This window comes from Achromobacter animicus (assembly GCF_040775605.1).
Lineage (GTDB): Bacteria > Pseudomonadota > Gammaproteobacteria > Burkholderiales > Burkholderiaceae_B > Achromobacter > Achromobacter animicus.
In genome coordinates, this window is sequence record NZ_JAYGJK010000001.1 from 4753563 (window position 1) to 4811233 (window position 57671).

Annotated in this window: 46 protein-coding genes, 6 tRNA genes and 1 pseudogene (2 of these 53 cut by a window edge); 25 read left to right on the forward strand and 28 right to left on the reverse strand. The window is 65.3% G+C overall.

Going from position 1 to position 57671, the window contains the following annotated elements; genetic code table 11:
• The 4 genes from AB3147_RS21770 to AB3147_RS21785 all read right to left on the reverse strand — a co-directional run.
• On the reverse strand, positions 1 to 122 hold the start of the coding sequence (locus AB3147_RS21770; RefSeq protein WP_056570977.1) for a barstar family protein. It extends 346 nt beyond the left edge of the window; only the first 122 of its 468 coding nucleotides appear in the window; it begins with the start codon at positions 120 to 122; its stop codon lies off the left edge, out of view.
• Positions 119 to 1348, reverse strand: coding sequence for a patatin-like phospholipase family protein (locus AB3147_RS21775; protein ID WP_367352938.1), 1230 nt, complete (start codon positions 1346 to 1348; stop codon positions 119 to 121). Before AB3147_RS21775 ends, AB3147_RS21770 begins: the two co-directional genes overlap by 4 nt.
• Positions 1329 to 3617 carry an NADP-dependent malic enzyme gene (locus tag AB3147_RS21780; RefSeq protein WP_218343125.1) on the reverse strand — a complete coding sequence of 763 codons (2289 nt, stop codon included), beginning with the start codon at positions 3615 to 3617 and terminating at the stop codon, positions 1329 to 1331. The genes AB3147_RS21775 and AB3147_RS21780 overlap by 20 nt, the downstream gene beginning before the upstream one ends.
• Before the next feature lie 132 nt (positions 3618 to 3749).
• Complete coding sequence (locus tag AB3147_RS21785; protein ID WP_367352939.1) at positions 3750 to 4661, reverse strand: FAD-binding protein; 912 nt, start codon at positions 4659 to 4661, stop codon at positions 3750 to 3752.
• 43 nt (positions 4662 to 4704) lie between these two features.
• Here AB3147_RS21785 and AB3147_RS21790 point away from each other — a divergent pair, with 43 nt between their 5' ends.
• A complete protein-coding gene (locus tag AB3147_RS21790) occupies positions 4705 to 5865 on the forward strand; it encodes a pyridoxal phosphate-dependent aminotransferase (protein ID WP_367352940.1) in 1161 nt (386 codons plus the stop codon).
• 74 nt (positions 5866 to 5939) lie between these two features.
• Here the strand turns inward: AB3147_RS21790 and AB3147_RS21795 are convergent, their stop codons facing one another.
• Positions 5940 to 6758: a lytic transglycosylase domain-containing protein gene (locus AB3147_RS21795; protein WP_175124550.1), complete on the reverse strand. Its 819-nt coding sequence runs from the start codon at positions 6756 to 6758 to the stop codon at positions 5940 to 5942.
• Positions 6759 to 6839: 81 nt separating this feature from the next.
• Here AB3147_RS21795 and ubiD point away from each other — a divergent pair, with 81 nt between their 5' ends.
• Positions 6840 to 8384: a 4-hydroxy-3-polyprenylbenzoate decarboxylase gene (gene ubiD, locus AB3147_RS21800; RefSeq protein WP_175124549.1), complete on the forward strand. Its 1545-nt coding sequence runs from the start codon at positions 6840 to 6842 to the stop codon at positions 8382 to 8384.
• Positions 8385 to 8501: 117 nt separating this feature from the next.
• Here the strand turns inward: ubiD and AB3147_RS21805 are convergent, their stop codons facing one another.
• The 9 genes and pseudogenes from AB3147_RS21805 to AB3147_RS21845 all read right to left on the reverse strand — a co-directional run bounded on the left by AB3147_RS21805 (position 8502) and on the right by AB3147_RS21845 (position 17576).
• A complete protein-coding gene (locus AB3147_RS21805; protein WP_175124548.1) occupies positions 8502 to 8864 on the reverse strand; it encodes a hypothetical protein in 363 nt (120 codons plus the stop codon).
• 3 nt (positions 8865 to 8867) lie between these two features.
• Positions 8868 to 9284: a phage holin family protein gene (locus tag AB3147_RS21810; protein WP_175124547.1), complete on the reverse strand. Its 417-nt coding sequence runs from the start codon at positions 9282 to 9284 to the stop codon at positions 8868 to 8870.
• Between the two features lie 68 nt (positions 9285 to 9352).
• Positions 9353 to 9670: a DUF883 family protein gene (locus tag AB3147_RS21815; protein WP_105240220.1), complete on the reverse strand. Its 318-nt coding sequence runs from the start codon at positions 9668 to 9670 to the stop codon at positions 9353 to 9355.
• 84 nt (positions 9671 to 9754) lie between these two features.
• Complete coding sequence (locus AB3147_RS21820) at positions 9755 to 10480, reverse strand: hypothetical protein (protein WP_370633016.1); 726 nt, start codon at positions 10478 to 10480, stop codon at positions 9755 to 9757.
• Between the two features lie 106 nt (positions 10481 to 10586).
• Positions 10587 to 13307 carry a nitrate reductase gene (locus AB3147_RS21825; RefSeq protein ID WP_367352941.1) on the reverse strand — a complete coding sequence of 907 codons (2721 nt, stop codon included), beginning with the start codon at positions 13305 to 13307 and terminating at the stop codon, positions 10587 to 10589.
• 18 nt (positions 13308 to 13325) lie between these two features.
• A pseudogene (locus AB3147_RS21830) lies at positions 13326 to 14528 on the reverse strand (NAD(P)/FAD-dependent oxidoreductase); the annotation flags it as partial.
• Between the two features lie 10 nt (positions 14529 to 14538).
• Complete coding sequence (locus AB3147_RS21835; RefSeq protein WP_367352942.1) at positions 14539 to 15417, reverse strand: ABC transporter ATP-binding protein; 879 nt, start codon at positions 15415 to 15417, stop codon at positions 14539 to 14541.
• Between the two features lie 4 nt (positions 15418 to 15421).
• Entirely contained in the window at positions 15422 to 16252 is an 831-nt protein-coding gene (gene ntrB, locus AB3147_RS21840) for a nitrate ABC transporter permease (protein ID WP_367352943.1), read from the reverse strand.
• A 25-nt stretch (positions 16253 to 16277) separates the two neighbouring features.
• Positions 16278 to 17576: a CmpA/NrtA family ABC transporter substrate-binding protein gene (locus AB3147_RS21845; RefSeq protein ID WP_175138181.1), complete on the reverse strand. Its 1299-nt coding sequence runs from the start codon at positions 17574 to 17576 to the stop codon at positions 16278 to 16280.
• Positions 17577 to 17994: 418 nt separating this feature from the next.
• Between AB3147_RS21845 and AB3147_RS21850 the strand changes: the two genes are divergently transcribed.
• Positions 17995 to 18576 carry an ANTAR domain-containing response regulator gene (locus AB3147_RS21850; RefSeq protein ID WP_175124541.1) on the forward strand — a complete coding sequence of 194 codons (582 nt, stop codon included), beginning with the start codon at positions 17995 to 17997 and terminating at the stop codon, positions 18574 to 18576.
• A 115-nt stretch (positions 18577 to 18691) separates the two neighbouring features.
• The gene (gene cysG / locus AB3147_RS21855) at positions 18692 to 20101 is read left to right on the forward strand and encodes a siroheme synthase CysG (RefSeq protein WP_367352944.1); all 1410 of its coding nucleotides are present in this window, start codon (positions 18692 to 18694) and stop codon (positions 20099 to 20101) included.
• A gap of 105 nt (positions 20102 to 20206) precedes the next feature.
• On the opposite strand, the gene upp is transcribed toward cysG, so the two are convergent.
• Together upp and dacB are read right to left on the reverse strand one after the other, a co-directional pair.
• Positions 20207 to 20842: a uracil phosphoribosyltransferase gene (gene upp, locus AB3147_RS21860; RefSeq protein WP_175124539.1), complete on the reverse strand. Its 636-nt coding sequence runs from the start codon at positions 20840 to 20842 to the stop codon at positions 20207 to 20209.
• Positions 20843 to 21054: 212 nt separating this feature from the next.
• Positions 21055 to 22503: a D-alanyl-D-alanine carboxypeptidase/D-alanyl-D-alanine endopeptidase gene (gene dacB / locus AB3147_RS21865; RefSeq protein WP_367352945.1), complete on the reverse strand. Its 1449-nt coding sequence runs from the start codon at positions 22501 to 22503 to the stop codon at positions 21055 to 21057.
• A 229-nt stretch (positions 22504 to 22732) separates the two neighbouring features.
• On the opposite strand from dacB, the gene queA reads away from it, so the two are divergent.
• From queA to AB3147_RS21895, 6 genes are all read left to right on the forward strand, one after another.
• A complete protein-coding gene (queA, locus tag AB3147_RS21870; RefSeq protein WP_367352946.1) occupies positions 22733 to 23791 on the forward strand; it encodes a tRNA preQ1(34) S-adenosylmethionine ribosyltransferase-isomerase QueA in 1059 nt (352 codons plus the stop codon).
• A complete protein-coding gene (gene tgt, locus AB3147_RS21875) occupies positions 23788 to 24924 on the forward strand; it encodes a tRNA guanosine(34) transglycosylase Tgt (protein WP_367352947.1) in 1137 nt (378 codons plus the stop codon). Before queA ends, tgt begins: the two co-directional genes overlap by 4 nt.
• A gap of 232 nt (positions 24925 to 25156) precedes the next feature.
• On the forward strand, positions 25157 to 25501 hold the full coding sequence (gene yajC / locus AB3147_RS21880; protein WP_042794815.1) for a preprotein translocase subunit YajC: 345 nt from the start codon (positions 25157 to 25159) through the stop codon (positions 25499 to 25501).
• A 111-nt stretch (positions 25502 to 25612) separates the two neighbouring features.
• On the forward strand, positions 25613 to 27493 hold the full coding sequence (secD, locus tag AB3147_RS21885) for a protein translocase subunit SecD (protein WP_367352948.1): 1881 nt from the start codon (positions 25613 to 25615) through the stop codon (positions 27491 to 27493).
• Positions 27494 to 27547: 54 nt separating this feature from the next.
• Positions 27548 to 28483, forward strand: coding sequence for a protein translocase subunit SecF (gene secF / locus AB3147_RS21890; protein WP_175124534.1), 936 nt, complete (start codon positions 27548 to 27550; stop codon positions 28481 to 28483).
• A gap of 132 nt (positions 28484 to 28615) precedes the next feature.
• Positions 28616 to 29293 (forward strand): VOC family protein, encoded by a 678-nt coding sequence (locus tag AB3147_RS21895; RefSeq protein WP_367353567.1) that lies wholly within the window; start codon positions 28616 to 28618, stop codon positions 29291 to 29293.
• 192 nt (positions 29294 to 29485) lie between these two features.
• Here the strand turns inward: AB3147_RS21895 and AB3147_RS21900 are convergent, their stop codons facing one another.
• Entirely contained in the window at positions 29486 to 30253 is a 768-nt protein-coding gene (locus AB3147_RS21900; protein ID WP_367352949.1) for a phosphatase PAP2 family protein, read from the reverse strand.
• Between the two features lie 169 nt (positions 30254 to 30422).
• Here AB3147_RS21900 and miaB point away from each other — a divergent pair, with 169 nt between their 5' ends.
• The 5 genes from miaB to lnt all read left to right on the forward strand — a co-directional run bounded on the left by miaB (position 30423) and on the right by lnt (position 36036).
• Positions 30423 to 31865 carry a tRNA (N6-isopentenyl adenosine(37)-C2)-methylthiotransferase MiaB gene (gene miaB / locus AB3147_RS21905; RefSeq protein ID WP_218343111.1) on the forward strand — a complete coding sequence of 481 codons (1443 nt, stop codon included), beginning with the start codon at positions 30423 to 30425 and terminating at the stop codon, positions 31863 to 31865.
• Complete coding sequence (locus tag AB3147_RS21910; protein WP_175138175.1) at positions 31862 to 32887, forward strand: PhoH family protein; 1026 nt, start codon at positions 31862 to 31864, stop codon at positions 32885 to 32887. Before miaB ends, AB3147_RS21910 begins: the two co-directional genes overlap by 4 nt.
• On the forward strand, positions 32877 to 33350 hold the full coding sequence (gene ybeY, locus AB3147_RS21915) for an rRNA maturation RNase YbeY (RefSeq protein ID WP_175124530.1): 474 nt from the start codon (positions 32877 to 32879) through the stop codon (positions 33348 to 33350). Before AB3147_RS21910 ends, ybeY begins: the two co-directional genes overlap by 11 nt.
• 170 nt (positions 33351 to 33520) lie before the next feature.
• On the forward strand, positions 33521 to 34411 hold the full coding sequence (locus tag AB3147_RS21920; protein WP_175138173.1) for an HlyC/CorC family transporter: 891 nt from the start codon (positions 33521 to 33523) through the stop codon (positions 34409 to 34411).
• On the forward strand, positions 34408 to 36036 hold the full coding sequence (gene lnt, locus AB3147_RS21925; protein WP_367352950.1) for an apolipoprotein N-acyltransferase: 1629 nt from the start codon (positions 34408 to 34410) through the stop codon (positions 36034 to 36036). The genes AB3147_RS21920 and lnt overlap by 4 nt, the downstream gene beginning before the upstream one ends.
• Before the next feature lie 73 nt (positions 36037 to 36109).
• On the opposite strand, the gene AB3147_RS21930 is transcribed toward lnt, so the two are convergent.
• Positions 36110 to 37117: an aldo/keto reductase gene (locus AB3147_RS21930; RefSeq protein ID WP_367353568.1), complete on the reverse strand. Its 1008-nt coding sequence runs from the start codon at positions 37115 to 37117 to the stop codon at positions 36110 to 36112.
• 55 nt (positions 37118 to 37172) lie between these two features.
• Positions 37173 to 37403, reverse strand: coding sequence for a hypothetical protein (locus tag AB3147_RS21935; protein ID WP_367352951.1), 231 nt, complete (start codon positions 37401 to 37403; stop codon positions 37173 to 37175).
• Positions 37404 to 37549: 146 nt separating this feature from the next.
• Here AB3147_RS21935 and AB3147_RS21940 point away from each other — a divergent pair.
• The 9 genes from AB3147_RS21940 to AB3147_RS21980 all read left to right on the forward strand — a co-directional run bounded on the left by AB3147_RS21940 (position 37550) and on the right by AB3147_RS21980 (position 42271).
• Positions 37550 to 37625 (forward strand) — tRNA-Ala (locus tag AB3147_RS21940).
• A 32-nt stretch (positions 37626 to 37657) separates the two neighbouring features.
• Positions 37658 to 37733, forward strand: a tRNA-Glu gene (locus AB3147_RS21945).
• 64 nt (positions 37734 to 37797) lie between these two features.
• A tRNA-Asp gene (locus AB3147_RS21950) sits at positions 37798 to 37874 on the forward strand.
• A 104-nt stretch (positions 37875 to 37978) separates the two neighbouring features.
• Positions 37979 to 38054 (forward strand) — tRNA-Ala (locus AB3147_RS21955).
• A gap of 48 nt (positions 38055 to 38102) precedes the next feature.
• Positions 38103 to 38178 (forward strand) — tRNA-Glu (locus tag AB3147_RS21960).
• A gap of 94 nt (positions 38179 to 38272) precedes the next feature.
• A tRNA-Asp gene (locus tag AB3147_RS21965) sits at positions 38273 to 38349 on the forward strand.
• Between the two features lie 242 nt (positions 38350 to 38591).
• Positions 38592 to 40127 (forward strand): PAS domain S-box protein, encoded by a 1536-nt coding sequence (locus AB3147_RS21970; RefSeq protein WP_367352952.1) that lies wholly within the window; start codon positions 38592 to 38594, stop codon positions 40125 to 40127.
• Positions 40128 to 40379: 252 nt separating this feature from the next.
• On the forward strand, positions 40380 to 41399 hold the full coding sequence (bioB, locus tag AB3147_RS21975) for a biotin synthase BioB (RefSeq protein WP_367352953.1): 1020 nt from the start codon (positions 40380 to 40382) through the stop codon (positions 41397 to 41399).
• Positions 41396 to 42271 (forward strand): EamA family transporter, encoded by an 876-nt coding sequence (locus AB3147_RS21980; protein ID WP_367353569.1) that lies wholly within the window; start codon positions 41396 to 41398, stop codon positions 42269 to 42271. Before bioB ends, AB3147_RS21980 begins: the two co-directional genes overlap by 4 nt.
• Positions 42272 to 42278: 7 nt before the next feature.
• Here the strand turns inward: AB3147_RS21980 and AB3147_RS21985 are convergent, their stop codons facing one another.
• Positions 42279 to 43850 (reverse strand): MFS transporter, encoded by a 1572-nt coding sequence (locus AB3147_RS21985; protein WP_367352954.1) that lies wholly within the window; start codon positions 43848 to 43850, stop codon positions 42279 to 42281.
• Positions 43851 to 43936: 86 nt separating this feature from the next.
• Entirely contained in the window at positions 43937 to 44440 is a 504-nt protein-coding gene (locus tag AB3147_RS21990) for a peroxiredoxin (protein WP_056326595.1), read from the reverse strand.
• A gap of 247 nt (positions 44441 to 44687) precedes the next feature.
• Here AB3147_RS21990 and AB3147_RS21995 point away from each other — a divergent pair, with 247 nt between their 5' ends.
• The gene (locus AB3147_RS21995) at positions 44688 to 45110 is read left to right on the forward strand and encodes a hypothetical protein (protein WP_175138166.1); all 423 of its coding nucleotides are present in this window, start codon (positions 44688 to 44690) and stop codon (positions 45108 to 45110) included.
• A 98-nt stretch (positions 45111 to 45208) separates the two neighbouring features.
• Here AB3147_RS21995 and AB3147_RS22000 read toward each other — a convergent pair whose 3' ends face one another.
• From AB3147_RS22000 to AB3147_RS22030, 7 genes are all read right to left on the reverse strand, one after another.
• Positions 45209 to 46189 (reverse strand): hypothetical protein, encoded by a 981-nt coding sequence (locus AB3147_RS22000; protein WP_367352955.1) that lies wholly within the window; start codon positions 46187 to 46189, stop codon positions 45209 to 45211.
• A gap of 56 nt (positions 46190 to 46245) precedes the next feature.
• Positions 46246 to 47226, reverse strand: coding sequence for a DUF6708 domain-containing protein (locus tag AB3147_RS22005; RefSeq protein WP_175137758.1), 981 nt, complete (start codon positions 47224 to 47226; stop codon positions 46246 to 46248).
• Between the two features lie 97 nt (positions 47227 to 47323).
• A complete protein-coding gene (locus tag AB3147_RS22010) occupies positions 47324 to 50275 on the reverse strand; it encodes a toxin VasX (RefSeq protein ID WP_367352956.1) in 2952 nt (983 codons plus the stop codon).
• Positions 50276 to 50277: 2 nt separating this feature from the next.
• The gene (locus AB3147_RS22015; protein ID WP_367352957.1) at positions 50278 to 51165 is read right to left on the reverse strand and encodes a DUF4123 domain-containing protein; all 888 of its coding nucleotides are present in this window, start codon (positions 51163 to 51165) and stop codon (positions 50278 to 50280) included.
• Position 51166: 1 nt separating this feature from the next.
• Positions 51167 to 53293 carry a type VI secretion system Vgr family protein gene (locus AB3147_RS22020; protein ID WP_367352958.1) on the reverse strand — a complete coding sequence of 709 codons (2127 nt, stop codon included), beginning with the start codon at positions 53291 to 53293 and terminating at the stop codon, positions 51167 to 51169.
• Between the two features lie 283 nt (positions 53294 to 53576).
• On the reverse strand, positions 53577 to 54458 hold the full coding sequence (locus tag AB3147_RS22025) for a dienelactone hydrolase family protein (protein WP_367352959.1): 882 nt from the start codon (positions 54456 to 54458) through the stop codon (positions 53577 to 53579).
• 69 nt (positions 54459 to 54527) lie between these two features.
• A protein-coding gene (locus AB3147_RS22030; RefSeq protein WP_367352960.1) for a DUF748 domain-containing protein crosses the window boundary here: on the reverse strand, positions 54528 to 57671 show its 3' portion. 567 nt of this gene lie beyond the right edge of the window; 3144 of the gene's 3711 nt are visible here — the last part of the coding sequence; the start codon falls outside the window, past its right edge — the gene reads right to left on this strand; its stop codon occupies positions 54528 to 54530.

The window sequence follows — 57671 nt, forward strand, 5'->3', positions numbered from 1 at the left end:
AACAAGGACAGGCCAAGTTCGTGCGCGGCGTCCACCACGGCCTTCTTGTCGAGCCCGTCGTGAGCCAGCGCACCGCCGCGCATCAGCTGCCGCTGCAAAGTAGATTGGCCATTGCGCGTCATGCCTGTGCCTCCCTGAAAAAGGCGATCACTTCATCGTTACGTCGCATCGTATCGGCATAACCCAGTTCTATCAATCGCTTGGTGTAGCCGGCTTCGAACAGGAGGTAGGACATCAGCGCCCCGCCCCCCGGACGGTTTGGATCGGACGATACACCGAGTACGCGGAAAAGCGCACGCGCTTGTGCGGGCATATCGTGCAAATGTTCAAGCGCCATCAAATCCAGCGACTGGCTGGGAGTGATCGTCAACACCTCGATGCGACGCACGGTGGGCGGCGCGCCGTTCGGACCGGCGTGGTCCATCAGGTAATTAATGCGCTCCAGACGCTCGACATCCGCCGACAACCCATCCAGGAAGATGCTGGACAGCGCATGACCACCGACCTGCGCCAGCGACGGATACGGCGGCGAATCCTCGCGATTCTCAGGGTGGGTGTCGTCGCGGTAGCCCGTGCCGATCACCATGAGGCGGTGCGCGCCAAGGTGGATCGCCGGGCTGATAGGCGCAAGCTGGCGCATCGAACCGTCGCCGCACCATTCGCCCTTGCCGTGCACCTGCACCTGGCGCGCCGGAAAGACAAAAGGAATGGCCGACGAGGCCATCAGGTGTTCGATGCCGATGGGCGTGGGGATGGCCAGCCGCAGGTAGCGGTGCCAGGGTTCGATCGGGGTGTGCGCCTGGTAGAACGTCAGGTGCTCGCCGCTGGTGTAGCCCGACGCGGTGATGGCCAGCGCGGACAGCGAACCGCTCTCCAGGTTGGAACGCAGATTGCTGAAGTCCAGCACGCGTTCCAGCAGTCCCTGCATCGGCGTGTTGTCCAGCAGCGAGTGCGGACGCTTGCGCGTCAAACCGGAATACATCCACCCCAGCGACAGAAGGCCCAGCCACCGCACGCCGGTGCGGATCAGGCCGGGCGCGTCGGCCCGGTAGATCATGTCGGTGTTCAGCGACGACCACAGGCGGCGGATGCGCCGTACGCCCAGATGGGGCCGGTCGGCGCGGCAGGCCAGCGCGGCGGCGTTGATGGCGCCGGCGGACGTGCCGCAGATGATGTCGAAGGGGTTCTGGAATCGGGAATGCCAGTCCGGGTCCAGCAGCTCCATGATGGCGCTGAGCACCCCGACCTGATAGGCGGCGCGCGCGCCGCCGCCCGTCAGGACCAGGCCGGTGGGCGTGCGCGGGCACGCCCTGCCGGCCGGTTTGACTTCAACGTGGCGTATTGACATCGACCACCGTCATCGCGGTCATGTTGACGATGCGGCGCACGGTGGAGCTGGAGGTCAGGATGTGCACGGGGGCATTGGCGCCCAGCAGGAACGGACCCACCGCGACGTTGCCGCCCGCCGCCGTCTTGAGGAGGTTGTAGGCGATGTTGCCCGAGTCGACGTTCGGGCACACCAGCAGATTGGCTTCGCCCTTGAGCGTGGACGACGGCAGGATGCGCATGCGCAGGGCCTCGTCCAGCGCGCAGTCGCCGTGCATTTCGCCGTCGATCTCCAGTTCCGGATCCATCTGCCGCACCAGTTCCAGCGCGCGGCGCATCTTGGCACCCGACGCCGAGCTGCCCGAACCGAAATTGCTGCGCGACAGCAGCGCGGCCTTGGGCGCCAGATACATGCGGCGCATCTCGCGCGCGGCGGCCACGGTGAACTCCGCAATCTGCTCGGCCGTGGGCTCGTCATTCACGTGCGTGTCCACCAGGACCACCGTGCGCTCGTTGAGCAGCAGGATGTTCATGGCGGCATACACGTTGTGGCCCGGGCGGCGGCCGATCACTTCATCCACGAAACGCAGGTGATCGTGATACGCGCCGACGGAGCCGCAGACCATGCCGTCGGCATCGCCCAGGTGCACCATCATCGCGCCGATCAGCGTCATACGGCGGCGCATTTCCACGCGCGCCATTTCCTTGGTGATGCCGCGGCGGCACATGCGTTCCCAGTAGGTCGTCCAGTACTGGTGGAAACGCTCGTCGTATTCGGGGTTAGTGACTTCGACGTCCTCGCCCAGGCGCAGACGCAGGCCCAGCTTTTCGATACGGGTCAGCAGCACCGACGGGCGGCCGACCAGGATCGGGCGGGCCAGGCCTTCGTCCACCACCACTTGCACGGCACGCAGCACGCGCTCATCTTCGCCTTCCGCGAACACGATGCGCGCCGGGCCGCCTTCGCGCACGATGCGCTTGGCCGCCGAGAACAGCGGCTTCATGAACGCGCCCGAGTGGTACACGAATTGCTGCAGCTGTTCTTCGTAGGCTTCCAGATCGGCCAGCGGACGCGTGGCGACGCCGCCTTCCATAGCAGCCTTGGCCACGGCCGGCGCGATGCGCACGATGAGGCGCGGATCGAAAGGCTTGGGGATCAGGTATTCGGGACCAAACGAGATGTCGAACGTGCCGTAGGCGGCCGCCACGACTTCGTTCTGTTCTTCCTCGGCCAATTCGGCAATGGCGTACACCGCCGCCTTTTCCATTTCGCGCGTGATGGTCGTGGCGCCCACGTCCAGCGCGCCGCGGAAGATGTACGGGAAGCAGAGTACGTTGTTGACCTGGTTCGGGTAATCCGAACGGCCCGTGGCCATCACCACGTCGTCGCGCACGCCGTGCGCCACTTCCGGAAGGATTTCCGGCGTGGGGTTGGCCAGCGCCAGGATCAGCGGACGCGAACCCATGGCGGCGACCATTTCGGGCTTCAGCACGCCGCCGGCCGACAGGCCCAGGAACACGTCGGCGTCCTGGATCACCTCGGCCAGCTTGCGGGCATCGGTCTTTTGCGCAAAGCGCGCCTTGTCCGGATCCATCAGCGTGGTGCGGCCCTCAAAAACCACGCCCTCGATGTCGGTGACCCAGATGTTTTCCAGCGGCAGGCCCAGGTCCACCATCAGGTCCAGGCACGCCAGCGCCGCAGCGCCCGCGCCGGACGTAACCACCTTGACCTGCTTGATGTCCTTGCCCACGACCTTCAGGCCATTGATGAAGGCCGCCGACACACAGATCGCCGTGCCGTGCTGGTCGTCGTGGAAGACGGGAATCTTCATGCGTTCGCGCAGCTTGCGCTCGACGGTGAAGCACTCCGGCGCCTTGATGTCTTCAAGGTTGATGCCGCCGAAGGTGGCTTCCAGGCCGGCGATGATCTCGACCAGCTTGTCCGGGTCGGTTTCGTTGATTTCGATGTCAAAGACATCCAGGCCGGCGAACTTTTTGAAGAGCACCGCCTTGCCTTCCATGACCGGCTTGGAGGCCAGCGCGCCGATGTTGCCCAGGCCCAGCACCGCGGTGCCGTTGGTGATGACGCCCACCAGATTGCCGCGGGCCGTGTAGCGGAACACGTTGGCCGGATCCGCCACGATTTCCTCACAGGCCGCCGCCACGCCGGGCGAATACGCCAGCGCCAGATCGCGCTGGTTCGTCAGCTGCTTGGTCGGCGTGACCGAGATTTTGCCGGGGCGCCCGTGCTCGTGATATTCAAGGGCGGCTTTGCGAAGGTTGGCATCCATAGGGCGGCTACTGGCTAGAGTGTGTGACACGAAAGAGGGAGGAATTCTATTCCCATGACGGGCCGTGCGATACGCGGGCCCTGCTCTTTCTTGAGGTCGAGCGCCGGAATCTTACAGCAAGCTGAACGTTTGTCAGACTTCGGGCCACAGGAGTTCCGGGAAGCAGCCGTCGGGGTCGAACTGGGTTTTGACGCGGCCGTCCAGGCGGACGGTTGCCAATCCCGGGGCAGCCGGTTCAGGCCGGGACGCGGTCGCGGCGCCGATCCGGACATCGTCGCCGGGCGGCACGTCAACCAGCACCGCGCCCTGCAGCCAAGCCAGCGTGCCGCCGTGTCCCAGCAGCAATTGCGCCAGGTTGACGGTGGCCGGCGTGACGGGCTTGAGCGCGTCCAGCCGGTAGCGGCCCAGCCAGTGATAGCCGTCGTTGGTCGCGAACGCATCACCGCCGGACGCAAGCTGGAACAGCGCGGGCACCAGGCGCTGCACGGTCGCCGACCGCAGCGGCTGCACATCGGTTTCGCCGAACGCGCCCAGCGTTTCCTCGATGCCATCGGCCAGCAGGACGTCCGCCGCCACGAGGCCCGAGGCCGCGCAATGGCCCGCAGGCCAGGACGCCGGCGCCGCCACCCACTGGGCCAGCGTCATGTCGCCCGGCAACCCGTTGAACTGCCGTAGGCCGGTGCTGGCCAACGCCGCCACGGTCACGCCGGGCTGCGCGTGCCACCGTGGTGCATCCCCATCCAACCGGGTCAATGCGGTCAGCAAGACGGGATCCACCCGCAGGCGCGGTCGGGCCGAGGGCGCGAAGGGTCCCGCCGCCCCTTCCAATTCCAGCGTCACGTGGTACTCGGCGCAGAGCTTGCGCGCCTGGACGACGTCGGCCCCGGACGCCGGCGTGAGCATGGCGCAGGTGCCGTCCGCCCCACCCTCGCCCAGGTCGCGGACCTTGCCGCGGCACACCAGCGCGAGGCGTTGCACGAAGGCCGCCCACGGCGTCTGGACGGGTCGCCGGCCCATGAGAAAGGCGCGCCGGGATGGCTGCATGACTACAATTCCTTTTTTGCTAGATGACGCTTTCGAGATTCCGATGCCCCGCCTTGCTACCCGCACCCACGATTTCCTGACGTTTCAGGTGATGGAACTGTTCAAGCAGGCGCAGGCGCTGCAGGCGGCCGGAAGGGACATTATCAGCCTGGGCATCGGCGAACCGGACTTTACCGCGCCACCCCAGGTGGTGGAAGCGCTGGACCGCGCTGCGCGCGCCGGCCTCAGCGGCTACAGCCCGGGCGCGGGCATCGCCCCGCTGCGCGAGGCCATCGCGCAGTTCTACCGCGACCAGTTCGGCGCCGCCATCGACCCGCGGCGCGTCATTGTGACCGCGGGCGCCTCGGGCGCCCTGACGCTGGCCTGCGCGGCGCTGGTGAATACCGGCGGCGAGGTGCTGATGCCCGATCCGTCGTATCCGGCGAACAGCAATTTCGTGTTGGCCGCGGGCGGCGTGCCGCGCCTGATTCCCAGCACGGCGGCAAAACGCTTCCAGCTGTCCGCCGACGACGTCGCGCGTCACTGGACGCCCGCCACGCAGGGCGTGATGGTGGCCTCGCCCAGCAATCCCACCGGCACGTCGATCGCCCACGGCGAGCTGGCCGAGCTGCTGGCGCAGGTGCGCGCCCGCGACGGCTTTGCCATCGTCGACGAAATCTATCTGGGGCTGTCCTATGACGGCCAGCCGCGCTCGGCGCTGACGCTGGACGACGACGTCATCGTCATCAACAGCTTCTCCAAGTACTTCCACATGACGGGCTGGCGCCTGGGCTGGATGATCGTGCCCGACGACATGGTCGCGCCGGTGGAAAAGATTGCCTCCAGCCTGGCGATCTGCGCGCCCACGTTGGCCCAGCACGCCGCGCTGGCCTGCTTCACCCCCGCCGCGCTGAAGACCTTCGAACACCGCCGCGAAGCCTTCAAGCAGCGCCGCGATTACCTGCTGCCGGAATTCGAGCGCCTGGGCATCGACGTGCCGGTCAAGCCGGACGGCGCCTTCTATGTTTATGCCGACATCAGCAGCCTGGGCATGGACAGCGCCGCGTTCTCGCAGCGCCTGTTGCTGGAAGCCGGCGTGGCCGCCGTGCCGGGCCTGGACTTCGGACCGGCACACGCGGCGCACACCATGCGGTTTTCGTACGCCACCGGCCTGGACCGCCTGGAAGAAGCGGTCGCGCGGATGGGCGTGCTGCTGCAGCGCTGACCCTGCTGTGCCGTCCCCATGAAAAAGGCGCGTCCTTGCGGGACGCGCCTTTTTTTCAGAACGGACAGCGAGGATCAGTCGCGCGCCAGTGCGATGCCCGACGCCAGCGCCAAGCGCCGGCGTTCCGCCTGCACCTTGGCGCCGTAGCCGTTGTCGTCCGGGCCCGTGGCCCCCACGTAACACGCCAGCCCGCCGTCGATCGAACCGCGGCGGTTGATGCAGTCGCGCAGGATCGTGGCGCCGACGCCGATGTTGGCGGCCGGGTCCAGCGGATTCTTGCCGACCGCGTCAAACTTGTCCTGGTGCACGCTGGTCATGACCTGCATCAGGCCCTGTGCGCCCACATGGCTTTCGGCCAGCGGGTTGTAACGCGATTCGATGGCGATCACGGCCAGGACCAGCAAGGGGTCCAACTGCTTTTCGCGGCTGACCTTGTACACGGTGTTCAGCAGCGGACCGGTCGCGTCATACGCAACCTTGTACTTGCGCGAGATATAGTTGCGCAGTGCTTCGGCCTGCGGTCCCGTGGCCGCCGACGCGGTCTTTTTGGGCGCGGGCGGCGCGACACGAGCCGGCCCCAGCATGCCGGTGGCGTTGCTGGCGGGTGCGGTGGGTACGGCCATGGCAATTGCCGACGAGGTGTCGGCACCCAGTTCGGAGCCGGCTTCGGACTCGGAGCTGGCCTGCATGGATGAAGGCGCGAGGGCGGTCAACAAGGCTTTGTGCACTTGCAATGCCTGGTCGCGCAAACCAGGCAGGGCGAATCCCATGCTTACCGTCACAATGACCGCGATGCCCAGGTAGACAGAGCAAATGCGCAGGGATTCGGCAAGATATTGGTGCACTCCTTGGGCCATGTTCCTGAACAGGCTGGCCACTGACGCATCGGGCATAAAACCTCCTGCGTAAAAAAGAGGGAGTCAATGTTAACCTCTCTTTGAATCCGAAATGTAACCAAATCGCTGGGATCTGTAGTGAAATACCGCGACCTTAGAGACTTCATCGCCCAACTTGAACGAATGGGCGAACTCAAACGCATTGCTGCGCCGGTGTCGACGCAGCTTGAAATGACGGAGATTTCCGACCGCGTGCTGCGGGCCGAAGGCCCCGCCCTGCTGTTCGAAAACGCCCGCCACAACGGCCAGCCCGCGCAGATGCCGGTGCTGGCCAATCTGTTCGGCACGCCTGCCCGCGTGGCGCGCGGCATGGGCGCCGACAACGTCAGCGCGCTGCGCGACATCGGCGAACTGCTGGCCTCGCTGCGCGAGCCCGAGGCGCCCAAGGGCCTGCGCGATGCGCTGGCCAAGGTGTCGATGCTGAAATCGGCGCTGTGGGACATGAGTCCCAAAAACGTCAAAAGCCCCGCCTGCCAGGAAATCGTCTGGGAAGGCAAGGACGTGGACCTGAACCGGCTGCCCATCCAGACCTGCTGGCCGGGCGACGTGGCGCCGCTGCTGACGTGGGGCCTGGTCATTACCCGCGGTCCCAACGCCAAGCGCCAGAACCTGGGCATCTACCGCCAGCAGTTGCTGGGCCCGAACAAGCTCATCATGCGATGGCTGTCGCACCGCGGCGGCGCGCTGGATTTCCGCGACCACGCGATCGCCAACCCCGGCACGCCCTTCCCGATTGCGGTGGCGCTGGGCGCCGACCCGGCCACCACGCTGGGCGCCGTGACGCCGGTGCCGGACAGCCTGTCCGAATACCAGTTCGCGGGGCTGCTGCGCGGCTCGCGCACCGAAGTCGCGCAGGCGCTGGGCAGCAACCTGTCCGTGCCCGCGTGGGCCGAAATCGTGCTGGAAGGCCATCTGCTGCCGTCCTCGGACCCGCGTGCCATCAAGCCCGTGGTGCCCGAAGGCGTCAATCCGCCGCCCGACACCGGCTACGAAATGGCGCTGGAAGGTCCGTACGGCGACCACACCGGCTACTACAACGAGCAGGACTGGTTCCCGGTCTTCACCGTCGAGCGCATCACGATGCGCCGCAACCCCATCTATCACTCCACCTACACCGGCAAGCCGCCCGACGAGCCCGCCGTGCTGGGCGTGGCGCTGAACGAAGTCTTCGTGCCGCTGCTGCGCCGCCAGCTTCCGGAAATCGTGGATTTCTACCTGCCGCCCGAAGGCTGCAGCTACCGGCTGGCCGTGGTGTCGATCCGCAAGCAGTACGCGGGCCACGCCAAGCGCGTCATGTTCGGGCTGTGGAGCATCCTGCGCCAGTTCATGTACACCAAGTTCATCGTGGTCGTGGACGAGGACATCAATCCGCGCGACTGGAAGGAAGTGGTCTGGGCGATGACCACCCGCATGGATCCGGTGCGCGACACGTTGCTGGTGGAGAACACGCCGATCGACTATCTGGACTTCGCGTCGCCGGTGTCCGGCCTGGGCGGCAAGATGGGCCTGGACGCCACCAACAAGTGGCCGGGCGAGACGAATCGTGAATGGGGCACCCCCATCACGATGGACGCGGATGTCAAGAAGCGCGTGGACGATATGTGGGGGCAGTTGGGACTGTAGACGCGCCACTGCCTGCGCGTAAAAAAACCCCGCCGCCTGGCCGGGCCCGCATTGCTGGACGAAAGTCTGGCGGTGCGGGGCCGGTTGAGCGGCGGGGTTTTTATCTGGCGGTTGGCGTCAGTCGCGTTCCCGGTCGTCGTCCTGGCGCGCACCGCGCCAGGCCTTCAAGAGCTGCCAGCCCACGAAGGCGCCGCCGGCCAGCTTCAACAGCTTGCCGCGCTTGCCGCCACGCATGAACATGGCGGACAGCGACGAACTGATGATGGGATAACGCCGCGCCATCGTGATGGCCTGCAACGCCCAGCGGGACGCGCCGCCAGATGCCAGGCCCGGCAGCATGCCGCGGATGAGCGCGCTGGGCTCGAGCCTGCGCCCGGCCGACACGATGTTCTGTGCCAGCGACTCGCGCTCGATGGCGGCGCGGGCGCGCAGCAATTCGATGCGCACGGCGCGGTCGACGGTCGGAGATCTTTTCGACATGGCTTAGAACTCCTCGCGCCGGCGCACCGGCGTCTCGTCGTCGGCATGCATGTCGCGCACCCGGTCCAGCAGTTCCGCATCCCGGCCCAGCTCTTCGAGCGTGGCCGAAAACGGCGTCTGTCCATACACGAGTCCGTGGCGCACCACCAGCAACAGCACCACGCCGGCCACCCCATAGAACGCCGCCAGCAGCCCGAGGGCCAGATAGCGGTCTTCCGTGGGCCAGAACGCCACGGCGATGGTGATGGTGGCCACCAGCACCGCCAGCGTCAGAAATAGCAGGGCCGCAAACGCGAGGCCCAGCAGCTTGAGCAGGCGCGCCTTTTCGTCCGCGGCTTCCAGAGCCAGCAGCTCCAGCCGCGTGCGCATCAGCCCGACCAGGCTGGAGGCAACACCGAAAACAGTTTTTCTTAGACCCATGGCTGAATGAACGCCGGGCGGCAGGCAACGGCATGAAGCCGTGCCTGCCGCCCGGACGTCCTGCCCTGTCAGCGGCGGCTGATCAGCAAGCCGAGCAGCAGGCCGGTCACGCCTGCGACCCCGATGGCTTGCCAGGGATTGTCGTGCACGTAGTCATCCGTCGCACGGGCAGCCTTGCGGCCACGTTCGAGGACGGCGTCTTGCGCTTCGTACAGGGCCTCGCGCGTGCGCCGCAGCGAGGTCATGGCGCGGTCGCGCAGTTCGTTGGCCTTGTCGCCGGTGCTGCTGGCGGCTTCGCGCAGCAGGCTTTCGGCGTCGTTCAGGCTGGTCTTGACACTGTCCATGAGTTTTTCTTTTGCGACGTCTTCGGATTTTCTCGTTGCCATTTTCTGAGCTCCTGTTGTGTGTCCATGACGGAAACGATGATACCAGCGGCCATGCGGGCGGAAACGCCCGCTTGCTACCGGGTGCTACTTGATCTGCGTAATCTCAACGGCGGATTTCACGCCGCCCTGATCGATGTCCTGCTTCATCACCAGATTCACGGCCGGGCAATACCAATCGGTGACCGTCGTGTTCATGCCGGGAATGGGAATGGTCAGCCCCTGAAACGTGGCCATCGTGGGATCTGAATTGCGCGTGTAGGTGATCGGGTGGCACGACTGCTTGCCCAGCGCGGTGTCCATCGAGGTCTTCTGACCGACCGATTTTTCACCGATGCGCACCGTGGTGCTGGGCTGACCGCCCACCGGCGCTTCCTTGCCGATCTTCAGGCGGAACGATGAGCCGGGCAGCTTCTGGCCCGCCGCCAGCTTGCCGTCGTAGGCAAAGAGACCCAGCATGCGCAGGTCGAACTGGCCTTCGGAAGGCTTGGGCGCTTCGCCGGCGCTGGCGTAGCGCAGGAAGGTGGCTTGGCCACCCTTGACGGTCATCAGGTAGTCGAGTTTGGACTTGCCGGGCGGCAGGCCCGCGTAGCTGAATCGGGCAACGCCCTGCACGCGCGCGCGGCAGTTGTCGCCATTGCTTTTTGTAACTTCGGCGAAGGTCAGATCCGCGCCCAGCGCCAGATTGCCCGAGCCGGTCAGTTGGACGGCGCCGCCGTCGTGCATGAACTTCGCGTCACACACGCCGGCCTGCGCCGTAGCGGCCGCGCCCAACGCGCCGGCCGCAAAAACCAGGGATGCCATTTTTCGCATCGTCGTCACAAGCCACTCCAGAAATCCGAAAGCGCCGTCCCGCCTTGGGGACAGCTGGCTTGATACTACACCGGTTGCCGTGCCCGGCGTATGTCCGAACGTGTCGTCACGCCAGCACCGGCGCCGCGGGGGCGCGCGCCATCAGCGCCTGGATCTCCGGCACGCACGAACCGCAGCCGGTGCCGCAACCCAGCGTGTCCTTCAGCCCCGCCAGATCGCAGCCGCCTTCGATGCCTTTCAGGATGGCCGCTTCGCTGACGCCATTGCAGACGCAGAGGGTGCGCGAACGCACCGCGCCGGCAACGCGTCCCATCAGCAGCGCCGCGATGCTGGCGGGCGCCTCGCCCCCCGCAGCCCACGCCAGCAGCGGCTCCTGCGCGCGCAGGTCGCCCGTCAGCAGGAAGGCATGCAGCGTGCCTTGGCCGGCGCTGACCCGGCGCAAATAGCCGCGCGCCGGATCGTCATACGCCACATCGGGACGCCGCAGGTCCAGCGTGTCTGCCAACTCGTGCAGCACGTCGGCTTCCGGCGCGACGCGGCTGGCGAGCCGCAACCGGACGCCGCCCGCGCCCACCGGCAGGACGACGGCATAGTCGAAGCGGCGCAGCCAGGGCGCCAGCCGGGTCCGCAGCGCCGCCACATCGCCCTGCCGCCACGCCGCCGCCTGCCACGCAAGGCCCGCCGGCTCGGCGCGCACGGCGCTGAATTTGAGCTCGGGCTGGCGCGATATCGGATCGGCTGCCGGATTGGTCAGCGTGTTCACGCCCAAGCCGGCCATGAACGCGCTACCCCAGTGCATCGGCACGAAGGCCTGGCCGGGAAGCAGCGACGCGTCCGCCTGCACCGGCAGCACCAGCGCGCCGCGCCGCGACTGCAGCCGGGCCAGTGACCCGGGCGCCAGATCCAGGCGGCGCATGTCGTCCGGATGCAGCGATACCCATGGCTCCTCGACATGCTGCGTCAGCACGCGAGCCAGCGAGGTGCGCGCCATCGTGTGCCAGTGATCGCGCAACCGGCCCGTCGTCAGTTGCAGCGGAAAGTCGCCGGAAACGGTTTCGGCGGTCGGCCGCCATGCGACGTCGCAGAACCGGGCGCGGCCGCTGGTGGTGGGAAACACGCCGTCGGCGTACAGGCGCGCGGTGCCCTGCCCCGCCCGGTACGGCCATTGCTGCGGTCCGTGCTGCGCCAGCACGGCGTAATCCACCGTGCTGTAGTCCAGGTCCCGGCCGGCGGTCATGCGGGCGTGCTCGGCAAAGACCTCGCTTTCGTCGCGATAGGCGAACAGCGCCGCCTTGGCCGGCGCGATGCGTGCCGCGAGCCGCTGCGCAACTGCCTGTGCCAATCGCCAGTCGGGCTGCGCGTCGCCGGGCGGCGCGATGGCGGCGCGGACCCGGCTGATGCGCCGCTCGGAGTTGGTCACCGTGCCGGATTTCTCGGGCCAGGTCGCCGCCGGCAGCACCAGGTCGGCATGGGCCAGCGTCTCGGTGCCGGCGAATGCCTCCTGCACGATAACGAACTCCGCGCGGGCCAACGCGGCCCGCACGCGCGCCTGATCCGGCAGCGACTGCGCGGGATTGGTGGCCGCGATCCACAACACCTTGATGCGCCCGTCCAGCACCGCGTCGAACATGTCGAGCGCCGTGGCGCCTGGCGCGTCGGGCAGGCGCTTCACCCCCCACAGCCGCGCGACCTCGGCGCGGTCCGTGGCCGACGCGGGATCGCGATGGCCCGGCAGCAGGGTCGCCATGCCGCCCGCTTCGCGCCCGCCCATGGCGTTGGGCTGGCCCGTCAGCGAAAACGGCCCCGCGCCGGGACGCCCGATCTGGCCGCTGGCCAGATGTAGGTGAATCAGCGCCGCATTCTTGTCAGTGCCCGCCACCGACTGGTTCAAGCCCATCGTGTACAGCGACAGCGCCGCCGGCGCCTGGCCGAACCAGCGCGCCGCCTGGACGATGTCCTGCGCCGGCACGCCGCAGAGGCGCTGCGCCGCCTCGGGTGTCACCGTTTGCACGCGCGCCCGTAGCGTCTCGAAGCCCTCGGTATGGCGCGCGATGTAGTCCTCGTCGACCAGCCCCTCGCGCAGCATCACATGCAGCATGGCGTTGAACAGCGCCACGTCGGACCCTGGCGCGATCGGCAGATGCAGGTCGGCAAACGCGGCCGTGTCGGTGCGCCGCGGGTCGACCACGATCACCTTCATGTGCGGCCGGCTGGCCCGCGTGGCTTCCAGCCGCCGAAACAGCACGGGGTGCGCGTAGGCCATGTTGGACCCGGCGATCAGCACGGTGTCGGCCAGTTCCAGGTCTTCGTAGCAGGCGGGCGGCGCGTCCGCGCCCAGCGTGCGCTTGTAGCCCGACACCGCGCTTGACATGCACAGGCGCGAATTGGTGTCGATGTTGTTCGTGCCCGCCAGCGCGCGCGCCAGCTTGTTGAAGACGGCATAGTCTTCGGTCAGCAACTGTCCGGACAGATAAAAGCCCACCGCATCCGGGCCGTGCCGGGTAATCGCGTCGGCCAGCCGGTCCGCGGCGATGTCCAGCGCCTGCGCCAGCGCGACATCCTCAAGGGGCTGATCGCGCGCCGAACGCCATTGCGCCGACAACACGCGCGCGTCATCGCGCCGCACGGTGTCGGCAAGCGCCAGACCTTTGCTGCACAAGCGGCCGCGATTGGCCGGATGCGACTCGTCGCCGCGCACCCCAACGACCGCACCATCGCGCACCTGCACGCGCACCCCGCAGCCGGTGCCGCAATAACAGCAGACCGACGCCACGTCTCGCACCGCTTCGTTGACGATTTCAATCCGTCGCGCCATCGGCATGTCCATGTCCTACTCCGCCCCCGCTTCGCCCAGCATGAGCCGGTCGCGCAGCGCGCCGATGCCGACGCCTTCGCGGATCAGCCGCATGTACCAGGCGCTGTCCGCCGTGTCGCCGTACAGGCAGGCGCCGACCAGGCGGTCGTCGCGAATAACCAGTTTCTTGTAGACGCCGCCCGGCATGTCGGCCAGCGTGATCGTCTCGGTCTGCGCGCCGCCCGCGAAGTTGCCCGCGGAGAAAAGGTCGATGCCGGTCACCTTGAGTTTCGTCGACGTGACGCTGCCCTCGTAACGGCCGATGCCGTGCAGCGCAAGATGATTGGCCGCGACCTTGGCCTGCTCGAACAGCGGCGCGACCAGCCCGTAGGCCGTGCCACGGTGGCTGACGCATTCCCCCACCGCATAGATGCGCGGGTCGAACGTCTGCAAGGTGTCGCTTACCACCACCCCCCGATCCACATGCAATCCGCAGCGTTGGGCCAGTTCGGTGTTGGGCCGCACCCCGGCGGCCATCACCACCAGATCGGCGGGGACTTCCGTGCCGTCGGCAAAGCGCACCGCGCGCACGCGCCCGTCCGTGCCGCGCAGGATCGACTCGGTCTGGTGCTGGAGCAAAAACGTCAGCCCCCGCGCTTCCAGGTTTTCGCGCAGCAGCGCGGCCGCCTCGCCGTCCAGTTGGCGGTCCAGCAGCGCCGCGCCCAGGTGCACCACCGACACGGTCATGCCGCGCGCCGCCAGGCCGTTGGCGGCCTCCAGGCCCAGCAATCCGCCGCCGATCACCACCGCGTGGCGGTAGCGCGTGGCGGCGTCGATCATGTGATTGACGTCGCCGATGTCGCGAAATGCCACCACGCCGTCCAGATCATGACCCGGCACCGGCAGGATGAAAGGCGTGGACCCGGTTGCCAGCAGCAGCCTGTCGTAAGGCGTACGAGAACCGTCGTCGGCCTGCACCACGCGCCGCGCGCGATCGATATCCGTCACCGTGCGGCCGCGCAGCAGCCGGATGCCGTGGCGTGCATACCAGTCCTCGTCGTTCAGCACGATGTCCTGCAGCGTGCGCTCGCCGGTCAGCACGGGCGACAGCAGGATGCGGTTGTAGTTGGTGTGAGGCTCGGCGCCGAACACCGTGATGTCGTAGAGGTCCGGCGCGAGCTTGAGCAGCTCCTCCACGGTGCGAATGCCGGCCATCCCGTTGCCGACCACGACCAGCTTCTGCCTGGCTTGCATGACAGACCTCCTACGCGGCGGCGCGTGCCGCCGCCGCTGCTTCTTCCAACGGCGCGGGCACAACCGACAGGACCGCATTCGACGGCGCCGCGGCCTGCGAACGTTCGGGATTACCGTGCCGGCGATGCAGAAAGTCCACCACGCCCGCGCGGCACGCGAGATACGTCGGATCGTTGGCCAGCCGCACGCGGTCGCGCGGGCGGGACAGCGGCACCGGCAGGATCTCCCCGATGGTCGCGGCCGGCCCGTTGGTCAGCATCACGATGCGGTCCGACAGCAGCACCGCTTCGTCCACGTCGTGGGTGACCATGATCGTGGTCGTGCGCGTCTTGGCCACGATCTTGAGCAACTCGTCCTGCAGATGCGCGCGGGTCAGCGCGTCCAGTGCGCCAAACGGTTCGTCCATCAGCAGCACGCCCGGCTCGATCGCCAGCGCGCGCGCGATGCCCACACGCTGCTTCATGCCCCCGGAGATCTCGCGCGGCAGCTTGTTCTGCGCGGGCAGCAAGCCCACCAGATCCAGCGCGGCGCGCGTGCGCTCGGCCAGCTGGGCGCGCTTTTCCGTGGCGCCGAACACCCGCTCGACCGCCAGGTGCACGTTCTGGAAACACGTCAGCCACGGCAGCAACGAATGGTTCTGGAACACCACCGCGCGGTCGGGCCCCGGGCCGGTGATCTCGCGTTCGGCGCACAGCAGCACGCCGCTGGTCGGCCGGGTCAGCCCGGCGATCAGGTTGAGCAAGGTGGACTTGCCGCAGCCGGAGTGGCCGATCAACGTGATGAACTCGCCCTGCTCGACCGTCAGGTCGATATCGCGCAGCGCCACGAAGGCGCCCTTGCGGGTGTCGAAGGTCTGACCCACGCGTTCGATGCGTACGAATTTCTTCATGGCGCTATTCCTCGGTATAGGTGAAACGGCGGGCCAGCGCGACCAGCAGGGTTTCCAGCAGCAGCCCCACGATGCCGATCACGAAAATGGCGATGACGATGTGCTCGACCTTCAGGTTGTTCCATTCGTCCCACAGCCAGAATCCGATGCCCGTGCCGCCCGTCAGCATCTCGGCGGCCACGATCACCAGCCACGCGGTGCCGATCGACAACCGCACGCCCGTCAGCATGTAGGGCAGCACGGCAGGCAGCAGCACCTTGGTCGTCACCTTCCATTCGGACAGGTTCAACACGCGCGCCACGTTCAGGTAGTCCTGCGGCACACGCGACACGCCCACGGCGGTGTTGATGATCATCGGCCAGATCGAACAGATGAAAATCGCCCAGATCGCGGCGGGGTTGGCCGCCTTGAACAGCAGCAACCCCAGCGGCAGCCACGCCAGCGGCGACACCGGCCGCAACAGGCTGACGATCGGCGAGAACATGGCGCGCACGGCGGCGTAACGGCCGATCGCAAAGCCCACGGGGATGCCGACCAGCGCCGCCAAGCCAAAGCCGATCGCCACGCGTTCCAGCGAAGCCAGCAGGTTCCAGCCGATGCCCTTGTCGTTGGGGCCGTTGTCGTAGAACGGGTCCGAGAAAAGCTCGACGGCCGCATGCCACGTGACGCCCGGCGTCGGGATCTCCGGTATGCGCATCGCCACCACCTGCCAGACCAGCACGAAGAGCGCAAAGCCGGCGACCGGCCCCACGACCGCCTTCAGCGCGGATTCCAGGCGTTCCCGCCACAACGTGGCGAATGCGTCGCCGCGGGTTGTCATCGTTACGGTAGACATTGCGAGTCCCCTTTGGTGGTGGCCATCAGACCTTGACCTTGAAACCGTCGGCATACGCCGCCGGATTGCTGCCGTCCCAGACCACACCGTCGATCAGCTTGGACGTACGCGTTTCGCTGGCGGGCAGCGCAACGCCCGCGGCCTGCGCGGCCTGCTTGTAGACGTCGACGCGATTGATCTGGGTGGCGATCGCCTGGTAATCGGGATGCTCTTTCAGCAGGCCCCAGCGCTTGTGCTGCGTCAGGAACCACATGCCGTCGCTCAGGTACGGAAAATTGGCGGCGCCGTCCGCATAGAAGCGCATGGCGTGCGCGTCCGACCACTTCTTGCCCAAGCCATCGTCGTACTGCCCCAGCATGCGGTCCACGATGACGCCCGCATCGGTGTTGACGTAGGACTTGGCGGCGATGGTCTCGGCCGTCTTGCGGCGGTTCTCAGGCGACGCGTCGATCCACTTGCCGGCTTCCAGGATCGCGGCGGTGACCGCGCGCGCGGTATTGGGATTGCGGTTCACGAAGTCGGCGCTGGCGCCCAGGACCTTTTCGGGGTGGTCGGTCCAGATGCCCTGCGACGTCACCGTGGTGAAGCCGATCTTGTCCATGATGGCGCGCGCCCCCCAGGGCTCGCCCACGCAGTAGCCGTCCATGTTGCCTACGCGCATGTTCGCCACCATCTGGGGCGGCGGCACGGTGATCACCTTGGCGTCCTTCATGGGGTTGATGCCATGCGCGGCCAGCCAGTAATACAGCCACATCGCGTGCGTGCCCGTCGGGAAGGTCTGCGCGAAGGTGTATTCGCGCTTGTCGGCCGCCATCAGCTTGGCCAGCGATTCGCCGTCGCGCGCGCCCGCTTCCAGCAGCTTGTTCGATAGCGTGATCGCCTGACCGTTCTGGTTCAGGCTCATCAGCACGGCCATGTCCTTCTTCGGCCCGCCGATGCCCATGTGCACGCCGTAGACCAGGCCGTACAGCACGTGCGCCATGTCCAATTCGCCGTTCATGAGCTTGTCGCGCACGGCGGCCCAAGATGCTTCCTTCGACGGCGTGATCTTGACCCCGTACTTCTTGTCGATGCCCAGCACCGACGCCATCACCACCGAGGCGCAGTCGGTCAGCGGAATGAAGCCGATCTTGACCTCGGTCTTTTCCGGGGCGTCTGTCCCGGCGGCCCATGCGCCGGCGCGCACCAGCGGATCGACCAGCGAAAGCAGGCCGGCGCCGGCTACCGCGCGCGCCGTGCCGCCCAGCCATTTGCGGCGGCTGGCGTTGGCGGTCGCGTCGGCGGGCGCGGTGACGGTCGAGGGACTGCGGGTCATGGGCGTCATGGAGGGTTCCTTGCGGGGTGACGGAAAAAATGGCGGCAAAAAAAAACGTCCCGCGCGCCACGGATCTGGATCCGATGGCACAGCGGAACGTCGTTGTCCCTGGCCGCGTGTCGCGGCGTGTTGCGTCGGGCGACCGCCGTTGGCCGCCCCGTTTTCACTTAAGCAATCGCTGTGCCAGTTTTTCGCGGAAAGATGCCAACCGCCCTGCAGGCCGCGCGGGCGCTGGCGCTGCGGCGATTCCGCGGCGTCAGCGCCGTGCTGCCGCGAATCAGGGGCGGAGCCATATTGGTGCGCAGTGCGATGCCGCAGCGCACCATCGCTGTGCGGCGCGCGCCCCGCCACCGTGCTCAGGCACCCGCCGCCGCGTGCGGCAACCATGGCATGGAACTTGCATCAGCAAGCAGACAGGGGGTGTTTCATGCTGAAGGTCATGCTGCTCAACGATGGCGAAGGACGCGCGGCGTCGCTGCGGCAAACGCTTGCCGCGGCGGGCGTGCACGTCGTCGCCGAGGTGGCCCCGGGCGCGGACCTGGCCGCCAGCATCGCGCAGTCCGCCGCCGACGTCGTACTGATCGACAGCGATGCCCCCGGCCGCGACACGCTGGAGAACATCTGCGTCGCCAGTTCGTACAGCGACCGGCCAGTCGTGATGTTCACCGACAACGACAACCGCGAGACCATCCGGACGGCGCTACGGGCGGGCGTGGCCGCCTATGTGGTCGGCGATGTGCCGGCCGCGCGCATCGAACCGCTGCTGACCGTGGCGATCGAGCGCTTTGCCGTGGAGAAGACCCGCCGCGAGGAATTGCGCGAGGCCCAGCTCCGCCTGGCGGACCGGCAGTGGGTGGAGAAGGCCAAGGGTATCCTGATGAAGACGCGCGCCGTTTCCGAGGAGGACGCGCATCGGCTGCTGCGCGAACGCGCCATGCAAAGCCAGAAACGGCTGGGCGAAGTCGCCCGCGAAGTCGTCGAAATGAGCCAATGGCTGGGCAGCGCCTGACACGCTGCCAAATAAGTTATGGCTATATGAAATAAAGAAATCAAAAGTTGTGGGGATGAGAACCCGTCCCTATCATCGACCCACATTGAGCCGGGTACGCCCGAGGCTGGCATTCATGAAGCTTTTCCCGATTTTTGCCGATCTGACAGACCGGCTGGTACTCGTTGTTGGCGGGGGCGCCATCGCCGAACGCAAGACGCTCGCGCTGCTGGAGGCCTGTGCTAATGTGGTCGTGGGCGCGCCCGAACTGACGCCGGCCCTGGCGGCCCTTGCGGCCGAGGGCCGTATCCGCCATCTGCCGGGGCCGTTCGACCCCGCCTGGCTGCAGGACGTGTGGCTGGTCGTGGCCGCCACCGACGATCGCGCGGTCAACGCCGCGGTCTCAGAGGCTGCGAAAGCGCGCCGCATATTCACCAACGTCGTGGACGACCCCGAACTGTCCTCCTTCCAGGTGCCGTCCATCGTCGACCGGTCGCCGGTCATCGTCGCCATTTCGTCGTCGGGCGTGGCCCCCGTGCTGGCCCGCCGCATCCGCGAGCGCATCGAATCGCTGTTCGATCACACGCTGGGCCAGCTTGCCGGCCTGGCGGCCACCTACCGCAAACGCATCCGCGCCAGCCATCCTGACCTGGGCGCGCGCCGCCGCTTCTACGACTGGTTGCTGGATGGCCCGGTCGCGGGATTCCTGCGCCAGCAACAACCGGCGCAGGCCGAGGCCGCGCTGGCCGATGCGCTGGCCTCGCCCATCGCGCCCGCCGAGGGCAGCGTGGTGCTGGTGGGCGCTGGCCCCGGCGACCCCGGTCTTCTGACGCTCAAGGCCCTGCGCGCCCTGAACGAGGCCGACGTCATCCTCTACGACCGCCTGGTCAGCGACGAGGTCATGTCGCTTGCCCGGCGCGACGCCGAACGCGTGTCGGTGGGCAAGCTGCCCGGCGAAAACCATCACGCGACGCAGGCGCGCATCCATGCGCTGCTGGTCGAACACGCGCACGCCGGCCGCCGCGTGGTGCGGCTAAAGGGTGGCGATGCATTCATTTTTGGCCGCGGCGGCGAGGAACTGGAATTTCTGCGCGCGCATGGCGTGCGCTACGAAGTCGTGCCGGGCATCACGGCGGCGCTGGCCTGTGCCGCCTATGCCGGCATTCCGCTGACGCACCGTGAGCACGCGCAATCCGTGCGCCTGATCACCGCGCATTGCCGCGAAGATGAAGACAACCTGGATTGGCCCGCGCTGGCACGCGAAAAACAGACGTTGGCGTTCTATATGGGTGTGGGCCAGCTTGAATTGCTGACCCAGCGCCTCTTGCGCCATGGCCGTTCGCCCGAGACGCCGTTTGCGCTCATCGAAAACGGCAGCCGGCCCGAACAGCGTGTGGTGTCGGGTCCGCTGGCGCAACTGCCGGAACTGGCACGGGAACATGCCGTCCGGTCCCCCGCCCTGCTGATCGTGGGCGAGGTCGCCGGCTTGGCGCCGCAGTTGCATTGGTTCGGCCAGCACCTGGGACAGCCGGCGGTTACGGCGTGAAAACCTGACCTGCTGACCGCGCGCGGTCCTGGGCCGCTGTGCGGTCGAGTTCCGGCCGATCCCGGGAAGCGAACCGGCCGCAACGCGTCTTCAGCCCTTTTGCTTTCAGCCCTTTTGCTGCGTGCCGAAGATGCGGTCGCCCGCGTCGCCCAGGCCCGGCATGATGTAGCCGTGCTCGTTCAGGCCGTCGTCGATGGACGCGGTGTAGATGTGCACGTCCGGGTGCTTGGCCAGCACGGCGTCAATGCCCACCGGCGCGGCCACCAGCACCAGCGCGCGGATTTCCTTGCAGCCGGCGCGCTTGAGCAGGTCGATGGCGGCGACCATCGAGCCGCCCGTCGCCAGCATGGGGTCAACGATCAGCGCCAGGCGCTGGTCCAGTTCGCCGACGAGGCGTTCCAGATACGTGTGGGCTTCCAGCGTCTCTTCGTTGCGGGCCACGCCCACGACGCTGACCTTGGCGCCCGGAATCAGGCTCAGCACGCCGTCCAGCATGCCGATGCCGGCGCGCAGGATCGGCACGACGGTGACTTTCTTGCCGGCGATCTTCTCGACCTCGACCTGGCCACACCATCCCTCGACCGTGGCGGGTGCCAGCGGCAGGTCCTTGGACGCTTCATAGGTCAGCAGCGCGCCCACTTCCTGCGACAGTTCACGGAAGCTCTTGGTACTGAGGTCGGCGCGCCGCATGATCCCGAGCTTGTGGCGGATCAGCGGATGGCGGATTTCGTGCACGGGCATGTGCGTAACTCTCCAGAGTATTTGTTGGTCAGAATTCTTTTGGCCTCAGGCGGACCGGGCACGGCGCGGCGCGTTTGCGCCAGCCGTTGGCGGGCCATACGGGAGGATCGTAAACGTTTTAAGCCCGCCCCGCCGCCGGGCCGCCCCAAGGCGGGGCAGCCCCCTCGGGGGGCAGCTAGCGCACAACGTGCGCGCGGCGTGGGGGCCTACATTCATTGTTCGGCGAGCCAGGAGATCAAGGCGTCGTCGAAGGCTCGGACCGCGCCAGCCTGTTCGTGGTTGACGATGCTGACGACGACATAGCGCTTGCCGCTCGCCCCCAGCACGTAGCCGGCGATCGAACGCACGTCGCGCAGCGAGCCGGTCTTTAGATGCGCCATGCCGAGCGTGCCGTTGCCCTTCAGGCGGCGGCGCACCGTTCCGTCCACGCCGGCGATGGCGAAGGACGAAATGTATTCCGGCATCACCGGCGAATTCCAGGCCACCGTCAGCATCGACGCCAGGCTGTCCGCCGACACACGGGCCTCGCGCGACAGGCCGGCGCCGTTGTCGATGACCAGCTCCGGCATGTCCAGCCCCTGCTTGGCCAGGAGTTGCTTGGCAACCTCTTCGCTGCTGCTCACGGTGGCCGGGCGGCGGCCGCGCTCGGCGCCCAGCGTCAGCAGCAAGGTGCGCGCCATGACGTTGTTGCTGCGCTTGTTGATCTGGCGGATGGCCTCGGCCAGCGTGGGCGAATCATGCGAGGCCAGCACCACGGCGTCCGCCGGCACCATGCCCGACCGGACCTGGCCCTTGAACGTGCCGCCCAGCTCCTTCCAGAGCATGCGGAAGACCTCGGTGGCGTACTCGGGCTGGGACAGCGCCAGGCGATACAGGCTGAACTCCCCGCACGAACCCGCCACCTTGCCGTTGACGCGGATGGTCACGCCCTGCTGGGTAATGACGGGATCGGTCGTGACCACCGGCGGACCCGGGCAGCGGACGTCGCTCCACTCCACCTGGCCTTCGATCTTCAGGCCGGGGAGCGGCGGGTCGATCAGCGGCACCCACTTATTGGCGACCGGGTCCGGCGTGAACAGGAGCCGCAGCGCGCCAAAGCCCACCATCAGCGCGTCAGGACTGGCGTTGTAGGCCCGGTCGGGCGCGCCATCGAACGCGCCGGGGTCGATCGACACCTGGCCGAAGATGCTGCGGTCGATCACCAGGTCGTTGATCTGCTTGACGCCGCGCAGCCGCAGCTCGCGCAGCAGTGTCCACAGATCCTGCATGAGGAATTGCGGATCGCCCCCGGCGCGCAGGTACAGCGGACCGGTCAGCACGCCCTTGGCGTCGGGGCGCGAGCCGGGCGCCGTCATGAATTCGGTGCGCCAGACGTAATTGGGCCCCAGTTCGGACAGCGCCGCCCAGGTCGTGACCAGTTTCATCACGGACGCGGGATTGCGGCCCTCCTTGGCGTTCAGCGCCACCAGCCGCGGGCCGCCCACCTCCTGCACCACCAGCGACAGCGAACTGTCTGGCAGCTTGCTGGCTTTCCAGGCCTTCACCACGTCGGGCGGCAACCCGGGAACCTGCGCAAAGGCAGCGCACGCGGCCAAGGCCAGGACACCGCCGGCCAGCCACTGCTTCAGTCCGCCCACCCGCCTGATCACTTGTCCCGTCATGCCTCGCCCACCTGGTTGCTCGTCCAGCAAAATCGAGAGCATACAAAACCTGGAACGGTTACGGGCGGCGCGGGACGGCCCCCGGGGCCTTTTGGCGGCGTATTTATCTGCGCGGGACGCCGATCCGCCCCTATTAACCGTCCCCTTTACAATATGCGGTTGCCCCAAGCCCGCCCAACCGGCATGGCTCGACATTTGCAGGGCCGATCCCATTGCTCCAGATACCCGCGTGACCCAGTCCTTCACCGTTTCCGATTTCGACTACGAACTGCCGCCCGAGCTCATTGCGCAGACGCCGGCCGCCGAGCGCACGGGCAGCCGCCTGCTGCACCTGGACGCCGCCAGCCAGCTGCATGACCGCCAGTTCGCCGACCTGACCTCCCTCGTGCGGCCCAACGATCTGCTGGTGTTCAACGACACCCGCGTCATCAAGGCGCGTCTGCCGGGCCACAAGATCACCGGCGGCAAGATCGAGGTGCTGGTCGAACGCATTACCGAACCCGACCGCGTCCTGGCGCACGTGCGTGCCAGCAAGTCGCCCGGCGCGGGCATGGTGCTGCGCCTGGCCGACGCATTCGAGGCCACGGTGCTGGGCCGCGAAGGCGAACTCTTCGACATCCGCTTCCCCGGCCCCGTGCTCGACCTGCTGGACGCCCACGGCGCGACGCCGCTGCCGCCGTACATCACGCACGCCGCGGACGCGGGCGACGACGACCGCTACCAGACCGTCTACGCGCGCGAACCCGGCGCCGTCGCCGCCCCCACGGCCGGCCTGCATTTCGACCAGCCCACGCTGGAGCGCCTGGAGGGCCTGGGCGTGGCCCGCGCCTTCGTCACCCTGCACGTGGGCGCCGGCACCTTCCAGCCCGTGCGCGTGGACAACCTGGCCGACCACATCATGCACGCCGAATGGTTCACCGTTCCCCAGGCCACCGTGGACGCGATCGCCGCGGCCCGGGCCAAGGGCGGACGCGTGATCGCTGTCGGCACCACCAGCGTGCGCGCGCTGGAATCGGCCGCCGCGCAGACCGAGGGCCGCACCGCCCCCGGCGTCCCGCTGGCCCCCGCCCAGGGCGACACGCGCCTGTTCATCACCCCCGGTTATGAGTACCGGGTGGTGGACGCGCTGGTCACCAACTTCCATCTGCCCCAGTCGACCCTGCTGATGCTGGTGTCGGCGCTGGCCGGCGTCGAGCCCATCCGCCGCGCCTACGCCCACGCCGTCGCCGCGCGCTACCGCTTCTTCAGCTACGGCGACGCCATGTTCATCGAAACCCCTGCCTCATGACCGGACTCAACTTCGAACTGCTCGCCACCGACGGCGGCGCCCGCCGCGGCCGCATCACGCTGAACCACGGCGTGGTCGAGACCCCCATCTTCATGCCGGTGGGCACCTACGGCAGCGTCAAGGCGATGATGCCGCACGAGCTCAAGGAAGTCGGCTCGCAGATCGTGCTGGGCAACACCTTCCACCTGTGGCTGCGCCCCGGCACCGAAATCATGGAAAAGCATGGCGGCCTGCACGGCTTCATGCAGTGGGACAAGCCCATCCTGACCGACTCCGGCGGCTTCCAGGTGTTCAGCCTGCAGGGCATGCGCAAGATCACCGAGGAAGGCGTGAAATTCGCCTCGCCCATCGACGGCGCGCGCCTGTTCCTCACGCCCGAGGAATCGATGCGCATCCAGCGCTCGCTCAATTCCGACATCGTCATGGTGTTCGACGAGTGCACGCCCTATGAAATCGACGGCCGCCCCGCCACGGTGGAAGAAGCCGCGCGCTCCATGCGCATGTCGCTGCGCTGGGCGCGCCGCTCCCGCGACGAATTCGATCGCCTGGGCAACCCCAACGCACTTTTTGGCATCGTGCAGGGCGGCATGTACGAGTCGCTGCGCGACGAGTCCCTGGCCGGACTGCAGGACATCGGCTTTCATGGCTACGCGATCGGCGGGCTGTCGGTGGGCGAGCCCAAGGAAGACATGATGCGCATCCTGGCGCACGTGACGCCCAAGCTGCCCGTCCAGGCTCCGCGCTACCTGATGGGCGTGGGCACCCCCGAAGACCTGGTCGAGGGCGTGAGGCGCGGCGTCGACATGTTCGACTGCGTCATGCCCACCCGCAACGCCCGCAACGGCTGGCTGTTCACGCGCTTTGGCGACGTGAAGATCCGCAACGCCAAGTACCGCGACGACACCCGCCCGCTGGACCCGAGCTGCAGCTGCCACACCTGCGGCAATTTCTCGCGCGCTTACCTGCACCACCTGCAGCGCGCCAACGAAATCACCGGCGCGCGCCTGAACACGCTTCACAACCTGCACTTCTATCTGACTATCATGCAAGAAATGCGCGAGGCCATTGCGGAAGGCCGCTTTGACGCCTGGCGCGCCCAGTTCGCCGCGGACCGCGCCCGCGGCATCGAGTAGCCGGTTAAAAAAGCCCCGCCAGGGGCTTTTACCGGCAGGTTTCGCCCCCATTTGTCCGGGCAGGCCGCCGTGGCAAGCGGAAGCCGCCTTGACGCCCGGGATGACATCCTGGTTAAAGGCGGGCGATAACCTCTATACAATAGTCGGCTTGCCCTATCCATGGCTCGCGCGGGGATGGGCGCATTAAAAACATAGCGATAAACCCAAACAGACTCAAACGCAGGAGAATTCAATGTCCGTTATCGATACCGCCAGCCTCGTCGTGGCCCAGGCCGCCGCCCCCGAAGGCAATGCGCTGATGGGCATGCTGCCCATCATCCTGATGTTCGTGATCCTCTATTTCCTGATGATCCGTCCGCAGATGAAGCGCCAGAAGGAACACCGCAACCTGATCGCGGCCCTGGCCAAGGGTGACGAAGTCGTCACCGCCGGCGGCCTGCTCGGCAAGGTCACCAAGGTCAACGACAGCTACGTCACCGTCGAAGTCTCCGAACTGGCCGACAAGCCCGTCGAAGTCATCATGCAGAAGTCGTCGGTCTCGACCGTTCTGCCCAAGGGAACCATCAAGGCCCTGTAAGCGTCCCAGAAGAGCCCCAACGGGGCTCTTGTCCTTGAAGGCGCCTACCGCCGCCCGCCGCGCTCACCCGCTCGGGCGGCCCTTTCATCTCTTTAAATGAAGTAGCCGGCAATGAACCGCTATCCCCTCTGGAAGTACATTACGGTCCTGGTCGCGGTCCTCATTGGCCTGCTGTACACGCTTCCCAATTTCTACGGCGAATCCCCCGCCGTACAGGTGTCCAGCGCCAAAGCCACGGTCAAGGTCGACACCGCCGTGCTGGCCCGCGTGGAACAGATCCTGGCCGACGCCAAGATCCCCAACGAAGGCGCCTATTTCGAATTGAACGGCACGCTCGGCACCGTGCGCGCCCGCTTCCCGTCGACCGACGTGCAGCTGCAGGCCCGCGACCTGATCGAAAAATCGCTCAATACCGTTCCCGGCGACCCGCAATACACCGTGGCGCTGAACCTGCTGCCGGCCTCGCCGCCCTGGATGCGCGCGCTGGGCTGGTTCGCGCCCAAGCCCATGTACCTGGGTCTGGACCTGCGCGGCGGCGTGCACTTCCTGCTGCAGGTCGACATGCAGGGCGCCCTGACCGCCCGCTACGACTCGTTGTCCGCCGACGTGCGCTCGGTGCTGCGCGACCAGAAGATTCCTGTGGCCGGCGTTGAACGCTCCGGCCAGAGCATCGCCGCCACCTTCGCCAACACCGACGACCGCGACCGCGCCATCTCGACGCTGCGCTCGCGCCTGCCGGACCTGGAGTTCACCGAACGCGAAGAAGGCGGCAAGCAATTGCTGCTGGCCTCCCTGAACCCGGCCGCCGTCACCCGCGTGCAGGATTCCGCGCTCAAGCAGAACATCAACACGCTGCACAACCGCATCAACGAACTGGGCGTGGCCGAACCGGTCATCCAGCAACAGGGTTCGGACCGCATCGTGGTGCAACTGCCTGGCGTGCAGGACGTGGCCAAGGCCAAGGAACTGCTGGGCCGCACCGCCACCCTCGAAATCCGTATGGTCGACGACTCCCCCGCCGCGCAGGCCGCGCTGCTGGGCGGCAGCGTCCCGTTCGGTCTCGAGCGCTACAACGACCGCGACGGCCGTCCCATCCTGGTCCGCCGCCAGGTCATCCTGACCGGCGAAAACCTGCAGGACGCCCAGCCCGGCCGCGATTCGCAGACCCAGCAGGCCGCCGTCCACCTGACGCTGGATTCCAAGGGCGCCCGCATCTTCCGCGACGTCACCCGCGACAACATCAACAAGCGCATGGCCATCCTGCTGTTCGAAAACGGCAAGGGCGAAGTGGTCACCGCGCCTGTCATCCGCGGCGAAATCGCGGGCGGCCAGGTGCAGATCTCGGGCAGCATGACCTCCGAGGAAGCCGCCGACACCGCCCTGCTGCTGCGCGCCGGCGCGCTGGCCGCGCCGATGTCCATCATCGAGGAACGCACCATCGGCCCGAGCCTGGGCGCCGACAACATCTCGAAGGGCTTCTACTCGACGCTGTACGGGTTCCTGGCCATCGCCGCGTTCATCATCATCTACTACCACCTGTTCGGCGTGTTCTCCACGATCGGCCTGACCTTCAACGTGCTGCTGCTGCTGGCCTTGCTGTCCATGCTGCAGGCAACGCTGACGCTGCCCGGTATCGCGGCTATCGCACTGACGCTGGGCATGGCCATTGACTCGAACGTGCTGATCAACGAGCGCATACGGGAAGAGCTGCGCGCGGGGGCCACACCCCAGCAGGCCATCCATCACGGCTTCGAACGCGCGTGGGGCACCATTCTTGACTCGAACCTCACCACGCTGATCGTGGGCCTGGCGCTGCTGGCGTTCGGTTCGGGCCCGATCCGGGGCTTCGCGGTGGTTCACTGCCTGGGCATCCTGACCTCGATGTTCTCGTCTGTCGTGGGCGTGCGCGCGCTGGCCAACCTGTACTACGGCCGCAAGAAGAAGCTCACCTCGATCTCCATCGGCGAAGTCTGGAAGCCGAAGGCAAACTGAAAATAGGGCGGACGGCCCGGGCCGTCCGCCACAGAAAAGAACCGAAGGCGAAAAATGGAATTTTTCCGGATTCACCGCACCATCCCGTTCATGCGCCATGCGCTGGTGCTGAACATCATCAGTCTCGTCACCTTCCTGCTGGCGGTCTTCTTCATAGTCACGCGCGGCTTTCACCTGTCGATCGAGTTCACCGGCGGCACAGTCATGGAAGTCAACTACGCCCAGACGGCGCAGCTTGAAAACGTGCGCGGCGTGGTGTCCAAACTGGGCTACACCGACTTCCAGGTCCAGAACTTCGGCACCTCGCACGACGTCATGATCCGCCTGCCCCTGCAGGAAGGCCAGACGTCCGCCACGCAGAGCGAAACCGTCATGGCCGCACTGAAGGCCGCCGACTCGGGCGTCGAACTGCGTCGCGTCGAGTTCGTGGGCCCGCAGGTCGGGCAAGAACTGCTGCACAACGGCCTGATGGCCCTGCTGGTCGTCGTGATCGGCATCATGATCTATCTCGGCTTCCGCTTCGAATGGAAGTTCGCGGTCGCCGGCGTCATCGCCAACCTGCACGACGTGGTCATCATCCTGGGCTTCTTTGCGTTCTTCCAGTGGGAGTTCTCGCTGGCGGTGCTGGCCGGCGTGCTGGCCGTGCTGGGTTACTCCGTGAACGAATCCGTGGTCATCATGGACCGGATCCGTGAAAACTTCCGCAAGTACCGCAAGGCGGACGTGCACGAAGTCATCAACAGCGCCATCACCCAGACCATCTCGCGGACCATCATCACCCACGGTTCGACCCAGATGATGGTGCTGGCCATGCTGTTCTTCGGCGGCCCCACCCTGCACTACTTCGCCATGGCCCTGACCATCGGCATCTGGTTCGGCATCTACTCGTCGGTGTTCGTCGCCGCCGCGCTGGCCATGTGGATGGGCGTCAAGCGCGAAGACCTGGTCAAGCCGGTCAAGAAGGAAGGCGAGGAAGGCGAAGTCGCCTGATTGCCGGCCTGCTGACATGCAAAACCCGTCGCTTGCGACGGGTTTTTCTTTTGACGTTCGGGCAGTGCCTCTGAGCGGATCCCTTGAAAGTATTCGGGCACGGCAATCCACGGATTCGTTACCATGCCCCTCATGAAACTCTCCATCGACCACATCGTCATCGCCGCCGCGGACCTCGCCAGCGGCACCGAATATGTTGCCGGCCTGCTCGGCATCGCGCCGCAGGGCGGCGGGGCGCATCCGCGCATGGGCACCCATAACCGGGTGCTGGGCATGGCGGACGGCGTGTACCTGGAAGTCATTGCCATCGATCCCGACGCGCCGGCGCCTGATCGCCCCCGCTGGTTTGGGCTGGACCAGGGCGACGTGCGCGCACGCATCGAACAAGGGCCATTCCTGGCCCATTGGGCCGCGCGCGTGGAGGCGCCGCTGGACCTGACGCGCATGCAGGCCGAACACCCCGACCGGCTGCCGCCCGCCATCGCCATGACACGCGGCGACCTGCGCTGGCGCCTGACCGTGCCGGATGACGGCAGCCTGCCGGCGTGGCGCGAAGCCGGTTACCAGGCCGGCGAAGGCCTGCTTCCGACGCTGATCCAATGGGACGTGGAAAACACGCCGGGTGCGACGCTGCCGCGCCAGCCGCTGCGGCTGCTGCGTCTGACCGGCTGCCACCCCCGCGCCTCGCTGCTGCGCCAGGGGCTCGCCTGGATGGGTGCGGATAGCCTGATCGACGTCGAGCAGGCCGATGGCCCGCCCCGCCTGCGCGCGCAGATCGAAACGCCGTCCGGAATCAAGCTGCTGACGTGACGCCTGCGGTGTAGCCGTGACCTGACGCGCGTTGGGTGCATCCGAAGCCGGACGCCTTGGTTGCATCCATAGCCTGCCGCCATGGAGTATCCGTCCCTGCACGCCATGCCTCGCGACGACGCCATTCAGGGGACAAAAAAAACCGCGGGGTGATCTGCCTCCCGCGGTCTTCTCTGGCGTCCAGGTGCTGGCTTAGCCCTTCTTCCACCAGCGCCACGGCGCGCGCAGCGGCCATTGATACTTGCTGCACAGCACGCGGGGGGCCAGATAGTGCCCGACCAGCACGGCGATGCCGGCAGCCGTCATCACGTCCGACAGGTAGTGATCCAGGTTCACCAGCCGGCTGATCGCCACCAGCGCCGCCAGCAGCAGGAACACCCAGCGCCAACGCGGCGCCAGAATGCCCAACACCACCGCCACGGAGAAGGCCGCGTAGGTGTGGCTGGACGGAAAGGAATTGAACAGCTGAGCGCGAGAAAACGATTCGCCCAGCCCGTAGATGCCTTGCTCGAAGAACAACTCGGGCCGCGCCCGGGCCACGGTGCGTTTGAGCACCAGCACCACCAGCCCGCCGACCGCCATGGTCGACAGCATCAGCAAGCTGCCGCGCGCCATGGCGGCATAGCTGACACGCAGCGGATTGCGCCATCCGCGCGCCAGGCCCACCAGGCCGGCCACGTAGAACGCCAGCGCCATGACGATGTAATGGCCGCTTTCGCCCAGCTCGCCCACCCACTCAAAGGATTGGTCGACGCCTTCCGACACCGATTTCTGGATCCAGATGGCCAGCGGCAGGTCGACCCACAGCGCGCACGCCGCGGCGGCTAGCGCCAGCGCGCCCGCCAGCAGCGCCCACACGGACGCGGGGTACGGATTACGGTATTCGTCCTGGACTGCGGAACCGGTCCCGCCAGCGAGGGACGGAGCGGCTGCCGGAGGCGTAAGGCGATTGGAATTCATCGGTGCCGCTCGGGAGAAAAAAGGGATTTTACCGGCGCCTGCGGGCGCGCGGACCGCTATCGTAACGGCCAACGCGCGCGCGTCCAAGAAACAATTCTTGGGCAAGGGTTAAAATCCGCCCTTTCCCCCTTTCCAGCCCCCGGGATCTACACCCGTCACGGCGACCATCATGCAAGAAACCTCTCTCAAGCGCGCGGGCAATCCCCGCGACGGCGTCTCCGCCGCCCTGCCTTCGGCCACTCCCGGCGCCGGCTCCCCCCGCAAGCTGTACATCCGCACCTTCGGCTGCCAGATGAACGAGTACGACTCGGACAAGATGGCCGACGTGCTGCGCGAGGACCAGGGCGGGCTCGAACTGACCGACAACCCGGAAGAGGCGGACGTCATCCTGTTCAACACCTGTTCCGTGCGCGAAAAGGCGCAGGAAAAGGTGTTTTCGGATCTGGGCCGCGTGCAGCACCTGAAGAAGACCAATCCGAACCTCGTCATCGGCGTGGGCGGCTGTGTCGCCAGCCAGGAAGGCGAGGCCATCGTCAAACGCGCGCCGTATGTCGACGTGGTGTTCGGACCGCAGACCCTGCACCGCCTGCCGGACCTCATCAAGCGCCGCCGCGACGAAGGCCGTTCGCAGGTCGACATCAGCTTTCCCGAGATCGAAAAGTTCGACAACATGCCGCCGCCGCGCGTCGAAGGGGCCACGGCATTTGTCTCGATCATGGAAGGCTGTAGCAAATACTGCAGCTTCTGCGTCGTGCCCTATACACGCGGCGAAGAGGTCTCGCGCCCATTCGATGACGTCCTGATCGAAGTGGCCGACCTGGCGGACCAGGGCGTCAAGGAAGTGACGCTGCTGGGCCAGAACGTGAACGCCTACCGCGGCCGCATGACGGACTCCGACGAGATCGCCGACTTTGCGATGCTGCTGGAATACGTGCATGAAATCCCCGGCATCGAGCGCATCCGCTACACGACCTCGCACCCCAAGGAAATGACCCAGCGCATGGTGGACGCCTACGCCCGCCTGCCCAAGCTGGTGTCGTTCCTGCACCTGCCCGTGCAAGCCGGCAGCGACCGCGTGCTGGCCGGCATGAAGCGCGGCTACACCACCCTGGAATTCAAGTCGGTCGTGCGCCGCCTGCGCGCCGCCCGCCCGAATCTGACGCTGTCCTCGGACTTCATCGTGGGCTTTCCCGGCGAGACCGAGGAAGACTTCGAAAAGACGCTCAAGCTGATCGAGGACGTCGGCTTCGACACCTCGTTCTCGTTCGTGTACTCGCGCCGCCCGGGCACGCCCGCCGCGGACCTCACCGACGACACCCCGCAGGACGTGAAGCTGCGCCGTCTGCAGCGCCTGCAGGCGCTCATCAACGACCAGGCGGCAACGATTGCCCGCAACATGGTGGGCACGCGTCAGCGCCTGCTGGTCGAAGGCCCCTCGCGCCGCGACCCGAACGAACTCATGGGCCGCACCGAGAACAACCGCATCGTCAATTTCCCCGCGCCCGCGCGGCTCATCGGACAAATGGTCGACGTCGTCATCACCGAGGCGCACACGAATTCGCTGCGTGCCCGCGTGGCCGACGTTGACCGCACTTCGCAAGAGGCTGAATGACCACACCCCGCCCCCGCGCGCGTCGCAGCATGCCCGTCATCGTCAACCTGGACGGCGACAACACCCACCTGGCCAATCTCTGCGGCCCCCTGGACGAAAACCTGCGGCAACTGGCCGACGGCATGACCGTCAAGCTGTCGCGCCGCGGCAGCCGCGTCACCATCGAAGGCGAGCGGGCCGAACTGGCGGGCCGCATCCTGCGCCGCTTCCACGAACAGGCCGTGCACCGCGCCCTGTCCATCGATGACATCCAGCTTGGATTGGTCGAGATCGGGGTGGGCCGCCAGGAAGACAAGCTCAAGGAAGAGCAGGCCCGGGAACTGGACGCCCTGCCCGCCCTGGACGATGAAAGCGACGGCATCGCGCTGCGCACCAAGCGTAGCGACCTGCGCCCGCGCACGCCGCGCCAGCGCGACTACCTGAACAACATCCTCAAGCACGACATCACGTTCGGCGTCGGCCCTGCCGGCACGGGCAAGACCTGGCTGGCCGTGGCCTGCGCCATCGACGCCATGGAACGCGACACGGTGCAGCGCCTGGTGCTGACCCGCCCCGCCGTCGAAGCCGGCGAACGCCTGGGCTTTCTGCCCGGCGACCTGGCGCAAAAGGTCGACCCGTACCTGCGCCCGCTGTATGACGCGCTGTACGACCTGATGGGCTTCGAAAAGGTCCAGCGCCTGTTCGAGAAGCAGACCATCGAGATCGCCCCGCTGGCCTACATGCGCGGCCGCACGCTGAACCACGCCTTTGTCATCCTCGACGAGGCGCAGAACACGACGCCCGAGCAGATGAAGATGTTCCTGACGCGGATCGGCTTCGGCAGCAAGGCGGTCATCACCGGCGACCCGTCGCAGGTCGACCTGCCGCGCGGCCAGGAAAGCGGGCTGGCGCATGCGGTCAAGGTGCTGCATGACGTCCAGGGCATCGCCACCACCAAGTTCACCAGCCGCGATGTCGTGCGCCACCCCCTGGTCGCCCGCATTGTCGACGCTTACGACCGCGCCGCCGAAGATGAAGCCTGAGCTGTCCCTGTCCGTGCAGTACGGCGTCGAAGAGGCCCGCCTGCCCCGCTGGCGCCTGCGCCGCTGGGCAGAGCGCGCGCTGGGCGCCGCCTTTGAAGACGGTCTGGTCGAGTTTTCGGCCGCTGAACTGAGCCTGCGGCTGGTCGGCGCGGCCGAGGGCCGCCGCCTGAACCGCGACTTCCGCGGCCGCGACTACGCCACCAACGTGCTGACCTTCGAGTACGGCGTGGATCCCGTGGGCGTGGCGCGCGGCGACATCGTCATGTGCGTGCCCGTGCTGGTGCGCGAGGCCCGCGAGCAGCGCAAGACGCTGCTGGACCACGCCGCGCACCTCACCATCCACGGCGTGCTGCATTCGCTGGGCTACGACCACATCAAGGCGCGCGAAGCCAAGCGCATGGAAGCCCTGGAAACCGCGACGCTTGCGCAGATGGGCATTGCCGATCCGTACGTGGCCGACTGACCGCCGCCGCCCGCGTGCCGGTAGCCTCGGGACAACCCTGAGAAAATGCCGGCAAATGGCGTGCAGCAAGGCGCAGATCGCGTCCATTGCAGCCATTTTCCGGGCCGGCGTTACAAACGATGGGCCAGTATCGGTTATGCTGGCTCCTCCCTAACTTGTCCTCCCGGACGATGTCTGACCCTTACCCTGCTCCCGAAGCGACGCCTGCTCGCTCTACCAAGCCCGCCACCAAATCCCTCCTAGACCGCCTGCTTTCCCTTGTGCGCAAAGAGCCCGAGGACCGCGAAGGCATCAAGGCCGTCCTCGAAGCCGCGCACGAACGCCAGTTGCTCGACGCGGAGTCGTACAAGATGATCAAGGGCGCGCTCGCCGTGTCCGAAGGCACTGTCGGCGACATCATGGTCCCGCGCTCGCGCATGGATCTGCTCGATGTCACGCAGCCCATCCCGTACCTGGTGGCTTCGGTGATCGAAACCGCGCATTCGCGGTTCCCCGTCTACGAGGGTGATCGCGACAACATTATCGGCATCCTGCTGGCCAAGGATCTGCTGCGCTGCATGCTCGAGCCCAACATCGAAATGCGCACGCTGGTCCGCCCCGCCGTCTTCATTCCCGAATCCAAACGCTTGAACGTGCTGCTGCACGAGTTCCGCGCCAGCCGCAACCACCAGGCCATCGTCATTGACGAGCATGGCGGCATTTCGGGCCTGGTGACGATGGAAGACGTGCTGGAACAGATCGTCGGCGACATCGAAGACGAGTTCGACGAAACCGAAGAAGATTCCATCTTCCCCGAAGGCGAGAACCAGTGGCGCGTGCTCGCGGCCACCGACATCTCGCACTTCAACGAAGTGTTCGGCTGCCAACTGCCCGACGACGAGTACGACAGCGTGGGCGGCTGGATGGGCGGCCAATTGGGCCGTATTCCGCGCCGCGGCGACCACGCTGATTTCGACGGCCTGCGCCTTGAAGTGGCGCGCGGCGACGCCCGCCGGGCCATCTGGCTGCGCGTCAAGCGCCTGGCCACACCCCAGTCCGAAGCACCCGCCACCGACGCATGACCAGCACCCCGCGCGGCCGACTCTTGCGTGGCGCCGCCGGCCTCGTGCTGGCGGGCGCCGTCCACGCCCTGACCTTTGCCCCCGGCCCGCTGCCCGGATGGGCGCTGGCGTTCACCCAGATCGCCGCGCTGGCCGTGCTGGCGCGCGTCACCCTGTATGCGCCGTCGGCGCGTCAGGCGTGGCTACGCGGCTGGCTCTTCAACTTTGCCAGCTACGCGCTCGGGTTGTACTGGATCTTCATCAGCCTGCACCGCTACGGCGATCTTGCCGCACCGCTGGCTGTCGCGGCCGTGCTGGCGTTGTCGGCATTCCTGGCCCTGTTTCCCGCGACCGCCAATGCGCTGGCGCGCCGCTACGCGCCGCTGTCCGCCGATTCCCCCCCGTCCCGCATCCTGGCCGCCACGCTGGCCTGGGCTGCGATGTGGGGCGCCTTCGAATGGCTGCGTTCGGTGCTGCTCACGGGCTTTCCGTGGCTGAACATCGGCTATGCGCAGGTCGACAGCCCCATTGCAGGCTGGGCGCCGCTGCTCGGCGTGCACGGCATGGCATTCCTGGCCGCATTCGTCGCGGCGGCGGCGGCAAGCCTGTGGCAGCCTTCGCGCGCGGCGGGCATGGGTCCGCGCCACGCGCTGGCCGCTGGCGTCGCGGTGGCGCTTGCTGCGGCGGGCTGGCCACTGTCCCGCATCGACTGGTCGGCGCCGGTTGGCGACCCGCTCAACGTGCGGCTCGTGCAGGGCAACATCGGGCAATCCCAGAAATTCGATCCTGCGCTCCTCGAGCAAAGCCTGCGGCGCCATCTGGAGCTGACGGCCCTGCCCGCGGCGCCCGGCGTGCCCGCGCCGCAATTGGTGATCCTGCCGGAAACCGTGGTGCCCATCTTCCAGGACCAGCTCGATCCGCGCGTCTGGGAAGTCTGGCGCGACCTGGCCGGCCAACGCAACACCGTCATCGCGATGGGCGTGCCGCTGCATGACCGCGTCAACGGCCGCGAGCGCTATACCAACAGTGTCATCGGTTTTGACGGCGCCACGTTCGTTGAACAGCTGGTGCGCGGCAACACCGCCATGCGCTACGACAAGCGCCACCTGGTGCCGTGGGGCGAATACGTGCCGCCCGGCTTTCACTGGTTTGTCGAAATGCTGAACATCCCGCTGGGCGACTTCGATCGCGGCGGCGAACGCCAGACCCCGTTTGCCGTCGGCGGCCAGCACATCGCGTTCAACATCTGCTACGAAGACCTCTTCGGTCCCGACCTGCTGCCCGCCTTGCAGCCCGGCCCCGACGGCGAGCCCGGCGCGACCATCCTGGTCAACGTCAGCAACCTGGGCTGGTTCGGCGATAGCTGGGCGCTGCGGCAGCATCTGCAGATCGGCCGGCTGCGCACCATCGAGACCGCGCGCCCGATGCTGACCGCCACCAACACCGGCATCACCGCCGCCATCGACGCAAAGGGCCAGGTTGCCGCCCAACTCGCACCGCTGCAGGCGGGTGTGCTGCCGGTATCGGTGCAGGGCATGACGGGGCTCACGCCCTACGCGCGTTTTGGGGACAAGACCGCGCTGGCGCTGATCGGTCTGGCGCTGATCGCGGCCGTGGGCAGCGCCCGCCGCCCGCGCCGCGGCTGAATCCACGGTCCGGCTGATTCCACGCAGCACCGACGTCCCCGCGCGGCTGATTTCCCGGCGCGGCTGACTTCCTTCAGGCAAACAGGTTCGCGGGCAGCGAGCCTGTTTCGTCGGGCGGGCGCAGCGGGCCGTTCCCCGCTCCCGTGACTTCAATCGCGTCTGCAATCGCCTGCATGTCGTCGGCATCCAGCTCCAGCTCGGCCGCGCCGATCAGTCCGTCCACCTGCGATGCGCTGCGCGCCCCCAAAATGGCGCCCGTCACACCCGGCCACGCCAGCGTCCATGCCGCTGCGGCGGCGGCCACGGTGGCGCCGTGCCGCTCCGCAATAGGCTTGAAGGCATCGGCCAGCGCCAGGTTGCGCTCCAACTCGGGCGACCGGAAATCCGCGTGCCGCGCCCGCCAATCGTCCGGCGGCAACGCCCTTGCACGCTCGGCGCTGAACTTGCCGGTCAGCAAGCCCGAATTCATGGGGCTGTAGACGATCACGCCCGTGCCATTAGCCGCACACCAGGGAATGAGGTCGATAGCCGCGGCGCGCTGGATCGCCGAGAACGGCGGCTGCAGGGTGTCTACATGCCCCAGGTGTTCCGCCGCCTGCAACTGGGCAAGATTGTGGTTCGACAATCCCACCGCGCGGACTTTCCCGGCCTGCTTCAGATCCAGCAATTCCTGCCAGTACGCCTCCAGCGGCGTGCCGTCTCCCGCAGGCCAGTGCATCTGATAGAGGTCGATCCGCTCGACGCCTAACCGCCGCAACGCCCCTTCAAGCTCTCGGCGAATGCTGGACGGCGCGCCGGTGCGCCGCGGCATCGCCTGTGGCTGCTCGGGCGACCAGGTCAGGCCGCATTTGGTGAACACGTACGGACGCTCGCTGGCGGGCATCTGGCCCAACGCCTGCCGCACGATGTCCTCGGAATGGCCCAGGCCGTAAACCGCGGCGGTGTCGATCCAGTTGATGCCGCGGTCGATCGCGTGCCGGATCGCCTTGATGGATTCGGTGTCGTCCTGCGGCCCCCAGCCCACCGCCCACCCGTTGCCGCCCATGGCCCAAGCGCCCAGGCCGATGCGCGTGATGTTCATGTCCGTGCGCCCCAGAGCGACAGTGGGAAAGCCTGTGCTGCTCATGGATAAGTGCTCATGTGTCGATTTCCTTGCCGATCCGCGTCAACTTTCCGCGCTGCCCTCGCGTGGAAAATTCCACACGCCGAAAAAATTTTTTCCATCCACGATAGCACCTGCACAAGTCTTTGATTTCATTGATTTCCGCATCAATCGCAGGCTCGCTCGGCAACCAATGCAGCGCTAAATCCGCCCTCAAAATGCCCATCCAACCCTCTTTTTTCGCAACTTTTTTGCTTTTTGCCATGAAGCGACTTGCACGCCCAATTTAGTTCGTGCATAATCTCGTTTCTTCGCCAACGGCACTAAACAAAACCGGCAACGAAACAGCAAAAAACGCGCTCTAACCGGCGCGTTTCAAGCAAAAACGTTGAAGGAATTGATTAGAGAAACGGGGGTATAGCTCAGCTGGGAGAGCGCTTGCATGGCATGCAAGAGGTCAGCGGTTCGATCCCGCTTACCTCCACCAGTCCAAAGCGAAGAGCAGTACAGCAAGTCCAAGTCCCCTTCGTCTAGAGGCCTAGGACATCACCCTTTCACGGTGAGTACAGGGGTTCGAATCCCCTAGGGGACGCCAGTCTACTGGCATGCAGTATTAGTGATGCAGTTGAAGTGATTATGTAGTTGAGTTAAGCCGCTGCGGAGCGGTAGTTCAGTTGGTTAGAATACCGGCCTGTCACGCCGGGGGTCGCGGGTTCGAGCCCCGTCCGCTCCGCCAAAAGCTCTCTCGCTCAGAGTCTTTCAAGAGCTCCGTTTTCGGGGCTTTTTTGTTTTATAAGTGTGAGACCTTGTTGTTTGAAGTTTGGAACAGCAGGACGCCCTGGGGGTATAGCTCAGCTGGGAGAGCGCTTGCATGGCATGCAAGAGGTCAGCGGTTCGATCCCGCTTACCTCCACCAGTGCAGTTCAGTAGTAACGCAGTACAGTAGTAGACTTGTTGGTTCCAGGTCCCCTTCGTCTAGAGGCCTAGGACATCACCCTTTCACGGTGAGTACAGGGGTTCGAATCCCCTAGGGGACGCCAGCTTCATCTGGCATGCAGTACAAGCTGTCTTGACACCACAGCCGCAGTAAAGAAGTTCGCAGTACAGAAGTTGAAGTCATCAGTAAGCCGCTGCGGAGCGGTAGTTCAGTTGGTTAGAATACCGGCCTGTCACGCCGGGGGTCGCGGGTTCGAGCCCCGTCCGCTCCGCCAAGCACTTTGCGCTTACCGAACGCTGCTCGCAGCACGCATTTGAAGTACACGCATCTCAAGCTCCGGATTCCGGAGCTTTTTGCTTTTGTGCTTTTGATTTCTGCGATTTTGGTTTTGCTTTCGCATATGCTTTTGCATGGGCTGTCCGGCGCCGCCATTCGCGCGGTGCAATCCCCTCTCGTTGTACCCCTTCCGCGAGACTCCTCCCTTTTGACCTCTGGACAGCACCGGCGCGCGGCTTCATGCTTGCGCGTACACGCCATGCGAAGAAAAAAGAGGCCTACGTGACCCCCAACGACGCCGCACCCCAAGCACATCGCCAACACCTGCAGAGCATCATCGCGGGCCTCAACGAGGGCATCATCCTGCTTGAGGCCGATGGCTCGATAGCCTGGGCCAACGCCAGCGCACTTGCGCTGCACGGCGCCGAATCAATGGAAGACCTGGGCGGCACGCCCGCGGGCTTTCGCAAGCGATATACGCTCACCTATCGCAACCATCATCGCGTGCCGGCGCGACAGTATCCCTTGGACCGGCTGGCGGCGGGCGAAGAATTCGAAGACCTGCTGCTCGATCTGACCCGTAAAGACGACGACGAATTCACGCGCAACCTGCTTGCGCGCGGCCTCAATCTGGACGATGGCGGCCCCATGCCCTATCGCGTCCTGATCCTGCACGACCAGACCGCGCAGATCAACGCCGAGGAACGCTTTGAACGCGCCTTCTCGGCCAATCCGGCTCCCGCCTTGATCTGCCGGCTGTCGGACCTGCGCTACGTCAAGGTGAACCAGGGGTTCCTGGAAATGACCGGCTACTCGCGCGACGCGGTGCTGGGCAAGTCGGCTTATGAAATCGATGTGCTGGACGGGAGCGACGACAAAGAAACGGCTGTGGCTCGGCTCAATGAAGGCGAGACCATTCCGCAGCGCGAGGGCGTGCTGAAGCTGCCCGATGGCACCTCCAAGTTCGTGGTGGTGGCAGGCCAGCCCATCGACATGCACGACGAGCCCTGCATGCTTTTCACGTTCATCGACCTGGAGGGCCGCAAGCGCACCGAAGAGGCCCTGCGCGAAAGCGAAGAGCGCTTCTCCAAAGCCTTCCAGCTTGCCCCTGTGCCGATGGCCGTCTGCGACGGCGTCAACTTGAACGTGCTGAACCTCAATGATGCCTTTGCCGCCGCCACGGGTCTGACGTTGGACGACAAGGCAGAGCAGGACCTCGTCGAACTGGGATTGCGGCCGTACGAAGGCATGCTGGCCGCCCTGAAGCGCGGCGAAAGCGTGCGCAACCGCGAAGCCGTGATGATTGCGCGCGACGGCGGCGAGCTCGACTGCCTGGTGTCCGCCGAGCCCGTCATGATCGGCGGGCTGCGCCGCGTCCTGATCGTGATGCAGGACATCACCGAGCGCAAGCGCTCCGAGACCGAACTGCTGACGGCCATCGAGGCGGTCATGCAGGACACCTCGTGGTTCAGCCGCGGCATCATCGAAAAGCTGGCGCAACTGCGCCAGCCCGCCCCCGCGACGCGCGACGTGGCGGAACTGGCGCAGCTTACGTCGCGCGAGCGCGAGGTGCTGGGCCTGCTCTGCCAGGGTCACGATGACGACGGCATTGCCAAGGCGCTCAAGCTGTCGCGCAACACCGTGCGCAATCACGTGGCCACGATCTACAGCAAGATCGGCGTGCACCGACGCAGCGCCGCCATCGTCTGGGCTCGTGACCGCGGCATCACCGGTCACGAAAGCGCGCGCAACCGGGACAAGCAGGGCAAGTCCTGAACGGCTTGCTACGTTTTTACAATTTGAATCAAAATATCCTGCATCTTCGCTTCGCCGAAGATGCCGCCGCGTTAGGACGACTGGCCGCTCAAAAGCGGCCATTTTCTTTGAATCGGTTTCCAACCGTGCGCTAAATCCGCCGATATCGAACGCATTGCGCAAATAGGCCGCCCCTTCTTACGATCCGCCGATCCAGCCCAGGCCACCAGGCCACCGGCGAGATCCGCGGCACGAACGAAGGAGCCACCGACCATGCAGACTGCGTACATTCCCGTCCCGACATCGCCCAAGCGCCTGCCGGCCTCGGCCTGGAGCGCCGACGCCATCATGGCGCTCTACGAGCTGCCGTTCATGGACTTGATGCACCGGGCGCAGCAGACGCATCGCGCCCATTTCGATCCGAACGTGATCCAGTTGTCGAGCCTGCTGTCGATCAAGACTGGCGGCTGTCCCGAAGACTGCGCGTACTGTCCGCAGTCCTCGCACTACGACACCGGCGTGGACGCCGACAAGCTGATGCCGCTGGAAGACGTGGTCGCCGCGGCCCGCGCGGCGCAGGCCGGCGGCGCACAGCGCTTCTGCATGGGCGCCGCGTGGCGCAGTCCCAAGCCGCATCACCTGGACGCCGTGGCCGAGATGGTCAGCGCGGTCAAGGCGCTGGGCCTGGAGACCTGCGTGACGCTGGGCATGTTGCGGGACGGCCAGGCCGAGCAATTGAAGAACGCGGGCCTGGACTACTACAACCACAACCTGGATACCTCGCCGGAGTTCTACGGCAAGATCATCTCCACGCGCACGTACCAGGACCGCCTGGACACGCTGGACCGCGTGCGCGACGCCGGCATCAGCGTGTGCTGCGGCGGCATCGTGGGCATGGGCGAATCGCGCCGCGAACGCGCCGGCCTGATCGCCCAGCTCGCCAGCATGGAGCCTTATCCCGAGTCCGTGCCGATCAACAACCTGGTGCAGGTGGAAGGCACGCCGTTGTCCGATGTCGAAGCCCTCGATCCCTTCGAGTTCGTGCGCACTATCGCCGTGGCGCGCATTGCAATGCCGCGCGCCGCCGTTCGGCTGTCGGCCGGGCGCGAGACGATGGACGATGCGATGCAGGCGCTGTGCTTCCTGGCGGGCGCAAATTCCATGTTCTACGGCGACGCGCTGCTGACGACCGCCAATCCTCAGATGGCGGCCGACCAGCGCCTGCTCGACCGATTGGGCATGCGGGTCGATGCCGCCGCGCACGACCGCCATCAGGAGGCGGCATGCCGTTGACGCCAGGTCTTCTTTATCTGACGGCCAGCGTGGCCTGCAGCGTCACGGTCGCCGTGATGCTCAAGTTGGCGCGGCGTTGGCAGATCGACGTGCGCCAGGCGATCGCGATGAACTACGCCGTGGCCGCCCTGCTCTGCTGGCTGGTGCTGCGCCCCGATCCGGCGCGCCTGCTGGCGCCGCAAACGCCCTGGCTGGTGCTGGCCGCGCTGGGCGTGCTGCTGCCGAGCGTCTTTTTGGCGATGGCGGCCGCGTTGCGGCATGCCGGCATCGTACGCAGCGATGCCGCGCAGCGCCTGTCGCTGTTCATTCCGCTGCTGGCCGCGTTCGCCCTGTTCGGCGAACCGGTCACGGGGCGCAAATTGGCGGCCATCGCGCTAGCCTTCGCCGCCCTCTTCTGCCTGCTGCGCCAACCGCCGCGCATTCGCTTATCCGAAGCCACGGCGGCCGAGGACCGGCGCGCGATGTGGCTCTGGCCGCTGGTGGTCTGGGCGGGCTATGGCGTGATCGACATCCTGTTCAAGCAGGTTGCCCGCACGGGGACTGCATTTGCGGGCAGCCTGTTGCTGACGTTCCTGATGGCGGGCGCGCTGATGCTTGCGTATCTATTGCGGCGCCGCGTGCGCTGGCAGGCGCGGCATCTGGCCGCGGGCGTGGCGCTGGGGCTGGCCAACTTCGGCAATATCCTGACCTACGTGCGCGCGCACCAGTCGCTGCCCGAGCACCCCGCGCTGGTGTTCGCGTCGATGAATATGGGAGTGATCACGCTGGGCACCCTGGTGGGCGCCCTGGCGTTCCGTGAACCGCTCACGCGTGTGAACGTGCTGGGCATTGCGCTGGCGTTGTCCGCCATTTTGCTGATGACGCCCTGGTAGGGGCGCTTCAGGTGCCGGTGCGGCGCTGGCGTTCGGGGTGCGCGTCTGATGCGGCGTCCGATGTGGAGTCCAATGTGGCGCCCGATGCTGCGGTTGATGCTGCGGTCGATGCAGCGTCCAATGCGGCAGTCGATGCGGAGCCCGATACACGGTCTGGTGTCGGGTCCGACATCGAATCCAGCATCGCGTCGAATCCGCCTCCCGCTCCCGCAGCCGTATCCGCCGACGCGTCCATTCCGCCCTGCCCCGCCGCCGAATCCACCGATGCGGCCTCGGCCACCGGCTCCGGCGGCGCCGGCGCTGCGGACGGATCCGGCTGCACCATTTCCATGGCGATGTCGTTCTCGGGATCCACCCGCGGATCCAGCACCGCCGCCGCGGGCGAACTTTGCAGCGTGTCCGGCATCGGTACGAAATGCGTCGGCGCCTCGTCGACCTGGTGCGCGCCGGTGACGCGCGTGGGCCGCACCTGCCAGACCAGGATCACGGCGCACGCCGAGATGAACACGTAATACATGGCGGGTCCGCCCAGCGACATCATGAAGCCCGCGATCATCGGCCCCACACAGGCGCCCAGGCCATAGGTCATCAGCAACACCGCCGACAGGCTGACTCGTCTTTCCGATTCGACGTGGTCATTCGCAAAGGCCGCGCCCAACGGGTACAGCGTGAACTGCAGGATGCCGAAGACGCAGGACATGGCGACCAGCGCCCAGAACGGCAACGCGATCCAGCCCCACATGACGGCAGGCAGCAGGACCAGCAACAACGCGTTGAAGCGGATGAGGCCGGCGCGGTTGATGCGGTCGGACAGCCATCCCATCGGCCACTGCGACAACAGACCCGCCGTCACGGCGGCCGCGACGAAGATGGCGGCCTGCGATGTGGACAGGCCATTCTTGGCGCCATACACCGCGGCCAGGCCGTAGAACGCGCCGGACAGATTGCCCGCCACGAAGAGCACGGTCATGGACAGCGGCACGCGCCGCATGAAGAACTTCACGTCCAGCGGCGCGGGCAGCGGCGTGGGCGGGTGGGACCGGGCTGTGACGGCAAGCGGCACGAGGCACAGCACGAGGCACATGGCGACCAGGGTAAGCGGGCGCAGGTCCAGCGTGGCGTAGGCGGTGAGCGCCAGTTGGCCCAGCACGGTGCCCAGGCCGGAGACGACCATGTAGACAGAGAAAACGCGGCCGCGCTGGTGGTTTTCGGTCTGTTCGTTGAGCCAGCTTTCGATGACCATGAACTCGGTCACCATGACGATGCCGGAGACGATGCGGAACACCAGCCACAGGGGCATGGATTCGACCAGCGTCTGCGCCAGGATCATGCTGGTGGCAATGGCCGCGCAGGCGACGAACGCGCGGATGTGGCCGACGCGGATGATGAGCTTGTGCCCAAGCCGCGCGCCGCACACGAGCCCGAGGTAGTAGCCGGCGATCAAGGTGCCGATCCACACTTCGCTGACGGACTGGGCGGTCAGCCGCAGGCCCATGTAGGTGTTGAAGAGACCCGTGCCGATGAGCATCAGCAAGGTCGCAAAATAAAGCGACGAAAACGATGAGATCGTGGAGAGCATGGCGTCGACAACCGCTGCTGGCTTTCAGCGCCGCGGGCCGCCGGGGCGGCCCGCAACACTGGCGGTAAAACAGGAACCTGCGGAGATCAGGCTTGCGAGAGCATGGTGGCCGCGTCGCTGACTTCAAACTTGCCAGGCGCTTCCACGTTCAGTTGCTTCACAACGCCGTCGACGATCAGGGCGGAGTAGCGCTGCGAGCGCACGCCCATGCCGCGCTGGACGAGGTCCAGTTCCAGGCCGAGTTCCTTGGTCCACAGCGCGGAGCCGTCGGCCAGCATGCGGACTTTGCCGTCGGTCTTCTGTTCGCGTCCCCAGGCGCCCATGACGAAGGCGTCGTTGACGGACACGCACCAGATTTCGTCGATGCCCTTGGCCTTGAGGGCAGCGGCCTGTTCGACGTAGCCGGGCAGATGCTTGGCCGAGCAGGTGGGCGTGAAGGCGCCCGGCACGGCAAACAGCGCAATGGTCTTGCCGCGAGTCAGGTCGGCGACCTGGAACGCGTTGGGACCGAGCGAGCAGCCGGCGGTTTCGGTTTCGATGAATTCGGTCAACGTGCCATCGGGCACGCGGTCGCCGACTTTGATCGTCATGTAGATCTCCAGAATGAAAGGGGGCAATGCATTGAGGCAGGACTGCCTCACAGCCCCCATCATAGTTCGAGCGCGCCCGGCTTGCTGCCTTTGGCGGAAGGCGAAAAGAAGATGAACAGTTCGAAACGACTCCACACGGCGAGTACACGGCGAGGAAACGCGCGATTGCCATAATGCCGTGGTAGACAACGCCCGCCGCAGCCGCGAGAGGCTGACCGCTGCGGAGGGCTTCACCGGGAGACTTTCGATGCGCAAATTCCTTACCGGGCTGGCATTGACGCTAGCCGCTGCTGCCCCGGCGTGGGCGGCTCCCGATGCGGCTGAGCAGGCCCAATACGACTCTTTCGTTATCGCCGCTGGCGCGTCCAATGGCGCGGCGCGTGCTTGCGGGGCTTCAGAGCCTGACCTGGCGCAGCATCAGGAGACGGCTCGGAAGAATCTCACACGCTATGCCGAGGAATATGGATTCCCGACGGGCGGCTTCGATGCTGCGTTTGCAAAGGGGCAGGCCGATGGGACGACGATGATGGAGGAGATGAAGCGGTCTGGGGTGGATGGGTGCCGGGGGGTGCTGGGCGGGTTTCAGAGCGAGCGGGTGATGAAGTATGAGGACATGAAACGGGCGCTGGCTGAGGTTAGTGATGGGCTGCCGGGGGAGAAGGCTCGGTAGGCAGCGGAGACGGTGTCCAGAACGAGACTGGGCAAGCCTTAGTCTCCCCGTCCGTCCCAAACGTTATCGCATGCCTCGATCAGCCCCTGCGGCCACTCTTATTCCCGTCCATCCCATTCGCCATCGCAGGCGTCGATGAGTTTTTGCGGCCACTGCCGGCGTGGCAACATGCGGTCGAGCCACATGTATGAAATGTCACCCAACATAAGCATCGGCGCCACCGGCAACGCGATGAAGATGAAGAACGGAACTGCGAACAGCAACCAAGCCGCATGCTTGACCTTTAGCACCTTCAACGGACTGAAATGACGCACTGCCTCACTGGAGTGGGAAATGGAATACGGGGTTCGCGCGCTGCTTAAAGGCAATGCGGAAGGCCCCTCCCGCATGAAAAGGCGGATGAACTCCCAAATCTGCGCCGCCCCATAGATGCCGCGGTTGATGATTGCTTGAGCGTCGTCCTGTGTGCCGGTTATGCCGACGCGGAGTTTTTGATTGATACGCTGGCTATGTTGTATCGAATAAGGCAAGGCTAGCGTCAACACCCCTTCGTTGATTGGAGCCCCTCCCGCCGCAAAGGTAGTCACGTCCTTGATGTAAGCCTCCAGCCCCTCCCAATGCTGACTGACCCACGTCCCCTGAACGAAGCAACTGACCTTGCGGGTTCGGCGATTGAAGATGATTGGAAGCTGCGTCCGCCAAGGTATGTACAACCAGATGCACGCAAATGCGAATGCGACAGGCGCTCCAATAAACACATCCCAGTTTTCCATAAAGAAGGCCGACACGCCGCCGCCATACCCCTCGTACTGGCGCTGGTGAACATAGGCGACATAAGTTCCGACTGAAAACAGAACAAATAAAAAAAGAACCGCCACCGTCGCCCACCAACTGATTCCGTACCGCCCTCCGAACATGCTGCCAAACGCTGTACGCATGAACAGGCAGTTCTCGGAGATCCTCATCACGTTGTTGTCTGCCGCAGCGGAAACCGCCAACGGCGGATCAGATGGACGCAAGGCGTCAACACGCGTGAAGAAAACGCTGCGCTCTTCTTTTGGAACTGTATGCCGATTCATACTTAGGCGGCCATAAAGGAGGCTGCATTATTTTCTCGAGACGGCTGCATTTTTCATCAGTCTCCCCGCCCGTCCCAAACGTTATCGCATGCCTCGATTAACCCCTGCGGCCACTTACGGCGTGGTAGAACGCGGTCGAGTGCGTAGTAGAGCAAGTCTCCGATGATCGCAACGGGCGCCAGCGGCAATGCGACGAAGAGAAAAAAGGGAACGGCAATCGGATACCACCAGATCTTCACGCGCAGCATCTTCAGTGGATTGAAATGCCGGAAGGCGTCAAGTGGGCGCTCGAGGCGATACGCCATAGATGGAGCCGCAGCTGGAACGGCAGCCGCGCCTTCCCGCATGAACAATCGAATGTACTCCCAGACCATTGCCGCGCCGTAAATACCCCGCTTCGCCATCGCTGCCGGCGCGTCCTGGGTGCCCATGACGACGGCGCGCAATTGCTTTCCGTTGGGCCCCCAACGAGGAAGAACCAAACAGAGAATTCCCTCATTGATGGGAACTCCGCCGGCTGTGGCGGTGGTGACGTCTTTAATGTAGACCTGGATCTTGCTCCAATCCTCGGAAACGACATTTTTCTCATGAACAAAACTGATAGTTTTTGTTTTTCGGTTAAATACGATGGGTAGCTGGCGGCGCCACGGGACAAAAATCCATGAGGATCCGATGAGCATGAACAGACTCATGCCGAACGACACATACCAATTTTGCAAATAAAACTCCAAAAAATCGCCGTGAAACGTGCCTTTCGAAACTGATTTTGTGTAATTCACAAACTCAAACAGGGAAAATAGCGCCCAAACAAAAACCGACGTGATGACCGCCCACCAACTCATACTTCCCCGGCCGCCATAGAGGGAACCAGAAGCGGTCCGAATGAATAGACAGTCTTCCGTCATCTTCATGGAATTCTTATCCGCGGCAGGGGCGATGCCCAGAGGCGGGTCATCAATTCGCAGTGCGTCTACGCGGCTGTATACCCAGCTCTTTTCCGTGTTCGGCACCGTGCGCTGCTTGCGTCCAATTGTCATTCATGTGCTCCGTCGCAATCACTCAGCCTTGGGATAGACACTCGCAAACAGGCAACTTCATCTTTTGCATGCTCACTGCTCCAACATCTCTCTACTCTCACTCCGATCGGTAATACCAGGGGACGTCCTCATTGGCAAAGGAATACGTGGAGGACAACGGCTCGCCTAATAGTTTCGGTACGTATTCGGCGATCAATGCCAAATCAAAATCGACGTCGCTTCGCAAGCCGGAAATAGCGTAGGTGAGCAGCGTCCCGCCGGAGGCCAGTGGCTTCCGGCGATCCTGCCTGATCTTCAAATTCATTTCGGAGCCGCCCGAGACCCTGGGAGACATTGCGCCCCTGGCCGAGACTGGATGCAGGGGCAGAATTTCTCCCTCTAGCGGGTATGCAATTTCAACAACTAGCCGGGGCGAGTAAGTTGTCGTTACCCCCACCGTGCCAACTGGGCTCACCAAAGTATCAAGTGCGAAAATTTTCCATTCGCTGTCGGACTTTTTGGGCGCGTAATGTATTTCGACATAGGCCTTGTTTTCTGCGTCAAGCGAGGGGTACACGACGCCAGATTCGCGTCCCAACAATGAGCGCCTGCCGAATGTGCCATCGTTCAGCCAAAACTCCAGATCGGAATACCGGGCGTCCTCCCCTTTGAACAGCCACCAAAGGCCCAATCCAAGAAGAATGACTCCCGCCACAATCCAGCCCCAAACTGGAATACCCAGGAAAGAGCCGGCCAGTCCGATGCCCGTAGTCATTGCTCCGGCACCAGCATTTGTCAATGCAATTCCGCCGGAAAGCATTCCAGCGCCCGCCATTGCGTAGTACGTACCGGCGCTAGTATTTCCGATCTGATATTGTTTGTACGCCTTAAGCCAATTGGTGGCTGCATCAGCTAGAGCACCTCCATAACCGAAGTAGCGCAACGCGCCAGTACTCGCCATCGCGCGAAGTGCGCCACCCAAAACTGAGGCATTCTCAAACATGACCGGTGCCAGCGCGCGCGTTGATATCAACGCACCGTTCAATGCACTCGCCGTACCCAGTACGGCCGCAACCAAATTCGACTGTGTTGCTACGTCGAGGATATCCGAGCCGTCTCGAAAATCCTCAATAGCTTTCATGAGATTCCAAATGCTGAGCACCGCAACGCCGCTTGCCGCCCCCCCTTCAAACACCTGCAAAAAGGGATTCGCATATCGCGTAAGCGGCGTCAAACGCTCCCATTCCAAAAGGACAATTTCATTTCCGGCATGTTGGGCAATTGATCCTTCAGCAGTGAGCCCTCGAACACCCGGAACTTGTCCTAGCCGGGCGTAGCCCTCCGCGAGCGTCAGTCGGCGCCCGACGATGCGATCCCCGTAGCGTTCTTCGAGCAGGCCACGCAAATGCGCGGCGTCAGCCTCACTGCCTGTGCCTGCCAACCGATGAATAAGGGCATCCACACTATTTCGGACCGCGCCGCGCCAATTCGGGGCACGGGTCAAGGTAAAGACCCCGACCTGCTCCATAAGGTATTGAACAGCCACGAATCTCACGAGGCCTGCAAACACCTTGCCGGCCGCCGTATCCACGAGCACGTCAGCCTTGTTTTCCACAAGCGTGTCCCCGAAACCTTTGTCATGCCCCAAGTTCTCCAGGATCGGGTTTTGCTTCCATGGCAACGCCCACCATTCTCCGAACAGCGCTCTTTCGTGGTCCTTCTTGCCGGCGGGCGTCGTTGCTGTGCCCCAGATCATGCCTTCGATGCAATGGCTGAAGGCCGTGGCATGGCTGGTTGAAGCCACTGGGTCGGTAAGGTCGTAGCGCAGAAAAGTTGCGCCAAAGTCCGCAGGTTTCGCACTCTGCCGGTAGCTTTTCAACCAGGCGCAGCGGTCATTCTTGTGGTCCAGCACGGCAATGTGCCGCTGTTCCAGCTCGCGCTCGAAATTCTTCAAGTAGGCGACCCGCTCGTCTTCCTTCACATGCCTGGAATAGCGCTCGGCATTGAGCGCTAGAACTGCCGCCCGTTGGCCTACTGGGTCTTTGGGCATGGCATCCAGCTGGGCCTTGGCGCTGGGATACGAAGACGGCCGATACCTCGCCGGTTCGCGCTCCTGAACTGCAAGGTTGTCTTCAAACCATTTGCGCTTGTACTCGTACTCGTAGACATCGCGCTTCAGTGCCTTGTCGAGCTTCTCCTGACCCGCCTCATCCTGCAGATTTATTCCCTTGCTGTTTGCATAGGCTGCCTCGTAGATCCGCCCAATCAACCGCGCGATGATCGTCTTGCGATAGCGCTGGATATCGTCGCCCTTGCTTGCAGCATCAGGTGCCGAGTTGTAAGCCTCCATCTCCGAGCGAGATACATGGAACATGCCGCGCAGATCCTGCACCAGCGCAATGTTGTCGTGCATGACGACCGCGATCTGCTTGGTGGGCGCTACCGCTTTCATGCCCGGCACCAATGATTGAGCGGAAGGTGTCGAATGTCTGATGCGCGAGGGCGAGAAGCTGAGGTCAGTGCCCTTGAACTCTTCCACCAGTTCACCCAGTCGACCTGCTGCAAAGGTGTTTCTGGCGGGCGCGCTGTCCGCCCAAGCCTTCATGTCAATGGTCGTTGCCAGCTTTGCCCGGATGCCGTCCTGGTTCGATTCGATTTCGCGGATTTTTCGTTCGGTCAGGAGCGTGTCCGTCAATAGAATGTGGACTACCGAACGCTCATTCGCCCAGATGTGGGACAGGGAGCGTCCCGGTTTATAGCCCCCGAGCGCCGCTTCCAGTGAGCGATACCTGGACAGAAGCTCGACGAATTGACCGTTCTCTTCGTTGACCCGCCACACGAACACCGTACCCTCGGTTTCGTCGAACAGATAGACGAATCCCGCGCCCACGCAACGCAATCCATACTGCGCGTGGTCTAGCTTCTGAAAGCCAGTCTCCAGCGACGGCGCGTCATAGGCATAGTCGGCGCCACCCTTGGGCCGTGGATGTGCGGAATAGCGCAACGGAAACAAGGGGATTCGGACCTTGCAGCTTTCGTTGGTGCTGCAGTAGCCAGTGCTTGCTGCCATGATCAGTGTCCTTCGGTCATCAGGAGATTCATTGCCCGGGCGGCGCGGGCGCCCGGTGTCAACGCCGTGTCCTGCAACAGCGCAACCACCGTCGCCGCGCACCGTCGGTAAGCAGGATGACGGAAGGCGTCCAAGGCGGCGTCCAGATGGGAGAGTTCTTTGAAACCCCAGCTTCTGAGGTGATCCATCCACACACCGGTTTGCTGGCGCGGGTCGTCGCGAAAACTGTGGGGCGCTTGCCGGGTGATCGCGATGTGCCTGCGAAGGTGCTGGTCAGTCAGCCCCGCATCGATGGCGGTCATTTCTGAGTGATTGAATTGGAAGCCGCCTTGTACCGGGCACGGGCCATCTGGTTGGCGATAGCACCACCACTGATGTTCCGGCCCGAGGTTCTCCCGCCAGATCAGCTCTTGAATTGGTCCCAGCAGCGCCGCGGCTCTGTATGGCTCAAGCGCTCGCAACACGCTCGCGAGCGCGGTTGCCTCCTGAAGCCGGAAATGCGCTTTGTTGCCATTGGGCATCAGCACGAACAGGACCGATCGCAATTGGGCCGCTACCTCGTCAATCGAACGGGACGAGGCCAGGAATACCGCTCCACCCGTGGAAGCCCAGGCGTCTACGAAGCGCTCCGATAGACGAGAATCCGGTTGGTATTTCACCAAGAGCGGCCCGTTCGAGTGGTGGCTGTCGTACTCGGTGTCGCTCCAGACCCAACGCAGGGAAGTGGCATAGTCGACTTTGCGTACGAAGTCACCAATGGTGGAGCGCTCCGGCGAGTCCGGTTGGCGCACCAGCCACTCGTCAAGGATTTCCGTTTCGAGCAGCAGAAAGGTGAACAGCGAAGGCGGATGCAGTTCGGCTTGCGTCACCTGGTCCAGGGCCATCAACATGTCAACTTCCCTGGAAGTTGCCGCACGGGCAGTCCAACCGCGGGCAGCTTCCATCGCTGCGCTTCATACACAGCACATCGAAAGGCAGGCCCGGCGCGGGAACGCCCACCGGAGCCGGAATCGGACTCGCGCCGCCGCTCTGTTGGCGCATCGGCCCCTTCATCTGAATCTTGATTCCATCGAGCGTGATGCCCGAACCGTCGATGCGGATGGTTCCTCCCGGCCCCCCGAGGGAGAGGCTCTCCCCTGCCACGACCTCATAGACCTTGGTGCGATGACGAATCGCCTGACCGGCCTGCAACTCGGCGTGACCCTCAACAGTCTGTTCCTGGTGCCCGCCGATACTCGTCCAATGACTTGCCGTGGTCTTGTCCCGGCGGTTATTGCCGACCTCTTCTGTGCGGTCTTTGGCGGTGGAAACGGTGTGATTGCGCCCCACCGTCAGGAAGTCATCCCGTCCGATGTCATGCCGCCGGTCCTGGCCGATGTTCACCTGTTCGTCATTGCCCACGGTCTCCTTGCGGTCGTGGCCGATGGTGATGGTTTCGTCGTGCTCCACCTGCTCGCTGCGGTCGTGGCCGACGAAGGTGGTTTCGTCGTGATTGACGTGGATGTTCTGATCCTTCTGCGCGTGGACGTAGATTTCCTCCTGGTCCTTCTCGTCCTCGAAGCGCAGTTCGTTGAAGCCTTCGCCCTTGTGGGTCTTGCTCTTGATCGTCATCCGCGTCTTGTGGCGCGGCAGTTCGTAGGGCGGCAATTGCAGGCGGTTGTAGGCCCGGCCGGTGATGACAGGCTGGTCCGGATCCCCACCGAAGTAAGAGACGATGACCTCCTGGCCGATGCGCGGGATGGCCATGTGGCCCCACGTCGCGCCGGCGATGTTCTGCGAGACGCGGATCCAGCAGGAGCTGTGTTCGTCCTCCTTGCCGAGACGGTCCCAGGGGAACTGGACCTTCACCCTTCCATACGCATCGGTGTAGATCTCTTCATTGGGCGGGCCGACCACCATGGCGTTCTGCGGGCCGTCGATGCATGGTCTGGGCAGCGGTTCCGCGCGCCACTCGACGTCATCCGGGACCAGCTCGGCCTCGTAGCTATAGTGCGTTCCCAACTGGGCCTGTGCACTTTCCTCGGCCTGGCTCGTGTGTTGGATGCCGCGGTGGACGATGCGCACGGGGCGCCAGCCGCGGTTCATGTCTTCGCGCGGGTGGCCGGCCAGCGTGAAGGAGATGCCCGGCTGCAGGCGCGGGTCATCGCCTTCCACCAGAGCAATGCGCGCATCGCGCCGATGCCCGCGCAGGCGATTTTCGACGAAGGACTTGCCGGCCTCGTCGAACTTCGCGCGGGCGGGATAGTCGTAGCGCTCGTAGCGGCGGCCCTGATGATCCAGGTCCTGCCCATCACGGCTGTGCTGGTGCTTATATTGCGGACTGTGGAACGTGTAGTCGCGTTGCGTCTGGCGGGCGGTGCGTACGCTTTCGGTGTAAGTGAAACGACGCAACGCAGGTTGCGGCTGGTCGCCGCCCGGGACGGGGTTGTACTGCACCGGCTCATCGCCCACGCGGCCATGAATGAACAGGCGATCGCTGTGGACCAGCTGATGGCCCTCCGCGCTATGACGGAAGGAATAGAAGAAGCCTTCCTCGCGCATGATGCGCTCGATGAAGTGATAGTGCGTGTCGCCGGCTTGCACGCAGTATTCACGGGCCTGATGCTCGGTGGTGCTGCGCTGCTCGTAGTCTTGAGTCAGCCCATGCGCCTTGAGCACCGCCTCAGCGATCTGCGGGACGGTTTGGGACTGAAAGATGCGCCAATCGGAACTGAGTGAGAGGCGCGCCAGACGCGGCTCGACGATGGCGGAGTAGCGTGACCTGCGAAAGCCCGTGTCGCCTTGGACGAACGACGAGACCGCGCCGTGCACGTAGCGCACCGCCGTGTCGCCGTGCCAGATCGTGAGCAACGCGGCGCGGTCCAGCACCTCACCGAAGTCGATGGCGGGATTTGAGCTGGCCAGTTCCACTTCCAGCAGGAAGGTCTCGGACAGGCCTTCTTGTAGCGTGAATTCGACGACCTCAAATGACTTGTCGCCAATGGTGAAAGTGAAGCGCAGATCGGATTGAATGGGCATGGCTGATTCCGGCGATGACCATGTCCCCAACGCAAAGTCTGTGCCAACTTGGTCGTGTCGATCGCGTTGTTCTTTCTTATCAACCGCTTAGCCAAACCTTTCCGCAAAGCCCTCTAATTTTGAATTGCCCGAATGCCTAAAAGTGTTCTTTCCACTGGCTTTTCGGGCCAATAATGGCCCGACATTTCTCAAGCACTTGAAAACAAACAAAGAAAATCGGGCCAACCTTGACCCGAGCAGGTCAAAGTTGGCCCGATCGCTGAGCCTTCGGGAAAGTTGTCCCTTACAACCCGTTCTGCTTGAACCAATCCAGCATCCGCGTCCACGCCTGTTCCGCTTCTGCCTTGCGGTACGACGGCCGGTAATCCGCGTGGAACGCATGACCGGCCTCGGGGTAGATATCGATGCGCGACGCCTTGGCGGCGGCGGAGCCCTTCGCTAGCTCGACGCGCATGCGGTCGACGTCTGCCTGGGAGATGCCGGCGTCCTTGCCGCCGTAGGCGCCAAGCACCGGGGCCTTCAGGTCGTTGACGATGGCCAGGGCCGACTTGGGTTTGAGTTCCGTGGGGTCACCCGCCAACTGGCCGTACCAGGCGGCGCCGGCCTTCAGTTTGGCGTTGTGGGCGGCGTAGAGCCAGACCTGGCGGCCGCCCCAGCAGAAGCCCAGGATGCCCAGACGGTCGGGGTTGCCGCCGTTGGCGGCGGCCCAGGCGGCGGTGGCGTCCAGGTCGGCGATGACCTGTTTGTCGGGGACCTTGCTGACGATTTCGGCCTGCAGTTTGGGGATTTCGGTGTACTTGGACGGGTCGCCCTGGCGCGCATAGAGTTCCGGCGCGATGGCGAGGTAGCCCTGGTGGGCGAGGCGCCGGCAGACGTCCTGGATGTATTCGTGCACGCCGAAGATTTCCTGGACGACGATGATCGTGGGCAGGTTCTTCTTGCCATCCGGCGCGGCGCGGAACGCGGGGATCTTGCCGTCGGAGGTCGGGATTTCGATCCTGCCGGCCACGAGGCCCTTGGCGTCCGTGGTGATGGCGGTTTGCGCCACCACGGGGCCTGCCGCCAGCGAGAAACCTGCCGCCGCGGTGGTGGCAAGGAAGCCTCGCCGGTCCAGCCGCAAGGGCGGGAGCAGGCTGTCGAAATGCGCGTCGTCCTGGTCTTTCATCGAAAAATCTCCTGGTAAAAGACGGGCACGGAGGGACGCGCCTCGCGTCCCTGCCCGGGCCTGCCGAGTTCACTTCAGGGAGAAGTCCACGCGTGAGGGTTGTCCCTCGTCCTTGATGCCATCGGCGTCCAGCTGCGGCGCAACGATGAACACGCGATCCGCGAGTCCTTCCTGGGCTTGCAACTTCTCATATACCGCCTGCGCCCGGGCATCGGCCAGTTGGCGCAGTTGATCCTCGCCGACCGGGGCCGCCGCGCGGAGCATTGCTTCCATCTGTGCGGCCGGCACCGACTTGGCCATGCCGATGAAATTGCGCGGTTTGTCCTTGAGGTCTGCGTCATCGTAGACGTCTTCGAGGTACTTGGCACGTTCGGCGGCGGAGACCGTGACACCCTTGGGGTCGGGCTTCTTGCCGCGCGGCGCGACGTCGGCGGCCTTGGCGGCGCGGATCTGGGCGTCGACCCAGGCCTGGCGCAGGCCTTCCGAGTCGGTCTTGGGGTCGGCGCGGCCGCTGATGTCCAGCTTGAGGGCCGGGCGGTCGGTGAGCGCCTTGGTAAGGGTATCGATGCGCTGGATCGTGTCTTCGGTGAGAACGGCGCTGCCGGGCGCGAATTCGACGTAGGACAATTCTTCGCCCCCGCCGAACGCGGACGCGAGCAGGCTGAAGGGCGAGGTCACGGCTTTGACGACAAGGTTCATCAGCACGCGCACGACGATGCCGCCGACCGAGAACTCGGGGTCGTCGAGCGAGCCGGAGATGGGCAGGTTGATGTCGATGTTGCCGCGCGAGTCCTTGAGCAGCGCGACGGCCAGCAGCACGGGTAGCTTGGTGGCGTCAGGGCTGTTGGTCTTGTCGCCGAAGGTGAGCTGGTTGAGCACGACGTGGTTGGTGGCCTGCAAGGCGCGGTTCTTGATCTTGTATTCCAGGTCTACCGAGAGCTTGCCGCGCTTGATGGGGTAGCCGACGTACTTGGCCGAATAGGTGTTGAAGCGTGGCAGGTCGACGCCCTTGGCGGACGCCTTGAGGTCCAGGGTCAGGTATTGGGCGAAGGGCTGCACGACGCCGCTGATGGAGAGCGGCGCGGTGGTGTAGACCCGCCCCGTGACCTTGACCTTGGCGGGCTGCGGGTTGGTGGAAGAGACGGCGGTGATGCCGCCTTCGATGCTGGACAGCTCGGCGACGTAGTTGGGTTTGACGAAGCGGTCGGTGAAGGTCATGCGTCCGCGAGTCAGCGTGACGCTGTTGACCGAGATGTCCGGCATGGCGCTTGCCCGGCTGCCCTTGGCGGACGGCGCAGGCGCCGCGGGTGCAGGCGGCGCGGCGGGTGTATCGGCGCTGCGGCCTGGCGTCTGCGTGTCCTGCGTGATGGAGCCGCCGGCCTGTCCAGGCGCGGCCACAAGGTCCATGACGTTGAGCCGGCCTTGCGCATTGAGCAGGATGCGGCCGTAGAAGTCTTCGAGCGCGATGTCGCCCAGTTTGGCGCCGATCTTGTCGCCCGCCACGGAGATGTCCATGCCGGTGAAGCCCAGGCGCTTCCAGTTCAGGAAGTCGTCCTTGTTGACGCGGTCTTGCAGATCCAGGTCGGTGACGTCGACGGCGCCCTTCCAGGCGGCCTTCATCGGGGCGTTGCCGGCGGCGGCAATGAATTCGGCGTTGCCCTTGGCGCCCAGCGTGACGGCGCGGACGGTGGCGTTCAGGCTGGAGGCGAAGTACGGCGCGAAGCTGGCGACATTCAGGCCGGAGAGGTCGACGGCGGTCTTGAGGGTAAGCGGCTGCGGGGTGAAGACGCCTTTGAGGTCCAGCTTGCCGTCGCCCTGGACGCCGGCAGCGGCCAGGGTGAAGTTGCTTTGGCCGGGGCCCATGGCGAGGCGGTCGGCGGTGATGCGCAAGGACTGCATTGCGATGTCGAGCGCGGGCTTGAGCGATTCGTCACGGGCCTTGAACTGTGTCAGGTCGGCTTGCACGGCCGTGGCGGATGCGTCGATCGCGCCGCCTTTTTCGCGCACGTGGACCTGCGCGGTGGCGCCCAGTCGGCCGTCAAGCAGGCTGATCGGCGCAGCGCTACGCACGGCGGGCGCCAACGGCGCGAGCGCCACATTGCCCAGGCGCACGTTCATGTCGAGCGACAGCGGTTTGATGACGAGCGGCCCTTTGGCGCGCAGCCAGCCGCCATCGGTGCTGTTGTCCATGGTCAGCCACAGGTTGATGGGCCGGTCCGGCTGCTGCGGCAGTTCGACGCCTTCAACAGTGGCGGCCAAGCCGGTCATCACGTAGTCGAGCTTGCTGACCGCGTCGGTGACGTAGACCTCGCCTTCGTGGAGGTTGAAGGCGTCGAGGGTGACTTGCCATTCGGCGGGTGCGGGGGTGGGCGCGCTAGCGGCGGCAGTGTCGGCGGCCGGGGCAGCGCCAGCCGTCGGGGCAGTGCCTGCCGCCGTCGGAGTAGCGCCAGCCGTCGGGGCAGTGCCGGCCGGGTCAGCGGGGCGCGGCGCGCCTGACGCTGGTCCGGTGGGCGCTTGCGCCGTTGACCCCGTGCCCGCGTCTGCCTTGGCGACGGGGGCCGAGGTCGAAGACGATTGCGTACCCGGCGCCTGCGCACCTGCCGCGGCAGGTGTCCCCGCCGATGCGGGCGCCCCGCCCGCAGCCAGCGGCTTCAGCCCGCTGGCCTTGCGCATTTCATCGCGGACAGGCGTGGCGGTCGGCTCCACCCCGCCCAGCGCCTTCAGTCCGGCGACAACATCCTGCCAGTTCAAGTGCTCATTCGCATGACGCCGCACATGGATCTGCGGCGCCCACAGCCCGACCTCGCCGATATACACCTGCCGCGCGATCGGCTCCAGTTCCAGCCGGCTGACGGTCAACGCACTCCACGCGGCCAGACTGCCGCCGGACGGATCCCGCACGTCCAGACGGCGCAAGCCCAGATCGCCGACGACGCGGATCTTGGGCGGCGCGTCCTTGGGTTGTTCGAAAACGACCTGCAGGTTCGAATCCAGCAGCGCGCTCTCGACCTTGAACGGCAGCGGCATGGGCCAGACGTCCGCCCACTTTTCCAGTTGCAGGCCGTCAAAGGCCACGCGCAAGGTGGATGAAGGCACCACGTCGAACGGACGCGCCACGCCGGTCAGGTCGAACGGACTGCCATTGATGCGCAGGTGCAGGCGCGGCTGCACGTCGATGTCGGTGGCATAGCCGAAGGTCGAGATGAACGGGAT

Excerpts from the sequence above, each read along its gene's own strand:
- AB3147_RS21775 (WP_367352938.1), bottom strand. The coding sequence starts at position 1,348 with ATGTCAATACGCCACGTTGAAGTCAAACCGGCCGGCAGGGCGTGCCCG.
- AB3147_RS21780 (WP_218343125.1), bottom strand. The coding sequence starts at position 3,617 with ATGGATGCCAACCTTCGCAAAGCCGCCCTTGAATATCACGAGCACGGG.
- AB3147_RS21785 (WP_367352939.1), bottom strand. The coding sequence starts at position 4,661 with ATGCAGCCATCCCGGCGCGCCTTTCTCATGGGCCGGCGACCCGTCCAG.
- AB3147_RS21790 (WP_367352940.1), top strand. The coding sequence starts at position 4,705 with ATGCCCCGCCTTGCTACCCGCACCCACGATTTCCTGACGTTTCAGGTG.
- AB3147_RS21795 (WP_175124550.1), bottom strand. The coding sequence starts at position 6,758 with ATGCCCGATGCGTCAGTGGCCAGCCTGTTCAGGAACATGGCCCAAGGA.
- AB3147_RS21805 (WP_175124548.1), bottom strand. The coding sequence starts at position 8,864 with ATGTCGAAAAGATCTCCGACCGTCGACCGCGCCGTGCGCATCGAATTG.
- AB3147_RS21810 (WP_175124547.1), bottom strand. The coding sequence starts at position 9,284 with ATGGGTCTAAGAAAAACTGTTTTCGGTGTTGCCTCCAGCCTGGTCGGG.
- AB3147_RS21815 (WP_105240220.1), bottom strand. The coding sequence starts at position 9,670 with ATGGCAACGAGAAAATCCGAAGACGTCGCAAAAGAAAAACTCATGGAC.
- AB3147_RS21820 (WP_370633016.1), bottom strand. The coding sequence starts at position 10,480 with ATGCGAAAAATGGCATCCCTGGTTTTTGCGGCCGGCGCGTTGGGCGCG.
- AB3147_RS21825 (WP_367352941.1), bottom strand. The coding sequence starts at position 13,307 with ATGGACATGCCGATGGCGCGACGGATTGAAATCGTCAACGAAGCGGTG.
- AB3147_RS21835 (WP_367352942.1), bottom strand. The coding sequence starts at position 15,417 with ATGAAGAAATTCGTACGCATCGAACGCGTGGGTCAGACCTTCGACACC.
- ntrB (WP_367352943.1), bottom strand. The coding sequence starts at position 16,252 with ATGTCTACCGTAACGATGACAACCCGCGGCGACGCATTCGCCACGTTG.
- AB3147_RS21845 (WP_175138181.1), bottom strand. The coding sequence starts at position 17,576 with ATGACGCCCATGACCCGCAGTCCCTCGACCGTCACCGCGCCCGCCGAC.
- AB3147_RS21850 (WP_175124541.1), top strand. The coding sequence starts at position 17,995 with ATGCTGAAGGTCATGCTGCTCAACGATGGCGAAGGACGCGCGGCGTCG.
- cysG (WP_367352944.1), top strand. The coding sequence starts at position 18,692 with ATGAAGCTTTTCCCGATTTTTGCCGATCTGACAGACCGGCTGGTACTC.
- upp (WP_175124539.1), bottom strand. The coding sequence starts at position 20,842 with ATGCCCGTGCACGAAATCCGCCATCCGCTGATCCGCCACAAGCTCGGG.
- dacB (WP_367352945.1), bottom strand. The coding sequence starts at position 22,503 with ATGACGGGACAAGTGATCAGGCGGGTGGGCGGACTGAAGCAGTGGCTG.
- tgt (WP_367352947.1), top strand. The coding sequence starts at position 23,788 with ATGACCGGACTCAACTTCGAACTGCTCGCCACCGACGGCGGCGCCCGC.
- yajC (WP_042794815.1), top strand. The coding sequence starts at position 25,157 with ATGTCCGTTATCGATACCGCCAGCCTCGTCGTGGCCCAGGCCGCCGCC.
- secD (WP_367352948.1), top strand. The coding sequence starts at position 25,613 with ATGAACCGCTATCCCCTCTGGAAGTACATTACGGTCCTGGTCGCGGTC.
- secF (WP_175124534.1), top strand. The coding sequence starts at position 27,548 with ATGGAATTTTTCCGGATTCACCGCACCATCCCGTTCATGCGCCATGCG.
- AB3147_RS21895 (WP_367353567.1), top strand. The coding sequence starts at position 28,616 with ATGAAACTCTCCATCGACCACATCGTCATCGCCGCCGCGGACCTCGCC.
- AB3147_RS21900 (WP_367352949.1), bottom strand. The coding sequence starts at position 30,253 with ATGAATTCCAATCGCCTTACGCCTCCGGCAGCCGCTCCGTCCCTCGCT.
- miaB (WP_218343111.1), top strand. The coding sequence starts at position 30,423 with ATGCAAGAAACCTCTCTCAAGCGCGCGGGCAATCCCCGCGACGGCGTC.
- AB3147_RS21910 (WP_175138175.1), top strand. The coding sequence starts at position 31,862 with ATGACCACACCCCGCCCCCGCGCGCGTCGCAGCATGCCCGTCATCGTC.
- ybeY (WP_175124530.1), top strand. The coding sequence starts at position 32,877 with ATGAAGCCTGAGCTGTCCCTGTCCGTGCAGTACGGCGTCGAAGAGGCC.
- AB3147_RS21920 (WP_175138173.1), top strand. The coding sequence starts at position 33,521 with ATGTCTGACCCTTACCCTGCTCCCGAAGCGACGCCTGCTCGCTCTACC.
- lnt (WP_367352950.1), top strand. The coding sequence starts at position 34,408 with ATGACCAGCACCCCGCGCGGCCGACTCTTGCGTGGCGCCGCCGGCCTC.
- AB3147_RS21930 (WP_367353568.1), bottom strand. The coding sequence starts at position 37,117 with ATGAACATCACGCGCATCGGCCTGGGCGCTTGGGCCATGGGCGGCAAC.
- AB3147_RS21935 (WP_367352951.1), bottom strand. The coding sequence starts at position 37,403 with ATGGCAAAAAGCAAAAAAGTTGCGAAAAAAGAGGGTTGGATGGGCATT.
- AB3147_RS21970 (WP_367352952.1), top strand. The coding sequence starts at position 38,592 with ATGCTTGCGCGTACACGCCATGCGAAGAAAAAAGAGGCCTACGTGACC.
- bioB (WP_367352953.1), top strand. The coding sequence starts at position 40,380 with ATGCAGACTGCGTACATTCCCGTCCCGACATCGCCCAAGCGCCTGCCG.
- AB3147_RS21985 (WP_367352954.1), bottom strand. The coding sequence starts at position 43,850 with ATGCTCTCCACGATCTCATCGTTTTCGTCGCTTTATTTTGCGACCTTG.
- AB3147_RS21990 (WP_056326595.1), bottom strand. The coding sequence starts at position 44,440 with ATGACGATCAAAGTCGGCGACCGCGTGCCCGATGGCACGTTGACCGAA.
- AB3147_RS21995 (WP_175138166.1), top strand. The coding sequence starts at position 44,688 with ATGCGCAAATTCCTTACCGGGCTGGCATTGACGCTAGCCGCTGCTGCC.
- AB3147_RS22000 (WP_367352955.1), bottom strand. The coding sequence starts at position 46,189 with ATGAATCGGCATACAGTTCCAAAAGAAGAGCGCAGCGTTTTCTTCACG.
- AB3147_RS22005 (WP_175137758.1), bottom strand. The coding sequence starts at position 47,226 with ATGACAATTGGACGCAAGCAGCGCACGGTGCCGAACACGGAAAAGAGC.
- AB3147_RS22010 (WP_367352956.1), bottom strand. The coding sequence starts at position 50,275 with ATGGCAGCAAGCACTGGCTACTGCAGCACCAACGAAAGCTGCAAGGTC.
- AB3147_RS22015 (WP_367352957.1), bottom strand. The coding sequence starts at position 51,165 with ATGTTGATGGCCCTGGACCAGGTGACGCAAGCCGAACTGCATCCGCCT.
- AB3147_RS22020 (WP_367352958.1), bottom strand. The coding sequence starts at position 53,293 with ATGCCCATTCAATCCGATCTGCGCTTCACTTTCACCATTGGCGACAAG.
- AB3147_RS22025 (WP_367352959.1), bottom strand. The coding sequence starts at position 54,458 with ATGAAAGACCAGGACGACGCGCATTTCGACAGCCTGCTCCCGCCCTTG.